This is a genomic window from Rhodovulum adriaticum, from assembly GCF_004345735.1.
Lineage (GTDB): Bacteria > Pseudomonadota > Alphaproteobacteria > Rhodobacterales > Rhodobacteraceae > Rhodovulum > Rhodovulum adriaticum.
This window is the reverse complement of sequence record NZ_SLXL01000012.1, coordinates 1-55,586: the sequence shown is the minus strand read 5'-3', so window position 1 is coordinate 55,586 and position 55,586 is coordinate 1. Positions and strand designations below refer to the sequence as shown.

The 55,586-nt window shown below is 65.6% G+C and carries 53 protein-coding genes, 2 tRNA genes, 1 pseudogene and 1 riboswitch (1 of these 57 running past the window's edge); of the genes and pseudogenes, 30 read left to right on the top strand and 26 right to left on the bottom strand.

The genetic code is table 11. The features are described 5' to 3' along the window. The 7 genes from EV656_RS13665 to ectA form a co-directional block, all read right to left on the bottom strand. Positions 1-525 carry the 5' portion of an ATP-binding cassette domain-containing protein gene (locus tag EV656_RS13665; RefSeq protein WP_132605055.1) on the bottom strand. It extends 111 nt beyond the left edge of the window, so 525 of the gene's 636 nt are visible here — the first part of the coding sequence; its start codon is at positions 523-525; its stop codon lies off the left edge, out of view. Next, on the bottom strand, positions 522-2,207 hold the full coding sequence (locus tag EV656_RS13660) for an ABC transporter permease (protein ID WP_132605053.1): 1,686 nt from the start codon (positions 2,205-2,207) through the stop codon (positions 522-524). The genes EV656_RS13665 and EV656_RS13660 overlap by 4 nt, the downstream gene beginning before the upstream one ends. 3 nt (positions 2,208-2,210) lie before the next feature. Beyond that, positions 2,211-3,422, bottom strand: a complete 1,212-nt coding sequence (locus EV656_RS13655) for an ABC transporter substrate-binding protein (RefSeq protein ID WP_132605051.1) — start codon at positions 3,420-3,422, stop codon at positions 2,211-2,213. 263 nt (positions 3,423-3,685) lie between these two features. After that, positions 3,686-5,125, bottom strand: a complete 1,440-nt coding sequence (locus EV656_RS13650) for an aspartate kinase (RefSeq protein ID WP_132605049.1) — start codon at positions 5,123-5,125, stop codon at positions 3,686-3,688. Between the two features lie 45 nt (positions 5,126-5,170). After that, positions 5,171-5,566, bottom strand: a complete 396-nt coding sequence (locus tag EV656_RS13645) for an ectoine synthase (RefSeq protein WP_132605047.1) — start codon at positions 5,564-5,566, stop codon at positions 5,171-5,173. A gap of 4 nt (positions 5,567-5,570) precedes the next feature. After that, a complete protein-coding gene (ectB, locus tag EV656_RS13640; RefSeq protein WP_132605045.1) occupies positions 5,571-6,860 on the bottom strand; it encodes a diaminobutyrate--2-oxoglutarate transaminase in 1,290 nt (429 codons plus the stop codon). 47 nt (positions 6,861-6,907) lie between these two features. Next, positions 6,908-7,447 carry a diaminobutyrate acetyltransferase gene (gene ectA / locus EV656_RS13635; protein ID WP_200276502.1) on the bottom strand — a complete coding sequence of 180 codons (540 nt, stop codon included), beginning with the start codon at positions 7,445-7,447 and terminating at the stop codon, positions 6,908-6,910. A 234-nt stretch (positions 7,448-7,681) separates the two neighbouring features. Here ectA and EV656_RS13630 point away from each other — a divergent pair, with 234 nt between their 5' ends. Further along, the gene (locus EV656_RS13630; RefSeq protein ID WP_132605043.1) at positions 7,682-8,185 is read left to right on the top strand and encodes a MarR family winged helix-turn-helix transcriptional regulator; all 504 of its coding nucleotides are present in this window, start codon (positions 7,682-7,684) and stop codon (positions 8,183-8,185) included. Between the two features lie 6 nt (positions 8,186-8,191). Here the strand turns inward: EV656_RS13630 and EV656_RS13625 are convergent, their stop codons facing one another. Continuing rightward, positions 8,192-9,424, bottom strand: a complete 1,233-nt coding sequence (locus tag EV656_RS13625; protein WP_132605041.1) for an FAD-binding domain-containing protein — start codon at positions 9,422-9,424, stop codon at positions 8,192-8,194. Positions 9,425-9,596: 172 nt separating this feature from the next. Between EV656_RS13625 and EV656_RS13620 the strand changes: the two genes are divergently transcribed. The 5 genes from EV656_RS13620 (at position 9,597) to EV656_RS16935 (ending at position 13,265) form a co-directional block, all read left to right on the top strand. Further along, positions 9,597-10,229, top strand: a complete 633-nt coding sequence (locus tag EV656_RS13620; protein ID WP_132605039.1) for an ATP-dependent Clp protease proteolytic subunit — start codon at positions 9,597-9,599, stop codon at positions 10,227-10,229. Between the two features lie 169 nt (positions 10,230-10,398). Beyond that, the gene (clpX, locus tag EV656_RS13615) at positions 10,399-11,664 is read left to right on the top strand and encodes an ATP-dependent Clp protease ATP-binding subunit ClpX (protein ID WP_132605037.1); all 1,266 of its coding nucleotides are present in this window, start codon (positions 10,399-10,401) and stop codon (positions 11,662-11,664) included. 163 nt (positions 11,665-11,827) lie between these two features. Next, on the top strand, positions 11,828-12,211 hold the full coding sequence (locus EV656_RS13610; protein ID WP_132605035.1) for an NADH:ubiquinone oxidoreductase subunit NDUFA12: 384 nt from the start codon (positions 11,828-11,830) through the stop codon (positions 12,209-12,211). After that, positions 12,196-12,672, top strand: coding sequence for an outer membrane lipid asymmetry maintenance protein MlaD (gene mlaD / locus EV656_RS13605; RefSeq protein ID WP_425057185.1), 477 nt, complete (start codon positions 12,196-12,198; stop codon positions 12,670-12,672). Before EV656_RS13610 ends, mlaD begins: the two co-directional genes overlap by 16 nt. Then, the gene (locus EV656_RS16935; RefSeq protein WP_322790426.1) at positions 12,669-13,265 is read left to right on the top strand and encodes a DUF2155 domain-containing protein; all 597 of its coding nucleotides are present in this window, start codon (positions 12,669-12,671) and stop codon (positions 13,263-13,265) included. Before mlaD ends, EV656_RS16935 begins: the two co-directional genes overlap by 4 nt. Here the strand turns inward: EV656_RS16935 and aat are convergent. Genes aat through accB form a run of 3 tightly spaced genes read right to left on the bottom strand, consistent with a single transcriptional unit; the run spans position 13,202 to position 15,718 of the window. Further along, a complete protein-coding gene (aat, locus tag EV656_RS13595; protein ID WP_132605031.1) occupies positions 13,202-13,846 on the bottom strand; it encodes a leucyl/phenylalanyl-tRNA--protein transferase in 645 nt (214 codons plus the stop codon). The genes EV656_RS16935 and aat overlap by 64 nt on opposite strands. A gap of 26 nt (positions 13,847-13,872) precedes the next feature. Further along, positions 13,873-15,222 (bottom strand): acetyl-CoA carboxylase biotin carboxylase subunit, encoded by a 1,350-nt coding sequence (gene accC / locus EV656_RS13590; protein WP_132605029.1) that lies wholly within the window; start codon positions 15,220-15,222, stop codon positions 13,873-13,875. Between the two features lie 10 nt (positions 15,223-15,232). Continuing rightward, positions 15,233-15,718, bottom strand: a complete 486-nt coding sequence (gene accB, locus EV656_RS13585) for an acetyl-CoA carboxylase biotin carboxyl carrier protein (protein WP_132605027.1) — start codon at positions 15,716-15,718, stop codon at positions 15,233-15,235. Between the two features lie 264 nt (positions 15,719-15,982). Between accB and aptA the strand changes: the two genes are divergently transcribed. Both aptA and EV656_RS16615 read left to right on the top strand, forming a co-directional pair. After that, complete coding sequence (aptA, locus tag EV656_RS13580; RefSeq protein WP_132605025.1) at positions 15,983-17,308, top strand: omega-aminotransferase AptA; 1,326 nt, start codon at positions 15,983-15,985, stop codon at positions 17,306-17,308. A gap of 97 nt (positions 17,309-17,405) precedes the next feature. Then, positions 17,406-17,555: a hypothetical protein gene (locus EV656_RS16615; RefSeq protein ID WP_165919014.1), complete on the top strand. Its 150-nt coding sequence runs from the start codon at positions 17,406-17,408 to the stop codon at positions 17,553-17,555. A gap of 109 nt (positions 17,556-17,664) precedes the next feature. On the opposite strand, the gene acs is transcribed toward EV656_RS16615, so the two are convergent. From acs to EV656_RS13550, 6 genes are all read right to left on the bottom strand, one after another. Then, positions 17,665-19,614: an acetate--CoA ligase gene (gene acs, locus EV656_RS13575; RefSeq protein WP_132605023.1), complete on the bottom strand. Its 1,950-nt coding sequence runs from the start codon at positions 19,612-19,614 to the stop codon at positions 17,665-17,667. A 69-nt stretch (positions 19,615-19,683) separates the two neighbouring features. After that, positions 19,684-20,439: an ABC transporter ATP-binding protein gene (locus EV656_RS13570; protein WP_132605021.1), complete on the bottom strand. Its 756-nt coding sequence runs from the start codon at positions 20,437-20,439 to the stop codon at positions 19,684-19,686. Between the two features lie 12 nt (positions 20,440-20,451). Further along, positions 20,452-21,210, bottom strand: a complete 759-nt coding sequence (locus tag EV656_RS13565) for an ABC transporter ATP-binding protein (protein ID WP_132605019.1) — start codon at positions 21,208-21,210, stop codon at positions 20,452-20,454. Positions 21,211-21,222: 12 nt separating this feature from the next. Then, positions 21,223-22,434, bottom strand: coding sequence for a branched-chain amino acid ABC transporter permease (locus tag EV656_RS13560; protein ID WP_132605017.1), 1,212 nt, complete (start codon positions 22,432-22,434; stop codon positions 21,223-21,225). Between the two features lie 4 nt (positions 22,435-22,438). Continuing rightward, positions 22,439-23,470, bottom strand: a complete 1,032-nt coding sequence (locus EV656_RS13555; protein ID WP_132605015.1) for a branched-chain amino acid ABC transporter permease — start codon at positions 23,468-23,470, stop codon at positions 22,439-22,441. A gap of 123 nt (positions 23,471-23,593) precedes the next feature. Beyond that, positions 23,594-24,943, bottom strand: coding sequence for a substrate-binding protein (locus EV656_RS13550; RefSeq protein WP_132605013.1), 1,350 nt, complete (start codon positions 24,941-24,943; stop codon positions 23,594-23,596). Between the two features lie 219 nt (positions 24,944-25,162). Here EV656_RS13550 and EV656_RS13545 point away from each other — a divergent pair, with 219 nt between their 5' ends. The 11 genes from EV656_RS13545 (at position 25,163) to EV656_RS13495 (ending at position 36,985) form a co-directional block, all read left to right on the top strand. Continuing rightward, positions 25,163-26,473, top strand: coding sequence for a helix-turn-helix transcriptional regulator (locus tag EV656_RS13545; RefSeq protein WP_132605011.1), 1,311 nt, complete (start codon positions 25,163-25,165; stop codon positions 26,471-26,473). A gap of 69 nt (positions 26,474-26,542) precedes the next feature. Further along, the gene (locus EV656_RS13540) at positions 26,543-26,911 is read left to right on the top strand and encodes a response regulator transcription factor (RefSeq protein ID WP_132605009.1); all 369 of its coding nucleotides are present in this window, start codon (positions 26,543-26,545) and stop codon (positions 26,909-26,911) included. A 3-nt stretch (positions 26,912-26,914) separates the two neighbouring features. After that, positions 26,915-27,199, top strand: coding sequence for a hypothetical protein (locus tag EV656_RS13535; RefSeq protein ID WP_132605007.1), 285 nt, complete (start codon positions 26,915-26,917; stop codon positions 27,197-27,199). Then, positions 27,196-29,886, top strand: a complete 2,691-nt coding sequence (locus tag EV656_RS13530) for a sensor histidine kinase (protein WP_132605005.1) — start codon at positions 27,196-27,198, stop codon at positions 29,884-29,886. Before EV656_RS13535 ends, EV656_RS13530 begins: the two co-directional genes overlap by 4 nt. A gap of 91 nt (positions 29,887-29,977) precedes the next feature. Next, complete coding sequence (locus EV656_RS13525) at positions 29,978-30,850, top strand: FliM/FliN family flagellar motor switch protein (protein ID WP_132605003.1); 873 nt, start codon at positions 29,978-29,980, stop codon at positions 30,848-30,850. Further along, entirely contained in the window at positions 30,768-31,517 is a 750-nt protein-coding gene (locus EV656_RS13520; protein ID WP_481883012.1) for a YeeE/YedE thiosulfate transporter family protein, read from the top strand. Before EV656_RS13525 ends, EV656_RS13520 begins: the two co-directional genes overlap by 83 nt. A 3-nt stretch (positions 31,518-31,520) precedes the next feature. After that, positions 31,521-32,111 carry a YeeE/YedE thiosulfate transporter family protein gene (locus tag EV656_RS13515; RefSeq protein ID WP_132604999.1) on the top strand — a complete coding sequence of 197 codons (591 nt, stop codon included), beginning with the start codon at positions 31,521-31,523 and terminating at the stop codon, positions 32,109-32,111. A gap of 107 nt (positions 32,112-32,218) precedes the next feature. After that, positions 32,219-33,205 (top strand): XdhC family protein, encoded by a 987-nt coding sequence (locus tag EV656_RS13510; protein ID WP_132604997.1) that lies wholly within the window; start codon positions 32,219-32,221, stop codon positions 33,203-33,205. 81 nt (positions 33,206-33,286) lie between these two features. Beyond that, on the top strand, positions 33,287-33,772 hold the full coding sequence (locus tag EV656_RS13505; RefSeq protein WP_132604995.1) for a (2Fe-2S)-binding protein: 486 nt from the start codon (positions 33,287-33,289) through the stop codon (positions 33,770-33,772). 46 nt (positions 33,773-33,818) lie between these two features. After that, positions 33,819-36,185 carry a xanthine dehydrogenase family protein molybdopterin-binding subunit gene (locus tag EV656_RS13500; protein ID WP_132604993.1) on the top strand — a complete coding sequence of 789 codons (2,367 nt, stop codon included), beginning with the start codon at positions 33,819-33,821 and terminating at the stop codon, positions 36,183-36,185. 11 nt (positions 36,186-36,196) lie between these two features. Then, a complete protein-coding gene (locus EV656_RS13495; protein ID WP_132604991.1) occupies positions 36,197-36,985 on the top strand; it encodes an FAD binding domain-containing protein in 789 nt (262 codons plus the stop codon). Positions 36,986-37,025: 40 nt separating this feature from the next. Here the strand turns inward: EV656_RS13495 and EV656_RS13490 are convergent, their stop codons facing one another. Next, the gene (locus EV656_RS13490) at positions 37,026-37,661 is read right to left on the bottom strand and encodes a LysE family translocator (protein WP_132604989.1); all 636 of its coding nucleotides are present in this window, start codon (positions 37,659-37,661) and stop codon (positions 37,026-37,028) included. 144 nt (positions 37,662-37,805) lie between these two features. Beyond that, the gene (gene infC, locus EV656_RS13485; RefSeq protein ID WP_132604987.1) at positions 37,806-38,351 is read right to left on the bottom strand and encodes a translation initiation factor IF-3; all 546 of its coding nucleotides are present in this window, start codon (positions 38,349-38,351) and stop codon (positions 37,806-37,808) included. Between the two features lie 177 nt (positions 38,352-38,528). Between infC and EV656_RS16610 the strand changes: the two genes are divergently transcribed. Next, positions 38,529-39,374, top strand: coding sequence for a flagellar basal body-associated FliL family protein (locus EV656_RS16610; RefSeq protein WP_165919013.1), 846 nt, complete (start codon positions 38,529-38,531; stop codon positions 39,372-39,374). A gap of 79 nt (positions 39,375-39,453) precedes the next feature. Here the strand turns inward: EV656_RS16610 and EV656_RS13475 are convergent, their stop codons facing one another. After that, positions 39,454-40,272, bottom strand: coding sequence for a ferredoxin--NADP reductase (locus EV656_RS13475; RefSeq protein WP_132604985.1), 819 nt, complete (start codon positions 40,270-40,272; stop codon positions 39,454-39,456). Between the two features lie 305 nt (positions 40,273-40,577). On the opposite strand from EV656_RS13475, the gene EV656_RS13470 reads away from it, so the two are divergent. From EV656_RS13470 to EV656_RS13460, 3 genes are all read left to right on the top strand, one after another. Beyond that, positions 40,578-41,579, top strand: coding sequence for a TRAP transporter substrate-binding protein (locus EV656_RS13470; protein WP_132604983.1), 1,002 nt, complete (start codon positions 40,578-40,580; stop codon positions 41,577-41,579). Positions 41,580-41,664: 85 nt separating this feature from the next. Then, the gene (locus EV656_RS13465) at positions 41,665-42,360 is read left to right on the top strand and encodes a TRAP transporter small permease (RefSeq protein ID WP_132604981.1); all 696 of its coding nucleotides are present in this window, start codon (positions 41,665-41,667) and stop codon (positions 42,358-42,360) included. A gap of 2 nt (positions 42,361-42,362) precedes the next feature. After that, positions 42,363-43,760, top strand: coding sequence for a TRAP transporter large permease (locus EV656_RS13460; RefSeq protein ID WP_132604979.1), 1,398 nt, complete (start codon positions 42,363-42,365; stop codon positions 43,758-43,760). A 94-nt stretch (positions 43,761-43,854) separates the two neighbouring features. Here the strand turns inward: EV656_RS13460 and tpiA are convergent, their stop codons facing one another. From tpiA to EV656_RS13445, 3 genes are all read right to left on the bottom strand, one after another. Further along, positions 43,855-44,604 carry a triose-phosphate isomerase gene (tpiA, locus tag EV656_RS13455; protein WP_132604977.1) on the bottom strand — a complete coding sequence of 250 codons (750 nt, stop codon included), beginning with the start codon at positions 44,602-44,604 and terminating at the stop codon, positions 43,855-43,857. Positions 44,605-44,690: 86 nt separating this feature from the next. After that, complete coding sequence (locus EV656_RS13450; protein ID WP_132604975.1) at positions 44,691-45,059, bottom strand: HesB/IscA family protein; 369 nt, start codon at positions 45,057-45,059, stop codon at positions 44,691-44,693. Between the two features lie 180 nt (positions 45,060-45,239). Next, positions 45,240-45,602 carry an SUF system Fe-S cluster assembly protein gene (locus EV656_RS13445; RefSeq protein WP_132604973.1) on the bottom strand — a complete coding sequence of 121 codons (363 nt, stop codon included), beginning with the start codon at positions 45,600-45,602 and terminating at the stop codon, positions 45,240-45,242. A gap of 123 nt (positions 45,603-45,725) precedes the next feature. Between EV656_RS13445 and EV656_RS13440 the strand changes: the two genes are divergently transcribed. Continuing rightward, the gene (locus EV656_RS13440; RefSeq protein ID WP_132604971.1) at positions 45,726-46,094 is read left to right on the top strand and encodes a PAS domain-containing protein; all 369 of its coding nucleotides are present in this window, start codon (positions 45,726-45,728) and stop codon (positions 46,092-46,094) included. A 7-nt stretch (positions 46,095-46,101) separates the two neighbouring features. Here EV656_RS13440 and EV656_RS13435 read toward each other — a convergent pair whose 3' ends face one another. Further along, positions 46,102-46,734, bottom strand: a complete 633-nt coding sequence (locus EV656_RS13435) for an alternative oxidase (protein WP_132604969.1) — start codon at positions 46,732-46,734, stop codon at positions 46,102-46,104. A gap of 102 nt (positions 46,735-46,836) precedes the next feature. Then, positions 46,837-48,249: a 30S ribosomal protein S6--L-glutamate ligase gene (rimK, locus tag EV656_RS13430; RefSeq protein WP_132604967.1), complete on the bottom strand. Its 1,413-nt coding sequence runs from the start codon at positions 48,247-48,249 to the stop codon at positions 46,837-46,839. A gap of 70 nt (positions 48,250-48,319) precedes the next feature. Between rimK and tgt the strand changes: the two genes are divergently transcribed. The 6 genes from tgt to EV656_RS13400 all read left to right on the top strand — a co-directional run bounded on the left by tgt (position 48,320) and on the right by EV656_RS13400 (position 54,770). Then, positions 48,320-49,450 carry a tRNA guanosine(34) transglycosylase Tgt gene (gene tgt / locus EV656_RS13425; RefSeq protein ID WP_132604965.1) on the top strand — a complete coding sequence of 377 codons (1,131 nt, stop codon included), beginning with the start codon at positions 48,320-48,322 and terminating at the stop codon, positions 49,448-49,450. A 184-nt stretch (positions 49,451-49,634) separates the two neighbouring features. Further along, entirely contained in the window at positions 49,635-52,043 is a 2,409-nt protein-coding gene (lon, locus tag EV656_RS13420) for an endopeptidase La (protein WP_132604963.1), read from the top strand. Between the two features lie 149 nt (positions 52,044-52,192). Continuing rightward, complete coding sequence (locus EV656_RS13415) at positions 52,193-52,612, top strand: HU family DNA-binding protein (protein ID WP_132604961.1); 420 nt, start codon at positions 52,193-52,195, stop codon at positions 52,610-52,612. A gap of 13 nt (positions 52,613-52,625) precedes the next feature. Next, a tRNA-Val gene (locus EV656_RS13410) sits at positions 52,626-52,700 on the top strand. A gap of 186 nt (positions 52,701-52,886) precedes the next feature. Beyond that, positions 52,887-52,962 (top strand) — tRNA-Val (locus EV656_RS13405). Between the two features lie 368 nt (positions 52,963-53,330). Further along, positions 53,331-53,535, top strand: a riboswitch (cobalamin riboswitch). A 104-nt stretch (positions 53,536-53,639) separates the two neighbouring features. Next, the gene (locus EV656_RS13400; RefSeq protein WP_132604959.1) at positions 53,640-54,770 is read left to right on the top strand and encodes a BLUF domain-containing protein; all 1,131 of its coding nucleotides are present in this window, start codon (positions 53,640-53,642) and stop codon (positions 54,768-54,770) included. A 51-nt stretch (positions 54,771-54,821) separates the two neighbouring features. Here the strand turns inward: EV656_RS13400 and EV656_RS13395 are convergent. Then, positions 54,822-55,478: pseudogene (locus EV656_RS13395) on the bottom strand (hypothetical protein); the annotation flags it as partial. Positions 55,479-55,586 lie beyond the last annotated feature (108 nt).

Sequence of the window (55,586 nt, the reverse complement as noted above, 5' to 3'; positions counted from 1 at the left end):
GATCTGGCCGCGCAACGCCGCATCCAGCCGCGAAAAGGGTTCGTCCAGCAGCAGGGCGCGCGGCTCTGCCAGCAGCATCCGCATCAACGCGACGCGCGCCTTTTGCCCGCCCGACAGCGTGGCCGGGTCGCGCGGGCCAAAGCCTGCCAGTCCGATCTGTTCCAGGGCGGCGTCGACATGCGCCCGCCGTTTGTTGCGCCCCCTCAGGTGGCGCGGCAGGGCAAAGGCCAGGTTGCCCGCGACGCTGAGATGGGGAAACAGCAGTTCCTCTTGGTACAGGATGCCGACGCGTCGTTTTTCCGGCGGCAGGTGGGTGATGTCCTGGCCGTTCAGCCGGATGCGCCCGGTCATTGCGAAACCGGGGGGCAGCGTGCCCATCACTGCGGCCAGCAGGGTGGATTTGCCGATGCCCGAGGGGCCCATGACGCTCAGCACCTCTCCGGCGTGCACGGTGGCGTCCAGCGCGACCAGCGGGGCGCCGTTGCAGGTGATCTGTAGGTTGTCCAGGTGCAATTGTGCGCTCATTCCGGCCGCAGCCCCCGTCGATTGCGTGCGATGACCCGGGGCAGTGCCAGCGCCAGGGCAAAGCCCAGCACCACAACCCCCGTCTGCATCAGCGCGGTCACCCCGATGACCCGTCGATCCCCGCCCGAGGCCAGCGCCACCGCCTCGGTCGTCAGGGTCTGCACCCGCCCGCCGCCGATCAGCAGCGTGGGCAGGTATTGCCCGACCGACACTGCAAATCCTACCGCTGCCGCCGTCAGTACGGGTGCCGCCAGCATTGGCAGGCGCACCGTCCAGAAGATCCGCCCAGGCCCCGCCCCCAGGGCCGCGGCCACCGTGGCGTATCGCCGATCCCAAGCCCGCCATGGCGCGGCGAGCGACAGAAAGACATAGGGCAACACGAACACCAGGTGGCCCAGGATCACCGCGCCCATACCGACATTGACCCCGCCCATCAGCGCAAGGGTCTGCACCCCGGGCAGAAAGGCCACCTGCGGCACCAGCAGCGGCGCATATAGCAGCCACAGACTGCGCGCCCCGGGGGTCAGGCCAAAGCGGTGCTCGGCCTCCAGGCAGGCCAGCACCAATGCCATCGCCAGCGCCGTTGCCGCCCCCGCGATCCAGACCGTGCGCCCCGCCGTGTCGGCCAGGGCAGGCGCCTGCGCCCCCCAGTGACGCAAGCTCAGCCCGCCGGGCAGCGCGTCGGGAAAGGCCCAGAACCCGGCCACTGACCAGACCGCCAGCCCGGCCAGCCCCGCCACCACCGCCAGCCCGGCCAGCGTGACGGCGCCTAGCCCCAGTGCCCTTAGCGCGCCGTCGCCATGGCGCCGTGCCCCGCCTGTGGCCCAGCGTCGGCCTGTGGCGCCCGCCAACCGCTCGCCCAGATGCCACAGGGCCAGCGCACCGACCACCAGCACCAGTTGCAGCACCGCCCCCGCCGAGGCGGTGAAGCGCATCGAAAGGTCCGGGTCCGCCATCCAGCGCACCACCTGTACGGCCAGGGGCGGCGGCGTGTTGGGGCCCAGGATGATGGCCACGTCCACCACCGACATCGAATAGGCCAGCACCGCGTAGACCGGCAGGCGGATCTGGGCATAGACCGCCGGGAACACGGCCTTCAGCCAACCCGTGACAGGGCCATAGCCCAGGGCACGCGCCACGCCCATCCGCTGGACCGGCCGGGCCTGGGGCAGGGCGGCCAGCGTCATCAACAGCAGGAACGGTACCTCCTTGGCGACCAGCCCGGCCACCATGGCCACGCCCCAAGGATCCTGCACGATCAGCAGGTCCGGGGGGCGGTCCCAGCCCGTGGCCCATGGGGACAATGCCCGCGCCACCCACCCCGAGGGCGCGATCAGGAAGGCAATGCCAAAGGCCGCGGCCGCATGGGGCACCGACAAAAGCGGGGCAAGCAGCCGTTCCAAGCCCCGCATCGCGCGGCCGCCCTGCCAGCCCGCGACAAACAGCACGACCACCGCCAGCGATATTGCGGTTGCCGCCAGCCCCGTGCCCAGCGACAGCCCCACCGCGCGCGGTAATCCGGGCCAGTGCAGCAGCGTGTCGAACGGCGTCAGCCCGGGCCGCACGCCCCCCAGTGCGGGCAGAACGCCCAGTGCCGGGGCCAGCGTGCCCAGCAGACCGGCCGCCACCGGCCCCAGCATCAGGATCAGCGTCAGCGCGGGGGCCGCGCGCAGCGGGCGCATCGCTCAGTCGGCCACGCCATAGCGCGCGATCCAGTCGTCCTGTAGGCGGGTCATCCAGCTGGGGTGCGGCTCGGGCAGGGCGGGGCCCAGGTCCTCGGGGCTCAGCGTTGCGATGCCCAGATCCAGCGCGGCGAAGCGCGCGCGGTCCGCCTCCGACAGCTTGTCCATCGCCAGCACGGTGCCATAGCCCAGAACGTCCGGGTCCTGCGCGCGGGCCTGTGCCTCGGGCGACAGCAGGAAATCGGCCAGCACCATCGCGCCGGCCTTGGCCGTGGCGTTATAGGGGATCGCCACGAAACTGGCATTGCCGATGGTGCCCCCCTCCAGCACATAGGTCCGCACCGTGTCGGGCAATTGCCCGTTCGCGATCGCGGTAGAGGCCTCTCCGGGGCTGAAAGAGATCGCCAGGTCGATCTCGCCATCGGCCATCAACTGGATCTGCCGCGGCCCGGTCTGCGGATAGGCCCGCCCCGACCGCCACAACTGCGGGGTCAGTTCGTCCAGAAAGACCCAAAGCGGCGCTGTCACAGCCGCGTAATCCGCCATCTCCACGGGCTGTTGCAGCAGATCGGGGTCGTCCACCACCCCGTAAAGCGCCTGTTTCAAAAAGGTCGACCCCAGGAAATCGGGCGGCTGCGGAAAGGTGAAGCGACCCGGATGCGCCCGCGCCCAGTCTAGCAGCGCCGCCATGGTGCGCGGCGGGTCGGGCAGGCGGGCGGTGTCGTGATAGAACACCACCTGCGCCATGGCCCAGGGGGCCTCCAGCCCCTCGGTGGGTACGGTGAAATCGGATGTCACCGCCGGTTTGCCCGCCACGTCGACATAGCGCCAGTTCGGCAGCTCCTCCGCCCAGGGGCCGAACAGCAGCCCCGCTTCCTTCATCGCGGCGAAATTGGCGCCGTTGATCCAGATCAGGTCGATCGCGCCGCCCGTGTCCTTGCCGGCCGTCTTCTCGGCCAGCACACGGGAAACCGCGTCGCCCGTGTCCGACAGCTTCACATGCTCGACCGTAACGCCGAACCGCGCCTCCACCGTATCGCCCGCCCAGCGGATGAAGGCATTGGTCGCCGTCGCCCCGCCCCAAGCGTTCCAGTAGACCGTCTGCCCGCGCGCCTCGGCCAGGACGGCATCCCAGTCGGCCGGGTCAGGTTCGGCCAGGGCGGCGGGGGGGGCAAGCAGGGCGGCCAGCGCGGCAAGGCGGGCGATCAGCGTCATTTTCGGGTCTCCCTGGAGAATTGTTTTCCTCCTTATGCCAAGGGAACCGGCCTTCGGGAAATACCGCAGGGAAAATTCCGCGTGATCCTGGCCTTCTTCTTGGTTCAAATACCCCCGCCGGAGGCGCGCGCCCGCTTGCGGGCGCGCCCAACCCAACGCCGGACAAGCGGGCTTGCCCGCGCCGGCCGGGGGCGGGAGCGGCCCCGCCGAATGAAAAGGCCCCGCCGTGCGGCAGGGCCTCCCCGTTCAGTTCTGCGCCGCCCTTACGCCGCCAGGCGCGGGCGTTGGCGCTTTTCCTCGACCAGTACTCCATGCAGGGCGCGGATCGCTTCGTCCATGCGGTCGCGGGGCACGACGAATTGCGCGTCCACGTCGCGGGTGGTCTGCTGTACCGCCACCGGCTCGATCCCGGCGGTTTCCAGCGCGGCCAGGCCGCGCGACAGAACCTTCAGCCCGGACAGATCGCGCCCGATGGCCGACACGACGGCCAGGTTGCGCGCCTTGAGCGTGGCGCCGGGGTAGATCTTTTCCAGGTCGCTTTCGACCCGGCGGACGGATTTCAGCGGCGCGTCCAGGTAATGCGTGATGGTGTTCGCGTTCGAGGTCTTTGCCACGATCCGTACGTTGTGCCGCGTCAGCACCTCCAGGATCGCGGTGTCATAGCCTTTGACCCCCACCATGTCCTGTTCGAACAGCTCCAGCGCGTAGACGCCCAGGCCGGTGACCATTTCCACGCGGCGGGTTTCGGCCTCTGCCTCGTCGATCAGGGTGCCGGGGTCATGCGGCTCGAACGCGTTGGTCACGCGCAGGGGAATGCCCGCCTGGCGCAGCATCTTGGCAGCCTTGGGGTGCACGGCCTCCATCCCCATGTTCGACAGCTGGTCGGCCACGTCGTAATTGGTGTGCCCCAGCTTGACCACGTTTTCCTCGCCCACCAGCTTCGGGTCGGCCGAGGACAGGTGGAATTCCTTGTGAATGATCGCCTCGGCCGCGCCGGTCAGCGCGGCGATCTTGGAAAACGTGACCTCGGAATAGCCGCGGTCGAATTCCCGCATCAATCCTTCGGTGCACTGGGCGTACCCCGTGACGATGGGCATTTCGCGGCTGACATCCACGTCGCGCAGCCCGGCGACGATGCGTTCCTCCAGCGTATAGCTGTCCTCGTCGCGCCAGCCCGACAGATCGACGAAGCGTGCATCGACGCCCTGCCGACGCAGCATCAGTGCGGTGACGAAGGCTGAATGCGCCTCACCCAGGCCGGAAAGCAGTTCGCGGATCACCGCCATATGGCTGGACAGGCGGAAATGCCCGTAAGAGCACAGCCGCTGCAGGTCGATCAGGCAGGAGCGCGCCCCCTCGATCCGCTCGCGCACGAAATCGTCGGCGCTGGCGCGGTCGGCGGGGTGGTTCAGAACGCCCTCATGGGCCTTGCGCATCGCCTCGGCCACGGTGTTCAGCGCATCCGACCAGCCCTGGTCGTTATCGGCATTGGAAAACAGGGCATAAACCCCCGGCTCGCCGGATTTCTTGTGTTCCAGCAGCAGGTTGGTAATGCCGCCAAAGGCCGAGACCACGAAGATCCGGTTATACAGGTCGGTGCCTTCGCGGTCGCCGATGAACAGCGTTTCCGCCAGTTCATGGACGCGGCTCATCGACGTGCCGCCGATTTTCTCGACGGTATGGTGTCGCTTGGTCACTGTCATGTTCCGCACGCGGGTTGGCCCCGCGCGCGCCCCTTTTGGGTAAATTTATTCCGCCGCACTCGCGGGCGGCGCGTAAGAGCCGTCCTCGCGGTGGACCTCGTTACCGGTCACGGGCGGGTTGAAGCAGCACGCCATCACCAGGTCTTCGTCGGCGCGGATCGTGTGCTTGTCATGCTGGTCCAGCGCGTACATCACGCCCGGCGTGATCTCGAACGTTTCGCCGGTGGCCAGGTCGGTGATCGCGCCCTTGCCCGAGATGCAATAGACGCTTTCGAAGTGGTGCTTGTAGTGGAACGTGTGTTCGCTGCCCGCGTAAAGCGTGGTGATGTGGAAGGAAAAGCCCATCCCGTCATCGGCCAGCAGCATCCGCACGCTGGTCCACTGTGCGTCCGACACGGCGCGGTTGGTGTCTTTCAGCTTGTTGAAGTCACGTACGATCATTGGCTCACTCCGCGGCGACCGGAAAAGGGACGAGGGTGTCGACGGCCGCCTCCAGGATATCGAGCCCCTCTTTGAATTGTTCCATCGGGATGGTCAGCGGTGCCAGCACCTTGACCACCTCGTCATGGGCGCCCGATGTTTCGATGATCAGGCCACGGCGGAAGCATTCCGCGCAGATCTGCGCGGCCAGCTCGCCATTGCCGACATCCACCCCGCGCATCATCCCGCGGCCCTTGATCCGGGCGCCGTCGATGCGGGCGGCGACGCCGTGCAGCCGTTCCTCCAGCACCTGGGATTTCAGCGCGATCTGGTTGCGCAGCCGGTCGTCGGACCAGAATTTTTCCAGCGCCACGCGGGCGGTGACAAAGGCATGGGTGTTGCCCCGGAAGGTGCCGTTATGTTCGGCCGGTTTCCAGATGTCGTGTTCCGGCTTGATCAGCAGGCAGGCAAACGGCAGGCCAAAGCCCGACAGCGATTTGGCCAGCGTCACCATGTCGGGCTGGATGCCCATGTGGTCGAAGCTGAAGAAGCTGCCGGTGCGGCCCACGCCCGCCTGGATGTCGTCGATGATCAGCAGCGCGCCATGCTCTTTCGCGATGCGCGCGATGCCTTGCACCCATTCGGCCGAGGCGGCGTTCAGCCCGCCCTCGCCCTGCACCAGTTCCACCACGAAGGCGGCGGCCGGCTCGACCCCCGAAGAGGGGTTGGTGAGCATCGCCTCGATATAGGCCAGCGTGTCCATGTCGTCGCCCATCGCGCCCTCATAGGGCAGGCGGGTCACGTCGTTCAGCGACACGCCCCCCGCGCCCGCGCGCTTGCCGGCGTTGCCGGTCAGCGCCAGCGCGCCCAGGGTCATGCCGTGAAAGCCGTTGGTGAACGAGATGACGTTCTTGCGGCCCGTGACCTTGCGCGCCAGCTTGATCGCGGCCTCGACCGCGTTGGTGCCGGTGGGGCCGGTCATCATCACCTTGTGGTCCATCCCGCGCGGACGCAGAATCAGGTGTTCCATCGTTTCCAGGAAGGCGGCTTTTTCCTCGGTGTGCATGTCCAGCGCGTGGGCGATGCCGTCGCGCGTCAGATGCTCGACCAGGGCGGCCTTCATGTCGGGGTCGTTATGGCCATAGTTCAGCGACGAACACCCGGCGAGAAAGTCGATATAGCTGTTGCCGTCGGAATCGGTCAGGGTCGCGCCCTCGGCCTTGGCAAAGCTGACCGGGAAGCTGCGGCAATAGCTCCGCGCTTCGGATTCGCGGCGTTCATAGATGGTGGGTTCGGCTGTCTGTGCAGTCGACATGGGGTACCTTTCGGGTTTCTTGAATCTTGGGCGACGCGGGCAGCCGATCAGGCGGCCAGGCGCAGCTCCTCGGCCAGCGCGATCGTGACCATGTGCTCGGTCTCGTGCTTGCCCTCGAAATGGGTGTCGCGCTTGAAGTAGGGTTCATCCTCCAGCCGCGCGCCCAGCGAGCGGGCAAAGCTGCGGAACAGACCCCAAGATGCGCCGTTGTCCGGCGTGATCGTGGTTTGCAGGCGGAACACCTCGGCGCAGGCCTCGCGTTCCAGCAGGGCGAACAGCATCTTGCGCCCCAGCCCGCGGCCGCGCGCCTTTTCCGACACCGCGACCTGCCAGACGAACAGCGTTTCGGGGTCGTTCGGCAGAACATACGCCGAAATCCAGCCCACGATGTCGCCGTCCATTTCCGCCACGATGCAGGTGTCGCGGAAGTGATCGCATTGCAGCAGGTTGCAGTAGACAGAATTCTCGTCCAGCGGCTTGCAGGCGCGGATCAGATCCCAGATCGCGGCGCCATCCTCGCTGGAGGGCATGCGGAAGGTGATCGGCGCGGCCTTGGCCGGCAGTTTGGCAGTGATGGTCTGGCCCATAGGTCCTGTCCTCGTTTCTGTCACGCGAAGATATATAGTTAGTCATAAGAAATTTCAACAGGCTAAGCTTATGGCCCGAAATCTGGGGTAAACGCTCGTATTTTTTGCGTTTAATGCACCCCATATCGCTTCGACATGAAAACTTCACCTTGGCGCGTATCCGAAATAAAGCTTTGTCTTGCGAATTTTTGCTGCTTGCGTCGGGGCGCGCTTGATGGAAAAGGGGGCACATGCATGGCCGGAGGGCGGGTGGTGAAACGGTCGGATATCAGCCTTGTCGCGCTGCGGCGCATCCTGCGGGCGACCGAGCTTTACGGTCGTGAGCTGGCCAAGGCCGCGGGTCTGACCGCGGTGCAGATTCGGGTCTTGCAGATCGTGGCCGAGACCGGGCGCAGCACGCCCAAGGCGCTGGCCTCGCGCATGGGGGTGTCCCAGGCCACGATGACCACGCTGGTCGACCGGCTGGTGACAAAGGGGCTGGTCGAACGGCGCAGGTCCGAAACCGATCGTCGGCAGATGAACATCTTTATTACGCAGTCGGGAAGCGACGCGATCGAGCGTGCGCCCGATCCCCTGCATGACCGATATGTCCATGCTTTCGATGGCCTGCCCGACTGGGAACAGGCGATGATCGTGGCGGCGCTGGAACGGGTGGCGGGCCTGCTGGACGCCGGGCACTTGGACGTGGCGCCGGTTCTGGACCTGGGTGACATCAAGAAAAGCCCCCCGGCGGGCTGAAACGGCTCAGAGGCCTGGCAGTCGTGCCTCTGTGGCCGGGCTGTCGCCAAGACCCATCGCCGAGAGCAGGTCCGGTATCCGCGACTTGAAGCGAAAGAACCCGTGGGTCGCATGGGGCCAGGCGCGCAGGTCATAGGGGCGCGGGTGGCGGGTCAATGCGATGCCATGTCCGTTCAGCGCATCTGCCAGGCGGTCCAGCGCCTCGGCCGCAGGCCCGACAGGCGCATAAGGTGTGGCAACCGCGTTCAGCCCTTCTGCGGCGGCCCAATCCACAATGTCCTGCGGGTTTTCGGACAGCGGCCCGGTTGCGCCCAGCCGGTCCAGCGCATCGCCGGCCAGCCCCCGGGTGAAGCGCGCGACCTGCGTTGAAACCGCCAGTGGCGAGCGCCCCCCATGGGACAGCAGCGCCGCGCAGGCGGCGGGTTGCAGTCCCTCCTCGATCAGCCAGCCAGGGGACAGGTCGTCCTCTGTCAGCAAAAGCCCGACGCGGCCATCGGGCAGCGCGGCGGCTGCGGGCACCGGGCCTGGTGGCGGCGGGGCCGGGCCGTCCAGCGGGGCAGGGGCGGGCGCCAGCCCTTGCGGGTGAAACCGCCCCTCGGTGTATTTCGCGATGTTGTCCGGCCGGGCGACGTAGTGCTTGCCGGGGGTGTGCAGTCCCGCCACCCAACGCCACCCCAGCGTGTTCGCGGCCGGGTCGCCGTCCAGCAGGTGGCGCAGAAAGAAATCGGCCCCCAGTTCCCACGGCAGGCGCAGGGTGAAGATCCAGATCGAGGCGAACCACATCCGCGCGTGATTGTGCAGATAGCCGGTGTCGACCAGCTCTCGCGCCCAGGCGTCCATCGCGTCGATCCCGGTTTCGCCCCGACAAGCGGCCGCCCAGCATGTGCGCAGACCGTCCTCGGTGTCGATCCGGTTCAACGCGCGCGTGACCCCGGCCCGGTATTCGGCCCAGGTCGCGGGGCGGCGTTCCAGCCATCCCTTCCAGTAGGTGCGCCAGAACACCTCTTGCACGAATTTCTCGGTCGCTGCGGGCGTGTGCCGGGCCAGGACCGCGTGCAGCACCTCCTGCTCGGTGATCGTGCGATGACGCAGCCATGGCGACAGGCCCGAGACATGGACATGCTGGCCCGGCCCCAGGTCGAAATTGCGCCGGGCGGCATAGTCGCGGCCCGCATGAGGCACGAAACGCGACAGCCGTTCCAGGGCGGCACGGCGGGTCGGGGAAATGGGATCGCTCATTCTGTGCCTCTTTCGCGGGCCGTTTGCCTGTCAGTTATCGCGCCGGGCGTGCGGATCAACCGCATGGCGCGAAACCGCCCGCCTGCCCTTGCAGGGGTCCGGGCGCGGCACTAAGACTCCGTTTGGCACCCGGGACTAGTTCTGTCCCATTGAACATCGAAGGCAGGCACACATGACCGATCCGATCGAGCATTACATGAACAACCTCGTGCCCATGGTGGTCGAGCAGACCTCGCGCGGCGAGCGGGCCTATGACATCTTTTCGCGCCTGCTGAAGGAACGGATCATCTTCGTCACCGGGCCGGTCCATGACGGGATGGCCAGCCTGATCGTGGCGCAGTTGCTGCACCTTGAGGCGGAGAACCCGACCAAGGACATCTCGATGTATATCAACAGCCCCGGCGGTGTCGTCACCTCGGGCCTGTCGATCTACGACACGATGCAATACATCAAGCCCAAGGTGTCGACGCTGGTTGTCGGCCAGGCGGCCTCGATGGGGTCGCTGCTGCTGGCGGCGGGGGCGCCGGGCATGCGGTTCTCGTTGCCCAACTCGCGCATCATGGTGCACCAGCCCTCGGGCGGCTATCAGGGGCAGGCGACGGATATCATGATCCACGCCCAAGAAACGCAAAAGCTGAAGGACCGGCTGAACCAGATCTACGTGAAACACACGGGCCAGGAATTCCAGGCCGTGGTCGACGCGCTGGAGCGCGACAATTTCATGGATCCCGAGGCTGCCAAGGCGTGGGGCCTGATCGACGAAATCGTCGACAGCCGCGAGGCGCTTGAAGACGGCGCCAGCTGATACATCTGGCCGGGCGGGCCTGCGCGCGCCCGGTTTTTCACCCGCACGACGCCCCGGATTTTGGCGTTGTGCCCTGAAACGACCTGTCCTACGCTGACAGGTCAGGGGCGTTCGGATGCAACGTCCCCCCTCCGCAAGGCGGGCCAGTCAGAAAGCCCAGAGGACCGACATGGCGAATACTTCCGGCAGCGACTCGAAAAACACGCTCTACTGCTCGTTCTGCGGCAAGAGTCAGCACGAGGTGCGCAAGCTGATCGCCGGACCGACCGTGTTCATCTGCGACGAATGCGTCGAGCTGTGCATGGACATCATCCGCGAAGAGACCAAATCCGCGGGGCTGAAATCCTCCGAGGGTGTGCCGACGCCCAAGGAAATCTGCGAGGTGCTGGACGATTACGTGATCGGCCAGGCCCACGCCAAACGCGTATTGTCGGTCGCGGTGCACAACCACTACAAGCGGCTGAACCATGTCGGCAAATCCGGCGACATCGAACTGGCCAAGTCGAACATCCTGCTGATCGGGCCGACCGGCTGCGGCAAGACGCTGTTGGCGCAGACGCTGGCGCGCATTCTGGACGTGCCCTTTACCATGGCCGATGCCACCACCCTGACCGAGGCGGGCTATGTCGGCGAGGATGCGGAAAACATCATCCTGAAACTGCTTCAGGCCAGCGAATACAATGTCGAACGCGCGCAGCGCGGCATCGTCTATATCGACGAGGTCGACAAGATCACGCGCAAGTCCGACAACCCGTCCATCACCCGCGACGTGTCGGGCGAGGGCGTGCAACAGGCCCTGCTCAAGATCATGGAGGGTACGGTTGCCAGCGTGCCGCCGCAGGGCGGGCGCAAGCATCCGCAGCAGGAATTCCTGCAGGTGGACACCACCAACATCCTGTTCATCTGCGGCGGCGCCTTTGCCGGGCTGGAAAAGATCATCGCGCAGCGCGGCAAGGGGTCTGCCATCGGCTTTGGCGCCGATGTGAAGGCGAACGATACCCGCGGCGTGGGCGAGATGTTCAAGGAGCTGGAACCCGAAGACCTGCTGAAGTTCGGCCTGATCCCGGAATTCGTCGGCCGTCTGCCCGTGATCGCCACGCTGCAGGATCTGGACGAGGACGCGCTGGTTGAAATCCTGACCAAGCCCAAGAACGCCCTTGTTCGTCAGTACCAGCGCCTGTTCGAGCTGGAAGATGTCAAGCTGACCTTCACCGACGACGCGCTGACGGCCATCGCCAAGCGGGCGATTGCCCGCAAGACCGGCGCGCGTGGCCTGCGCTCGATCCTGGAGGATATCCTGCTGGACACGATGTTCGACTTGCCCGGCATGGAGGGCGTCGAAGAGGTCGTGGTCAACGACGAGACGGTGAATTCCGACGCGGCCCCGCTGATGATCTACGTCGATCACAAGAAGGGCGGCGCAAGCGCCGGGTGATCCCGACCGGGCGTCCCGTGATCCCCACGGGGGCGGGGCGGCCAGTGCCATCGCAAGACTGTCCTTGGCCAAACACCCGCATCGTCGGTGCGCCATCGTATGCGGGGCACTGGACCTAGAGGCGCGCATGCGCCATACAGTCCCAAAGGATCGGGAGGAGCCCATGGGCGTGATCGACAGCCTGCTGAAATACGTCATCTGGTGGAACGGCGAAACCATCGGCACCCGGCTTTTCACTGCGCGCCATGGTCAGAAGGTTGGCGAGGACGATCAGGGCAACGTGTTCTACCAGTCCCGCGACGGCAAGCGCCGCTGGGTGATCTATAACGGCGAAAACGAGGCCAGCCGCGTGTCGCCCGATTGGCACGGTTGGCTGCATCACACCTATGACGCGCCCCCGACAGAGGCGCCGCTGCCGACCAAGCCGTGGCAGAAACCGCATGTGGCCAACCTGACCGGCACGCCGATGGCCTATGCGCCGACCGGATCGCTGCGCCAGGCACAACCGGCAGAGCGGCGCGACTACGAGGCATGGCAGCCCGAATAACCATGGCCGAGAACAGCCCCTCCGAGGTACTGGCAGGTGGCGCCGTTCTGGCGCTGGCGTTTGGATTCCTGGTCTATGCCGCGAACTCGGCCGGGTTGGGCGCGGGGGCGGACGGGCAGTATGAACTGACCGCCAGTTTCCGCTCTGCCGAGGGGGTTTCGGTCGGGACCGATGTGCGGCTGGCCGGCGTCAAGGTCGGCACCGTCACCGGGTTGGATCTGAACCCGCAGACATTTCGCGCCGATGCCCGCTTTACCGTGAAAGACGATATCGTCCTGCCCGATGACAGCACCGCCGTTGTCGCGTCCGAGGGGCTGCTGGGCGGCACCTTCCTTGAACTCGTGCCCGGCGGGTCGCCCTTTGATCTGGAACCCGGGGACGAAATGCTGGACACGCAGGGCGCGGTAAGCCTGATAAGCCTGTTGCTGAAGTTCGTATCCTCTGGCGAGGATACCCCGTGACCTGGCGTGCGGCACTCCTTTCGCTGGCCCTGTCCGCTGTGCCTGTTGCGGCCCAGGAAACGGGGCAAGCCCCGCTATCCGGCTGGTCGCCCGAGGGGTGGAACGCTGCGCCGCTGGACGACCTGCCAGAGATGGACCTGGAAATCGGTCCGCTGGACATGGACCCCTTGCAGCCCGAAAGCGGACCGCTGGAAATGTATGACCAGCCCATCGAAAACGGCATTCTGCTGGAAATGGACGACCCGCCGGCCACACCCCGTATCGTGGCTGCCGTCGCCCCCGATGGCGCGGTGCTGCGCGGGCTGGACAAGATGGCCGGCGAAACGCTGGACCTGAACCTGCAGCCTGGGCAGACCGGGCGCGTGGGGCGGCTGGCGGTGACCCTGGGCGAATGCCGCTACCCCGAGGACAACCCGGCCTCGGACGCCTATGCCTATCTGACGATCTTTGAGGATGGCCGGGACGGGGCGTTGTTTTCTGGGTGGATGCTGGCCTCCAGCCCGGCGCTGAACCCGTTGGACCACCCGCGCTACGATGTCTGGGTGCTGCGCTGTAACAACGTTTCGGGCGAGGGCAACGGCCCGGCCCAGTGAAACCCGGCCCTGACCTTCAGGGCGGCGGCCAGGCGGGCGCGGTAGTCGTCGCGGCTGATTTCTATCCCGCCCAGGCTGGCCAGGTGATCGGTCAGGAACTGCGTATCGAACAGCGTGAAACCGCCCTGCCGCAGGCGATCCACCAGGTAGGCGAGCGCCACCTTGGATGCGTCGGTGCGGCGTGAGAACATGCTTTCGCCGAAGAAGGCGCCGCCCAGGGCGACCCCGTAGACGCCGCCGACCAGCGTATCGCCCTCCCAGACCTCCAGCGAATGGGCATGGCCCATCGCGTGCAGTGCGGCGTACAGGTCAAAGATGGTGGCGTTGATCCAGGTTTCCTCGCGGTCGGCGCATCCCCGGACCACCCCTGCGAAATCGGTATCGGTGCGGATCGTGAAGGGCGCGCGCCGGAGGGTATGGCGCAAGCTGCGGGAAATGTGAAAACCATCCAGCGGAAGGATGCCACGCAGTCGCGGTTCCACCCAGAAGATATCCGGATCGTCCCGCGATTCGGACATGGGAAAGATGCCCGCCGCATAGGCGTGCAACAGCAACTCGGGCGTCAGGCGCGTGTCGTCCATCGCTTCCGCCCCGGCGGGGCCGCCCCTTACAATTCGGGGCCGGACTCCAACCAGCGTTCCAGCCAGTGGATGTCGTAATCGCCGCGCAGGATCTCGGGTTCGCGCAGCAGCGCGGTGAACAGGGGCACGGTGGTATCGACGCCATCCACGATCAACTCACCCAACGCGCGGTTCAGACGCGCCAGCGCCTCGCCCCGGTCGCGGCCGTGCACGATCAGCTTGCCGATCAGGCTGTCGTAATAGGGCGGGATCGAATAGCCGTCATACAGCGCCGAATCCATCCGCACGCCCAGGCCGCCCGGCGCGTGATAGGCGGTAATCTTGCCGGGGCAGGGGGCGAATTGCGGCACCCGCTCGGCGTTGATGCGTACCTCGATGGCGTGGCCGTTCAGCTCCAGCTCGTCCTGGGTGAAGGACAGCGGCTGTCCCTCGGCGACGCGGATCTGTTCACGCACCAGGTCCACACCGAAGATTGCCTCGGTGACGGGGTGTTCCACTTGCAGGCGGGTGTTCATCTCGATGAAGTAGAACTCGCCGTTTTCGTACAGGAATTCGATCGTGCCCGCGCCGATATAGTTGATCTTGGCGACCGCCTCGGCACAGGTCTTGCCGATGCGCGCACGGGTTTCGGCGTCGATGGCGGGGCCGGGGGCCTCTTCGAACACCTTCTGGTGGCGCCGCTGCAGCGAGCAATCCCGCTCGCCCAGATGCACCGCGCGGCCCTTGCCGTCGCCAAAGACCTGAATCTCGATATGGCGCGGCTGGCCTAGGTATTTCTCGATATAGACCTCGTCATTGCCGAAGGCGGATTTCGCCTCGGCCCGGGCGGTCTGAAAGGCATGGTCCAGATCATCGGCGGTGCGGGCCAGCTTCATCCCGCGCCCACCGCCGCCAGCGGTGGCCTTGATGATGACCGGATAGCCGATTTCTGCGGCCACGGTGCGGGCGGTTTCCAGGTCGGGCACGCCGCCGTCGGACCCGGGCACGCAGGGCACGCCAAGGGCCTTCATGGTTTCCTTAGCGGTGATCTTGTCGCCCATCATGCGAATATGTTCCGCCGAGGGGCCGATGAAGGTCAGGCCGTGATCCTCGACGATCTGCACGAAACGGGCGTTTTCCGACAAGAAGCCATAGCCGGGATGGATCGCCTGTGCGCCGGTGATTTCACAGGCCGAGATGATCGCGGGAATCGACAGGTAGCTGTCGGTGCCGGCGGGCGGGCCGATGCAGACGCTTTCGTCGGCCATACGCACATGCATGGCGTCGGCGTCGGCGGTGGAGTGCACCGCAACAGAGCGGATGCCCATTTCGCGGCAGGCGCGGATGACGCGCAGCGCGATTTCCCCCCGGTTGGCGATGAGAATTTTCTCGAACATGCGCGGGGCCTTATTCGATGATCATCAGGGGGGCGCCGAATTCCACCGGCGCGCCGTCCTCGACCAGGATACGCTTGACGGTGCCGGAACTGGGCGCGGGGATGTGGTTCATCGTCTTCATGGCCTCGACGATCAGCAGGGTCTGCCCTTCCTTGACCGCATCGCCAACCTTGACGAAGGAATCGGCGCCCGGTTCGGGTTGCAGATAGGCGGTGCCGACCATGGGCGAGGTCACGGCGCCGGGGTGCAGCGCGGGATCCTCGGCCGGGGCCTCTGCGGCGGGTGCCGGGGTGGCGGCGGGCGCGGGGGCCGGGGCGGCGGGGGCGGCCACCTGAACCGGCGCGGCCACCGGGGCGCTGCGCGACACCCGCACATCCAGCGAGTCGTCCTCGCCGTATTCGCGCTTGACCTGAAGCTCGGTCAGGTCGTGCTCGCGCAGCAGTTCCGCCAGCGCCTGAATGAAGGCCACGTCCGACTCGTGGGAAGTTTTCGTCATGCCAGTCCTCGATCGCTTGCGCGTTTGCCGCCCGGCCTGGGCGCGCCCGCATCCTGCGTTGGAATTGGGCCGCTTATACGCGAGGGAAAAACCCAAGGAAAGCGGATCAGGGCGCTTTTTGCCCTTGCAGGCATGCGTTTGGCGGGGCCAAGGCCCTCATCGGGCAGGGATTTTTCTTTTCATTTCATAATCAACAGCCCATCCTTTCGGAAAATTGCAACCGGGTCGTCCGTCCGCGGGCGACCCAAGATACTGGAGTGACTCATGGCGCTTGATCGCAAACCCGTGCCCAACGACCTGTCCGCCTTCTGGATGCCGTTCACCGCGAACCGCCAGTTCAAGAAGGCGCCGCGCATGCTGGTTGGCGCAGAGGGGATGTTCTACCACACCGCCGACGGGCGCGAGGTGCTGGACGGCACCGCCGGTCTGTGGTGCTGCAACGCGGGCCATTGCCGGCCGAAGATCACGCAGGCGATCCAGGCGCAGGCGGGGGAACTGGATTATGCCCCGGCCTTTCAGATGGGCCATCCCAAGGCATTCGAACTGGCCAGCGCGCTGCGCGACATGGCGCCCGAGGGGATGGAGCATGTGTTCTTCACCAATTCGGGGTCCGAGTCGGTCGAGACCGCGCTGAAGATCGCCATCGCCTATCACCGCGCCCGGGGCGAGGGGCAGCGCACCCGCCTGATCGGGCGCGAGCGGGGTTATCACGGGGTGAATTTCGGCGGCATTTCGGTGGGCGGGATCGTCAATAACCGCAAGGTTTACGGGGCCTTGCTGACCGGCGTCGATCATTTGCCGCATACCCACCTGCCCGAGAACGCCTTTTCCAGGGGGCAACCGGAACACGGCGCGCATCTGGCCGACGAGCTGGAGCGCATCGTCGCCCTGCACGGGGCCGAGACCATTGCCGCGGTAATCGTGGAACCCATGGCCGGGTCCACCGGCGTTCTGCTGCCGCCCAAGGGCTATCTGGAACGCCTGCGCGAGATCACGGCGAAACACGGTATCCTGTTGATCTTCGACGAGGTGATTACCGGGTTCGGGCGGCTGGGCGCCAGTTTCGCTGCCGACTATTTCGGGGTGCTGCCTGACATGATGACCACCGCCAAGGGGCTGACCAACGGGGTGATTCCCATGGGGGCGGTTCTGACGACACCGGCGATTCACGACGCCTTCATGGAGGGGCCGGAACACCTGATCGAACTGTTCCACGGCTATACTTATTCCGGCAACCCCATTGCCGCCGCGGCGGGCCTGGCCACGCTGGACACCTATCGCGAAGAGGGGCTGTTCGAAAACGCCGCCACCCTGGCCCCCTATTGGGAGGAGGCGCTGCATTCGCTGAAGGACCTGCCCCACGTTATCGATATTCGCAACATGGGGCTTGTCGGTGCGGTGGAACTGGCGCCGATTCCGGGCGCGCCGACCAAGCGTGCCTTTGCTGCGTTCCTGGACGCCTACGAAAAGGGGCTGATGATTCGCACCACCGGCGACATCATCGCCCTGTCCCCGCCGCTGATGATCGACAAGGCCCAGATCGACCGCATCGTGGACACCCTGGGCGAGGTTTTGCGCGGGCTGGACTGATCCTGCCGGACAGGTCTTGATCCGGATCAAGGCAAACCTTTACTGAACGGTGTAGTTCATTTTTGGGCGTCAAGCTCGACTGAAAAGGGAGATATCGATGACACGCAGCAAGAAGGTTCGGGGCCTGATTCTCGGCTTCGGGGTGGTGGCCCTGCTGGCTGCCTGCGCCCAAGAGCCGGTGAGCGAATGCGAACCCGGTGTGAGCGAGATCAGCGAAATGGGAACGGTGACGCCGCCGGGGTGCTGATTTGCGGAACGGTCCGGCACCGGATTGATCCGGCGGGTCGTCCGCGCGGGACGTATGGAAAAGGGCCGGTGCCATCGCACCGGCCCTTTCGATGCCGCGGGGCTGGGGATCAGCCCTTGTTCATCCGGTTCGCGATCAGGTCATCGACCACAGAGGGATCGGCCAGGGTCGAGGTGTCGCCCAGGCTGCCGTAGTCGTTTTCGGCGATCTTGCGCAGGATGCGGCGCATGATCTTGCCCGAACGGGTCTTGGGCAGGCCGGGCGACCACTGGATCAGGTCGGGCTTGGCGATCGGGCCGATCTCGGTACGGACCCATTTCTCAAGCTCTTTGCGCAGCTCGTCGCTGGGTTCGACGCCGTTCATCAGGGTGACATAGGCGTAGATGCCCTGGCCCTTGATTTCATGCGGGTAGCCCACAACCGCGGCTTCGGCCACATCCGCATGGGCGACCAGGGCCGATTCGACCTCTGCCGTGCCCATCCGGTGGCCGGACACGTTGATCACGTCATCCACGCGGCCGGTGATCCAGTAATAGCCGTCCGCATCGCGCCGGCACCCGTCACCGGAGAAGTAGTAGCCCTTGTAGTGGCTGAAATACGTGTCCTGAAAGCGCTGATGATCGCCCCAGACCGTGCGCATCTGGCCGGGCCAGCTGTCCTTCAGGCACAGAACGCCCTCGGCCTCGGTCGTGTCGATCTCCTTGCCCGATTCGGGTTCCAGGATGACCGGCTGCACCCCGAAGAAGGGGCGCGTCGCAGAGCCGGGTTTCAGCGGCGTGGCGCCGGGCAGGGGGGTGATCAGGTGGCCGCCGGTTTCGGTCTGCCACCAAGTGTCGACGATGGGGCATTTCCCCTTGCCGACATGGTCGTTGTACCAGTTCCAGGCCTCGGGGTTGATCGGTTCGCCGACCGAGCCCAGCACCTTGAGGCTGGACAGGTCGTACTTGTCCACCCATTCGGGGCCCTGGCCCATCAGCGCGCGGATCGCGGTGGGGGCGGTGTAGAACTGGTTGACCTTCAGATCCTGGCAGACCTGCCAGAAACGGCCCGCATCCGGGTAGGTCGGCACGCCCTCGAACATCACCGTGGTCGCGCCGTTGGCCAGCGGCCCGTAGACGATGTAGCTGTGGCCGGTGACCCAGCCCACATCGGCCGTGCACCAGAAGATGTCCCCCTCGTGATAGTCGAAGGTGTATTCCATCGTCATCGAGGCATAGACCAGATAGCCGCCCGAGCTGTGCACAACGCCCTTGGGCTTGCCGGTGGAGCCAGAGGTGTAGAGGATGAACAGCGGGTGCTCGGCCTCCAGTTCACGGGCGGGGCAGTCGGGGCTGGCATGTTCCATCAGCGCCAGCACGTCCACGTCGCGCCCGTCGATCCAGGTGGTTTGGTCGCCGGTGTGTTTCACCACCATGCAGCGCACCTTGTCGGAACAGTGCAGCAGCGCCGCGTCGGTGTTCGATTTCAGGTTGGTCTTGCGACCGCCGCGGGGGGCGGTGTCGGCGGTGATGACCACCTTGGCGCCACAGTCGTTGATCCGGTTGGCCAGGCCGTCGGCCGAGAAACCGGCGAACACGATCGAGTGGATCGCGCCGATCCGCGCGCAGGCCAGCATCGCATAGGCGGCCTCGGGGATCATGGGCAGGTAGATCACCACCCGGTCGCCGCGCATCACGCCCTGGGACAGCAGCACGTTGGCAAAGCGGTTCACCTTTTCATGCAGTTCGGCATAGGTGATGTGCTGCACCGGGTCGCCCGGCTCGTCCGGGACAAAGATGATCGCCGTCTGGTTCGCGCGCTTGGCCAGATGCCGGTCGATACAGTTGGCCGCCACGTTCAGGGTGCCGTCCCGGAACCAGTGAATCTCCACCTCGCCCATGTCGAAGTTGGTGTTCTTCACCTCGGTATAGGGCTTGATCCAGTCGATTCGCTTGCCATGCTCTGCCCAGAACGTGTCGGGGTCCTGGACCGAGGCCTTGTACATCTCTTCGTACTTGGCCGCGTCGATATGCGCGGCCTTGGCGAATTCCTCGCTGGGCGGATAGGTCGGTTCGGTCATCTCCAAATCCCTCTTAATGGGCAGTTTCTTATGTGAAAGCCCCGGCCGCGCGGGCCGGGGCATCCTGACCTAGATGGCCAGGTATTCGGCGCGCAAGGCTTCGTCTTTCAGCACCTCGGCAGCGGTGCCGTCAAAGACGATCTGCCCGGTATCCAGGATCACGGCCCGGTCGGCCAGTTCCAGGGCGCGGATTGCGTTCTGCTCGACGATAACGGTGGTGATGCCCTGTTCCTTGATGTGGACAAGGGTCTTTTCGATCTCGTCCACGATCACGGGGGCCAGCCCCTCGTAGGGTTCGTCCAGCAGCAACACCTTGATGTCGCGGGCCAGCGCACGGGCAATGGCCAGCATCTGCTGTTCGCCACCCGACAGCGTGACGCCCTCCTGCTTGCGCCGCTCGCCCAGGCGGGGGAACAGGTCGTACAGGCGGTCCAGCGTCCAGCCGATGGGCGGTGCGATCTGGGCCAGTTGCAGGTTTTCCTCGACCGTCAGGCCCGAGATGATGCGCCGGTCCTCGGGCACCAGCCCCAGGCCCGCCGCGCTGGCCTGGTGGGCAGCCATCATGTGCAGCGGCTGGTGGTCCAGCCAGATCTCGCCATAGGTGACCTGCGGATCGGACAGCCGCGCCACCGCGCGCAGGGTCGAGGTCTTGCCCGCGCCGTTGCGGCCCAGCAGGGCCAGGATCTCGCCCTCGTGCACGTTGAAGCTGACGCCCTGCACGATGTAGCTTTCGCCGTAATAGGCGTGCAGATCGTAGACCGACAGAAAGGCCGGGGCGGTCGCCGCCTGGTTGGCGTTCTTGTTGAAGTCGGGTTTGACGTTCATCTCCGCTCCTCCTTATCCGTGCGCCTGGCCCAGATAGGCCTCTTGCACCTTGGGGTGGCCCTTGATCTTTTCGGGCACATCCTCAACCAACGGCGTGCCCTGGGCAAGCACCGTGATCCGGTCAGCGAGCGAGAACACGACATGCATGTCGTGTTCGATGATCGCCATGGTGATGTCACGCTTTTCCTTGATTTCGCGCAACAGGTCGATGGTGTTGTTGGTGTCGGCCCGCGCCATGCCGGCGGTGGGTTCGTCCAGCAGCAGCAGGCGCGGTTCCTGCACCAGGCACATCGCCATTTCCAGCCGGCGCTTGTCGCCGCGCGACATGGAGGCCGCGTGCATGTCCTTCTTGTCGGCCATGTTCACGTCCTCCAGCATTTGCAGGGCCTTCTCGACGATGTCCTTTTCATGGGCCACCGTTTCGAAGGCACGCATGCGGAATGCACCGTCGCGCCGGGCGAAACACGGGATCAGCACGTTTTCCATCACCGTCAGATCGCCAAAGATCTCGGGCGTCTGAAACACCCGGGAAATGCCCATCTGGTTGATCTCGTGCGGCTTGCGCCCCAGCACCGACTGCCCGTCGAACATGACAGAGCCGGTGTCGGGGATCAGCTTGCCCACCAGGCAGTTCAGCAAGGTGGACTTGCCCGCGCCGTTCGGCCCGATGATGGCGTGAACGGTATTCTCTGCCACCGACAGGTTCACGTCACCCAGTGCCTGGAGCCCGCCGAAGCGCTTGTTCACGCCTTTGACTTCAAGGATACCCATTGATCCGTCTCCTCACTCGGCCACGTGGGGCGCTTGTTTCGGGTGATGCTCGGGGTCCTTGTCGCCCGGGCCGGCCTTCTTGTTGCGGCGGAACAGGCGTGCGACGCGCTGCCCCCCCTCGACCAGGCCGCCGGGCAGGAAGATGACCACCAGCATGAACAGGATGCCCAGCGTCAGGTGCCAGCCCTTGCCCACGAAGGGATGGATCATCGCGACGATCAAATCCTCTATCCCGTCGGGCATGAAGGCGAACCAGCCGTGCAGAACCCCATCGTTGATCTTGGAGAAGATGTTCTCGCAATACTTGATGAAGCCCGCGCCCAGCACCGGCCCCATCAGGGTGCCCGCACCGCCCAGGATGGTCATCAGCACCACCTCGCCCGAGGCGGTCCACTGCATCCGCTCGGCGCCCGCCAGCGGGTCCATCGCGGCCAAGAGGCCACCGGCCAGGCCGGCATACATGCCCGAGATCACGAAGGCCGCCAGCGTGTAGGGGCGCGAGTTCAGGCCGGTATAGTTCATCCGGGTCTGGTTGGTCTTGATCGCGCGCAGCATCATGCCGAAGGGCGAGCGGAAGATCCGGAGCGAGATGTAGAAGGCGATGATCGCGATGACGGCGCAGAAGTAGTAGCCGTTGTTCATCGTGAACAGCCAGTCGCCCATCTGGATCTGGGTGGAATCGCGCATCACGATCCCGAAAAGGTGCGGGCTGGTGGGCGAGTTTTCCCCCATCAGGATCTGCGGGTCGTTCAGGTAGACCTGCAGGCCCGTTTCCCCGTTGGTGATCGGCGTCAGCACCGAGTAGGCGAGGTTATAGCTCATCTGTGCGAAGGCCAGCGTCAGGATCGAGAAGTAGATCCCGGACCGCCGCAGCGAGATGAAGCCGATCACCAGCGCGAACAGCGCCGAGATGATGATCGCCAGCACCAGGCCCGGCAGAACGTTGTAGCCCAGGAGCTTGTACATCCAGACCACGGTGTAGGATCCCACCCCCAGGAAGGCGGCATGCCCGAAGGACAGGTAGCCGGTCAGCCCGAACAGGATGTTGAACCCGATCGCGAAGATGCCGAAGATCGCGAATTTCTGCATCAGGTCCGGATAGCCCGCGTTGAACTGCGCCAGGCTGGAGGTTTCGGGGAAGGGTTGCAGCAGGAACGGCGTCGCCAGGGTCAGGAAGACGACGATCAGCAGGAAACGGGTGTCTTTTGCGCTCAGTCCAAGCATGTTCTCAATCCTCCATCACGCCCTTGCGGCCCATCAGCCCCCGCGGGCGGGTCAGCAGGATGATGATGGCAATCAGATAGATGATGACCTGGTCGATACCGGGGATGATGCTTTTGACCTCGTTCATCGAGGCAAAGCTCTGCAGGATGCCCAGCAGGAACCCGGCCAGCACGGCGCCGGGCAGGCTGCCCATGCCGCCGACCACGACCACCACGAAACTGAGCACGAGGAAGTCCATGCCCATGTGATAGTTTGGCGACAGGATCGGCGCGTACATCACGCCGGCCAGCCCCGCCACCGCGGCGGCAAGCCCGAACATGATGGTAAAGCGACGGTCGATGTTGATGCCCAGCAGGCCCACGGTTTCACGGTCGGCCATGCCCGCGCGCACCACCATCCCGAAGGTGGTGAATTGCAGGAACGAGAACACGCCACCGATGATGATCAGCGCGAACAGGAAATAGACCATGCGCCAGTAGGGGTAGATGATCGTGTTGGGATCGAAGCCCAGCAGCACCCCGAAATCGAACGAGCCCGAGAACAGGTCCGGCGATGTGGTGGGGATCGGGTTGGCGCCGAAGAAATACTTGATGATTTCCTGCAGCACGATCGCCAGGCCAAAGGTCACCAGGATCTGGTCGGCATGGGGGCGCTTGTAGAAATGCTTGATCAGGCCGCGTTCCATGGCAAAGCCCAGCCCCACCATGACAGGGATGGCCAGCAGGATCGACAGCGGCACAGACCACTCGATCAGCCCGCCGCCGAATTCGGTCCCGAACCAGGATTCGACGTAAGGCATCTGGACCTTCAGCGGGTTGCCCAGAAAGTCGGTCCGGGTCGGGTCCACCACCTCGTAGGAAAGATTCAGCAGGCGTTGCATCACGACGGCGCAGAAGGCCCCGATCATGAACAGCGCGCCATGGGCAAAGTTGACGACACCCAGCGTGCCGAAGATCAGCGTCAGGCCCAGCGCGATCAGCGCATAGGCAGAGCCCTTGTCGAGCCCGTTCAGGATTTGCAGAAGGATCGCGTCCATCGTGTCCCCACCCGTGATGTCGGTTTAGGTCTGGCGCGTCCGGGCCGGCCGCCTTGGCCTTGCCCTGACGTGAAGGCCGGCCGCGCGCAGGGTCGCACGCGGCCGGACGGGTTCATGCCGGCATCAGGCGCCGTCGTTGCAGGTGCCCAGCGTGGCCGCGTCGCCACCGAACATCGGGTGGTTCGGGGCATACTCGACCTGGGCGCGCGGGGTGACCTCGACCACTTCCAGCGTGTCGTACTGGGTGGTCGGGTTCTCGGCGCCTTTCATGACCAGCACGTCCTTGAAGCACTGGTGGTCATCGGCACGGTAGAGGGTCGGGCCGTTGCCCATGCCGTCGAATTCGAAGCCTTCCAGGGCCTCGGCCACGGCGCAGGGGTTGAACGAACCGGCGCGCGCAACGGCATCCGCGTACAGCAGCGTCTGCACGTAGCAGGTATGCGCCGAGTTCGAGGGCGGACGGCCGTATTTCTGGCCGAAGGACTGAACGAACGCCTTGGTGCCCGCATCCTGCAGCTGCCAGTTCCAGTTCATCGAACCGAACACGCCCTTGATGTTTTCGCCCGCACCGGCGGCCATCAGCTCCGAGTAGAGCGGCACGACGATCTCGAACTGCTTGCCGTTGACCATTTTGTCGCGCAGGCCGAACTGCACCGCCTGGGTCAGCGAGTTCACCATGTCGCCGCCGTAGTGGTTCAGGATCAGCACGTCGGCGCCCGACTGCAGGACCGGCGTGATGTAGGACGAGAAGTCACCGGCGCCGACCGGGGTCAGCACGTTGTTGACGGTTTCCCAGCCCATGGCCTCGGTGAAGGACTGGATCGACTCCTGCTGGGTGTAGCCCCAGGTGTAGTCGGCGGTCAGGTGATAGGCGCGGCGCTCGGTGCCGTATTCCTTCTCCAGCACCGGGGCCAGGGCGGCACCCGACATGTAGGCGTTGAAGAAGTGGCGGAAGCCGTTGGCCTTGCGGTCCTTGCCGGTGGTGTCGTTGGAGTGGGTCAGACCGGCCATGAAGATGATGCCGGCCTCTTGGCAGAGGCCCTGAACGGCGATGGCCACGCCCGAGGACGAGCCGCCGTTGATCATCACCACGCCGTCTTTTTCGATCATCGACTTGGCGCTGGCGCGGGCGGCGTCAGACTTGGTCTGGGTGTCGCCGGTCACGAATTCCACCTTCTTGCCCAGGATGCCGGTGCCATCCAGCGCCTTGGAGGTGAAGGTGTTCAGCATGCCGCCATCGCCCATGCCGTTGATATGTTCGACGGCCAGTTCCTGGGCGCGCAGTTCGTCCAGGCCTTCTTCGGCGTAGGGGCCGGTCTGGGGCACGTTGAAACCGAACTTGACCGTGCTGCCGGTCGGTTCGTTGGTAAAGGCCGAGGCGGACGAGGTGAAGATCGTCGGCAGGGCCAGGCCCGCGCCGGTGACCGCACCGGTCTTGAGCACGCCGCGGCGCGTGAAGGTCGAATTCGTCATGTACATCCTCCCGTGATGTGAGCGGGCCTGCGCCTCCTCTGCGCGGACCCATTGCTTTACAAAGCAGGGCAATTATCGCGGGTAGTGCGAAAATTTGGCAACAACTGCTTTCCTGAGAACGATTTTTTTGTAAATATATCCACAGAGGATTGCGAAGGCTTGTAAACAAATTATCGCGCGCCCGCAGAAAGTCCTTGGAAAGAAACAAGGTTTCACGCCATGCCCCGTTCCACCCTGACCGGCACCCGCATCCGCGAGCGGCGCACCGTGCTGGGCATCCGGCAGGCCGATCTGGCGCGTTCCGTCGGGATTTCGGCCTCCTACCTCAACCTGATCGAGCATAACCGCCGTAGAATCGGCGGCAAGTTGCTGGTCGAGATCGCCCGCGCCCTGGATGTCGAGGCCAGCGCCCTGACCGAAGGGGCGGGGGCCGCCCAGATCGAGGCCCTGCGCGAGGCCGCGGCCGGTCACAAGGGCGCCCAGGACGAGTTGCCCCGGATCGAGGAATTCGCCGGGCGGTTTCCGGGCTGGGCGCAATTGCTGGCCGACCGTCACCGCCGGGTCGCCGAACTGGAACGTACCGTAGAGATGCTGACCGATCGGCTGACCCACGATCCGTTCCTGTCGGCCTCGCTGCACGAGGTGATCTCGACCGTGACGGCGATCCGGTCGACCGCCGCGATCCTGAACGAGACCGACGATATCGATCCGGACTGGCAGCGCCGTTTTCACCGCAACCTGTCCGAGGAAAGCCAGCGCCTGGCGGACGGGGCACAGGCGCTGGTCGCCTATCTGGACGAGGGCGCCGAAGAGGCCGGGGGACAGACCACCCCGCAAGAAGAGGTCGAGGCCTTTCTGCGCGCCCGCCATTATCACGTCGCCGAACTGGAACGGGCCCTGCCGCCCGCGCCGGAACGCCTGGTCGATGGCGCGGCCGAGCTGTCCTCGGGACCGGCGCGCGACCTGGCGCTGGCCTGGTTGCGCCGGTATCGCCGCGATGCAGAACTGATGCCGCTGGCCGATTTCGCCGAGGCCGCGCGCGCGCTTTCGCTGGATCCCGGCCGGCTGGCGCAGCGCTACGGCGTCGATCCCGGCGCCGCGTTCCGGCGGCTGGCGGCCCTGCCCGAGGCATTGGCAGGCGGTCCCATCGGGCTGGTCACCTGCGATGGCTCGGGCACGTTGACCTTTCGCAAGCCGGTGGCGGGGTTCGCCCTGCCGCGGTTCGGGGCGGCCTGTCCGCTATGGCCGCTCTATCAGGCGCTGTCGCGTCCCATGGCGCCCTTGCGTGCGGTGGTCGAACATTCCGGACGGGCGCACGCGCGGTTCCTGACCTATGCACTGTGCCAGCCGGTGCTGAACTCCGGCTTCGACGGTCCGCAGGTGCTGGAGGCGGCGATGCTGATCCTGCCCGAAGAGGTGGCCAACCTGCCCCAGACGCCGCCCCAGCCCATCGGCACGTCCTGCCGGATCTGCCCGCGCCGCGACTGCGTGGCCCGGCGCGAGCCGTCGATCCTGGCGGACGGGTTTTGACAGGGGCGCGCTTTGCGGGGATAGTCGTCTGACAAAGCGGGCGCAGTTCCGCATGCGGGGGGAAACGGAATGGGCAAACATGTCCTTCTGATAGAGGACGAGCCGAATATCATCGAGGCGATCCGCTTCATCCTGTCGCGCGACGGCTGGCAGGTGGACACCCATTCCGAGGGAACGACCGCCTTTCAAAGGGTGTCCGCGCTGGCCCCGGATATCGTCATTCTCGACGTGATGCTGCCCGGGCGTTCGGGGTTCGACATCCTGCGCGACATTCGCGCGGACGCGGCGCTGGCCGCGCTGCCGGTCCTGATGCTGACCGCCAAGGGCCAGGTCAAGGACCGCGAGATGGCCGAGCGGATGGGCGTCAGCCGCTTCATGGCCAAGCCGTTTTCCAACACCGAGGTCCTGGCCTCGGTGCGCGATCTTGCGGGCGGCTAGACGATGGCCCGCGCGCCGGCCTTTCCCGACCCAGAGGGGTATCGCCGCCGCCGGCTGATGGACCTGGCGCGCCTGTTGCCCCTGCTGGGCCTTTGCCTGTTCCTGTTGCCGGTTCTGGATGCCGATGACGGTCTGGGCGCGGGGCTGCTGATCTATCTGTTCGCGGCCTGGTTCGGGCTGATCGCCACCGCCGCACTGCTGGCCCGGCGGCTGTGCGCGGCCTCTGCCCCGGCCCCCGATCCGGCCAAGCCCGGCGCAGAGGCCGGGGGGCAGGAGGGGGCGGAATGATCTCCTTCGACCTGCTTGTGGCGATCTGTCTGGTCTACGTCGTGTTCCTGTTCGGCGTGGCTTTCTGGGCGGAACGCCGGGCGGCGCGCGGGCGCGGCGGCTGGTTGCGCTCGCCCATGATCTATACGCTGTCGCTGTCGGTCTATTGCACCGCCTGGACGTTCTACGGCGCGGTCGGCTACGCGGCGCGGTCGGGGCTGGAGTTCGTCACGATCTACCTTGGGCCGACGCTGGTCTTTATCGGCTGGTGGTGGACCCTGCGCAAGCTGGTGCGCATCGGACGGACCCAGCGGATCACCTCGATCGCCGACCTGATTTCTTCGCGCTACGGGAAATCCAACACGCTGGGTGTCATCGTTACCCTGATCGCAGTCGTGGGTACCACGCCCTATATCGCGCTGCAACTGCAATCGGTGACGCTGTCCTTTGCCGTGTTCGCGCCCGGGGGCGTGGGGCCTTGGCTGGCCTCGGACCTGAATTCGGCGTCGCTGACCGTTGCGGTGGGGCTGGCGCTGTTCACGGTGCTGTTCGGTACGCGCAACCTGGATGCCAACGAACGCCACCACGGCGTGGTCACCGCCATCGCGGTCGAGGCCGTGGTCAAGCTGGTGGCGCTGCTCGCCGTCGGGATCTTCGTGGTCTGGGGGATCGCTGGCGGTGCCGCTGCGGCGCTGGCGCGTATCGATGCCTCGGCGCTTGCCGGAATGCCGATCCAGCCGGGGCGCTGGGCCGGGCTGACCTTTCTGGCCGCCGCAGCGATCCTGACCCTGCCACGCATGTTCCAGGTGCTGGTGGTCGAAAACGAGGACGAGCGCCACCTGGCAACCGCGTCCTGGGCCTTTCCCGCCTATCTGTTTCTGATGAGCCTGTTCGTCGTCCCCATCGCCGTGATCGGCCTGGACGAGATGCCGCCGGGCGCCAACCCCGACCTGTTCGTGCTGACCGTGCCGCTGGCCCATGGGCATGACGGGCTGGCGACGCTGGCGTTTTTGGGCGGGTTTTCTTCGGCAACCTCTATGGTCATCGTGGCCGCCATCGCCCTGTCCACGATGGTTTCGAACCATATTGTGATGCCGCTTTTCCTGAACCTCAGCCGTCACGGGGCCACGATGTCGGGGGATGTGCGCAAACTGGTGCTGCGGTCCCGGCGGTTGTCCATCGCAGGGGTGCTGCTGCTGGGGTATCTCTACTATCGCCTTACCGGCGGGTCCGAGGCCCTGGCCGCCATCGGGCTGATCGCCTTTGCCGGGGTGGCGCAGGTGCTGCCGGCGCTGCTGGGCGCCATCCTGTGGCGCGGCGCGACGCGCAAGGGGGCGATTGCCGGGTTGCTGGCAGGGTTTTTCGTCTGGGCCTACACGCTGTTCCTGCCCAGCTTCGGCGAGGGGGCGATTATGGGCGCGACCCTGCTGGCCGAGGGGCCGGGCGGCATCGGCTGGCTGCGCCCCCAGGCGTTGTTCGGCCTGGATGGGATGGACCCGCTGGTGCACGCGGTGGTGTTCTCCATCTTCGCGAATGTCCTGGCCTTCGTCACGGTGTCGCTGTTCGATTTCCCCTCGCCCATGGAGCGGTTGCAGGGCGCGCAGTTCGTCAATGTCTTTGACCACTCCAGCGCCGGCCAGGGCTGGAGCCAGGGCCGCGCCGAGGCCGAAGATCTGTTGCTGATGACCCAGCGCATCCTGGGGGCCGAGGATGCGCAGCGGTTGTTCCAGAGGGCGGCGGCGGGGCAGGGGCGCCAGGGCTATCTGCCCGAGATCACGCCGGAATTCCTGCAACAGCTGGAACGGGTTCTGGCAGGGTCCGTGGGCGCGGCCACCGCGCATGCGATGGTGGGCCAGATCGTGGGCCGCTCTTCGGTTTCGGTCGAGGACCTGATGGCCGTGGCCGACGAGACCGCCCAGATGATGGAATATTCCAGCCAGCTGGAGGCCAAATCCGAGGAACTGGCCCGCACCGCCCGTCAGTTGCGCGAAGCCAACGAGAAGCTGACCGAACTGTCGGTGCAGAAGGACGCGTTCCTCAGCCAGATCAGCCACGAACTGCGCACGCCGATGACCTCGATCCGGGCGTTTTCCGAGATCCTGATGGAGGGGGCGGACCTCTCGCCCCAGGAGTTGGGAAAATACGCGCGCATCATCCACGAGGAAAGCCTGCGCCTGACCCGGCTGCTGGACGATCTGCTGGATCTGTCGGTCCTGGAAAACGGGCAGGTGACGCTGAACCTGCAACCTGTCGATCTGCACGACCTGATCGAACGGGCGCTTGCGGCGACCGCGCGGCTGCAAGGGGGGCACGCACTGCGCATCACCCGCGATCCGGCGGCCGAGCGGGTGCAGATTGTCACCGATGGCGACCGGCTCAGCCAGGTTTTCATCAACCTCATTTCCAACGCGCAGAAATACTGCGATGCGTCCGCACCTGAACTGCGCATCAGCGTTCGCAGCACCGCAGAGGGTGTCGCGGTGGATTTCACCGATAACGGCAGCGGCATTCCCCAGAAAAGCCAGGCGATCATATTTGAGAAATTCGCCCGTCTGTCCGATCCCCGCTCTGCCGGTGGGGCGGGGCTGGGCCTGGCGATCTGCCGCGAGATCATGCTGCGCCTGGGCGGGTCGATCGTTTATCGCGATGGTCGGCCGGGGGCTGCGTTCCGCCTAACCCTGCCGCGCGAGATGGCGGCGGCTGCCTGATGGCAACGATTTGGCAACCTTGCCGGGGGTACACCGCAGGAAAACACGCAGCGGCAACCAGGCAGAGATGGACGACACGCACCGGGCCCTCATGGAACGTCTGTTCGCCCCTGCCGATGGCGGGGTGGGGGCGTGTGACGTGCAGGCGGTGGCCGCGGCCCTGCCGCTGGCGGTGGCGCGCGCAGGGCATGAACGCCTGGGCCTGACGCTGGTCGCCGGTAAGGTGACGGTCAGCGCCCCCGCGCTGGGCGGGCTGGCAGAGGTGTTGCCGGGGGCAGGGCTGCCGCTTTTGTTGCGCGGGGCATCCGGCGTCGGGCTGGCCGTTTTTTCCGCAGAGCTGGCGCTGGCGCTGCTGGAATGGTGCCTGACCGGGGATATTGCCGCCCAGGCCCCGCCCTTGCGTCCGCTGACCGCGACCGATGCGGCGGTGTTGGCCGATTTCACCGATCCGATGCTGTCCGCGCTTGGGGGCGAAACCGGGCCCGACTGGGCGCGCGGCTATGCCCAGGGCCCGGTTCTGGAGGATGCCCGCCACCTGGCCCTGCGCCTGGCGCCGGGGGCCTATCGTGGATTCGCCACGACCGTTTCCCTGGGCGAGGGCGCGCGCGGCGGCACGCTGTTTCTGGCCCTGCCGGGCCCGCAGGCGCCTGCCTCGCCTGACCGCGGGGCCGAACCTTTTTCCGCCGGGGCATTGCAGGACAGCGTTCTGGCTGCGCGGGTGCCATTGCGCGCGGTCTTGTGGCGGATGCAGATGCCGGCGGCGGCGCTGCGCCAGCTTGCGCCCGGGCAGGATCTGGTTCTGCCCGCCGCGGCCCTCGCGCGCGTGCGGCTGGAGGGGGCGGGCGCCATCCCCCTGGCGCAGGGGCGGCTTGGCCAGGCCCATGGCGAACGGGCGGTGCGGCTGGAGGGGGAGGCCCCCGGCGGGGCGCTGCCGCCCCCGGCCGCGGATGTCGCGGAGGCGTGAAAAGCAGGCGACAAAATGCCGCATACAGGCGCAGGCTTTTCTTCTGGATCGGAACCAACCTGCCGCGCGACAGTTACATTCAAAGAAACGAATGTCACGGGGAGGTAAACCCATGGTCTTAAACTGGAAATACGGCGGGCTTGCATTGGGGCTCGTGTTCTTCCTCGCGGTGCTGCTGGTCAAGCCGATCGGGGTGTCCACGCAGTTCGTCATTCTGGACGGTATTCTGTGGGACATGCAGAACCCCGATATCGTGACCCAGGCCGATGATGGGGCCTACACCTCGACCAACGCCTACCTGGCGAAATCGGACGGAAAATACGCCAAGGCCGTGGCCAACCCGGTCAACTATTCCTTCATCTTCGTGGGCGCGATGATGCTGGGGGCGCTGATCTCCTCGATCCTGCGCAACAGCGTGCCCAAGGGCGAACGTATGGTTCCCGCGATCTGGCGGGCCAATTACGGCGGCAACGTGCTGAAGCGCTGGCTGGTGGCCTTTGCCGGCGGGTTCATCGTGCTTTACGGCGCGCGCTTGGCGGGGGGCTGCACCTCGGGGCATATGATGTCGGGCATGTCGCAGACGGCGATCTCGGGCTACATCTTTGCGCTTGGCGCCTTCCTCGCGGCCTTTCCGACCGCGCTTTACATGTTCAAGGAAGAGGGCTGAGCCATGATGACCATCGTTCTTGCCATCGTCATCGGCGCGGCCTTCGGTTTCGTGCTGGACCGCATCGGCGCGACCAATCCCAACTGGATCGGCCGCATGCTGAACCTGACCAACCTGCACCTGATGAAGACCATCCTGCTGGCCATCGGCGTGGCCTCGGTGCTGACCTTCGGCGGGCAGATGCTGGGCCTGGTCGATGTCGGCCACATGTCGGTCAAGACCGCCTATGTCGGCGTGTTCATCGGCGGGCTGATGCTGGGCCTGGGGTGGGCCATGTCGGGCTTTTGCCCCGGCACCGGCGTTTGCGCGCTGGCCGTGGGCCGGATCGACGCGCTGTTCTTTGTCGCGGGCGGCCTGTTGGGCGCGGCGGCCTACATGCTGTCCTATCCCGTGTGGAAGGATCTCGGCGTCCTGGAGGGGGACAAGATCACGCTGGGCGCGATTCCCGGCGCCGATTACCCGGCGGCCTTTCCGGACCTGCAGGGGGACTTGGCCGGGCTCGCGATCGGGGCGGCCTTCATCGTGATCGCCTTTATCCTGCCGCGCCGTTTCTCGCGCAAGAAGGCGCCGGCGGGCACCCAGCCGGCGGAATAAGCCGACCCGACAAATGACACTGAACGTCGTGGACCCCGGTCCACGGCGTTTTCCGTTCTGGTCCTTGGCCTGTCTGCGCGGCACAATCGGCGCAGGGAGGATGAACCATGAACCAGACGGATCACGACGCGATCCCCGAGATCGCGCTGAATTGGCACCGCGCGGGCAAGGGCGCGGCCCTGGCCACGGTGTTGGAAACATGGGGCAGCGCGCCGCGCGGGGTCGGCAGCCAGCTGGCGGTTTCGGGCGCGGGCGACATGGCGGGCTCTGTCTCTGGCGGCTGCGTGGAGGGCGCCGTCGTGACCGAGGCGATGGACGCCTTGGCCGATGGCCAGCCCCGCCTGCTGGAATTCGGTGTCAGCGACGAGGACGCCTTTGCCGTGGGCCTGGCCTGCGGCGGGCGCATCCGCGTGCTGGTGGAACCCGTGGGGGCGGCGCTACCGGAATCCATACTGGCCGAGCTGGTCGCCGCCCGCGCCGCGCGCCGCCCCATTGCCTACCTGATCGCGCCCGAGCAGGGCGCACGGCGACTGGCCGATGGGCGCGACCCGGAGCTTGGGGCGGTCATCGCCGAGCGGATGCGCAGCGACAAGTCCGGCTTCGAGGGGGACTGGTTTGTTCACATCCACAATCCGCCCCTGCGCCTGGCGATTATCGGCGCGGTGCATATCGCACAGGCACTGGTCCCCATGGCGCGGCTGGCGGGGCTGTCGCCCACGCTGATCGACCCGCGTCCGGCCTTTGCCGCTGCCGCGCGTTTTCCGGGGGAGGCAATCGTCGAGGATTGGCCCGATGCCGCGCTGGCCGCCCACGGGCTGGACCGGCGCACCGCTGTCGTGACCCTGACCCACGACCCCAAGCTGGACGATCCCGCGATCCTGGCGGCGCTGGCCTCGGACGTGTTCTACCTGGGCTGCCTTGGGTCAACCCGCACCCATGCCAAGCGCGTCGCGCGGCTGCAGGCGGCCGGGGTCACGCCTGCGCAGATCGCGCGCATCCACGGCCCGGTTGGGCTGGATATCGGCGCGAAAACCCCCGGTGAGATCGCTGTATCCATCCTGTCCCAGATCGTCGAGCGTCTGCGCAAGGGCTGAGCCGCCGCGCCCGCGAAATTGAATGGTTCTCAAACTGCAACCTGCGTGCTTTACTCAGGTCAATAAACAGGGAGGAGAGGAATGACCAAGGTCTCGATGACCGTGAACGGACGGCCTGTGTCCGGCGAGGTGGAAGGCCGCACCCTGCTGGTGCAGTTCCTGCGCGAGGGGCTGGGGCTGACCGGAACCCATGTGGGCTGCGACACCAGCCAATGCGGTGCCTGCGTGGTGCATGTGGACGGCCGCGCGGTGAAATCCTGCACCATGTTCGCGCAGGAGGCCGAGGGTGCCGAGGTGGTGACGATCGAAGGGATGGCCAATGCCGACGGCTCGCTTTCCGTGATCCAGCAGGCGTTCCAGGATCACCACGGGTTGCAATGCGGGTTCTGCACGCCGGGTATGGTGATGTCGGCCGCGGCGCTGCTGGCCGATAATCCACACCCCAGCGAGGCCGAGATCCGCGCCTATCTGGAGGGGAATATCTGCCGCTGCACCGGCTATCACAACATCGTCAAGGCGATCATGGCGGCCTCGGGCCAGGACGTGAGCGCCATCGCCGCCGAATAGGCGGCCGCGCGGGCGGGGAGGTCCGCGTCAACAGGGAGGATAAGACATGCCGAAAGATCACGGCATCGGGGCGCCGTCCAAGCGCCGCGAGGATGTGCGGTTCCTGACGGGACAGGGCCGCTATACTGACGACATCAACCTGCACGGTCAGGCCCATGCGGTTTTCGTGCGCAGCCAGGTGGCCCATGGGCGGCTGAACGGGGTCGATACCGCCGCGGCCGCGGCCATGCCCGGCGTGATCCGCGTCTTTACCGGCGCGGATTTCGAGGGCGTGGGCGGTCTGCCCTGCGGCTGGCAGGTGACCGACCGGCACGGACAGCCGATGCAGGAACCCGGCCATCCGGTTCTGGCCCAGGGCAAGGTGCGCCATGTGGGCGATCCCATCGCCGTGGTCGTCGCGGAAACGCTGGAGCAGGCCCGCGACGCCGCCGAGGCGGTCGAGGTCGATATCGAGGAACTGGAACCCGTCCTGGACATGAAGGCCGCGCTGGCGGAAGGCGCGCCCAAGGTGCACGACGATCTGACCGGCAACCTGTGCTATGACTGGGGCTTCGTCGAGGAGAACCGCGAGGCGGTGAACGCGGCCTTTCAAAAGGCGGCCCATGTCACCACGCTGGAACTGGTCAACCAGCGGCTGGTCCCCAACGCGATGGAACCCCGCGTGGCGGTGGGCGATTACGCGCCTGCGACCGGGGACTCCACACTCTATACCACCAGCCAGAACCCGCATGTGATCCGGCTGCTGATGGGCGCCTTTGTCCTCGGCATCCCGGAACACAAGCTGCGGGTGGTGGCGCCCGATGTCGGCGGCGGCTTCGGCTCCAAGATCTTCCACTATGCCGAAGAGGCGTTCTGCACCTTCGCCGCGAAACAGCTGCGCCGCCCGGTGAAATGGACCTGCACGCGCAGCGAATCCTTCATCACCGATGCCCATGGCCGCGATCACGTCACCAAGATCGAATTGGCACTGGATGCGGAGGGGCATTTCCAGGCGCTGCGCACGGAAACCTACGCGAATATGGGGGCGTATCTGTCCACCTTCGCGCCCTCGGTGCCCACATGGCTGCACGGTACGCTGATGGCGGGCAACTACAAGACCCCGCTGATCTATGTGAACGTCAAGGCGGTGTTCACGAACACCGTGCCAGTTGATGCCTATCGCGGGGCAGGGCGGCCCGAGGCGACGTTCCAATTGGAACGCGTCATCGACAAGGCCGCGCGCGAGATGGGGATGGATCCGGTGGACATTCGGCGCAAGAATTTCATCACCGAGTTTCCCTATGCCACGCCCGTCGCGGTGGAATACGACACCGGCGATTACCACGCCACGATGGACAAGCTGGCCGAGATCGCGGATTTGGCCGGGTTCGAAAAACGGCTGGCCGACAGCAAGGCGCGCGGCAAGCTGCGCGGCCTGGGCATCAACAGCTATATCGAGGCCTGCGGGATCGCGCCGTCGCATTTGGTCGGCCAATTAGGCGCGCGTGCTGGGCTGTATGAATCGGCAACGGTGCGGGTGAACGCGACCGGCGGTCTGGTGGTGATGACCGGCAGCCATTCCCACGGGCAGGGGCACGAAACCTCGTTCGCGCAGGTCGTGGCCGACATGATCGGCATTGATGAGAACATGGTCGAAATCGTCCATGGCGACACCGCCAACACGCCGATGGGCATGGGCACCTATGGTTCGCGCTCGCTGGCGGTCGGCGGCTCTGCGATGGTGCGGGCGACCGAAAAGATCATCGCCAAGGCCAAGAAGATTGCTGCCCACCTGATGGAGGCCGCGCCCGAGGATATCGAGCTGAAGGACGGCGCCTTCACCGTGGCCGGCACCGACAAGTCGGTCGCTTGGGGCGATGTCACGCTGGCGGCCTACGTTCCCCACAACTACCCTCTGGAGGAAATAGAACCGGGGCTGGAGGAAACGGCCTTCTACGATCCCAACAACTTCACCTATCCGGCGGGTGCCTATTCCTGCGAGGTGGAGGTCGACCCCGACACCGGCAAGGTGGAAATCTGTTCCTTTGCGGCGGCTGACGATTTCGGCAATATCGTCAACCCGATGATCGTGGACGGGCAGGTGCATGGCGGGCTGGCCCAGGGGATCGGGCAGGCCCTGCTGGAAGGTGCGGCCTATGACGAATACGGCCAGCTCTTGTCCGGCTCCTACATGGACTATGCCATGCCGCGGGCCGGTGACATGCCGTCCTTTACAGTCGACCATTCCTGCCAGACGCCCTGCACCCATAACCCACTGGGCGTAAAGGGCTGTGGCGAGGCCGGGGCGATCGGTTCGCCCCCTGCCGTGGTCAATGCGGTGGTGGATGCGCTGCAACGGTCAGGCCATACAAACGTCACCCATATCGACATGCCCCTGACGCCCGCGCGCGTCTGGGCCGCCATGCAGGGCTGAGGAGGCACATCATGTATGCATTCGATTTCGACCGCCCCGCCACGCTGGACGCGGCGCTGGCCGCGCTGCAGGACGAGGACGCTCAGGCCCTGGGCGGCGGGCAGACGCTGATCCCGACGCTGAAACAGCGTCTGGCGCAGCCCTCGAAACTGGTCAGCCTGACCGCGATCCCTGAACTGAGCGGCGTGCGGGCCGACGATGGCGCGCTGACCATCGGCGCGGCGACGACCCATGCCGCCGTGGCGGAGCAGGCGGCGGGCAGCTATCCGGCCCTGGCCTGTCTGGCCGCCCAGATCGGCGATCCGGCGGTGCGCAACCGCGGTACCATCGGCGGGAGCCTGGCCAATAACGACCCTTCGGCTTGCTACCCGGCGGCGGCGCTGGCCTCTGGCGCGACCATCGTGACCAATGCGCGCCAGATCGCGGCGGACGACTATTTTCAGGGGATGTTCGCAACGGCCCTGGACGAGGGCGAGATCATCACCGAGGTCCGCTTCCCCCTGCCCGAGAAGGCCGCCTATATGAAGTTTGAACAGCCCGCCTCACGCTTTGCGCTGGTGGGGGTGTTCGTGGCGAAATACCCCGACGGGGTGCGCGTGGCCGTGACCGGCGCGTCTGAAGAGGGCGTGTTCCGCTGGACCGAGGCCGAGGCGGCCCTGTCCGCCGATTTCAGCCCCGAGGCCATCGCGGGGCTGAGCGTGCCGTCCGACGACATGATCGGCGATCTGCACGGCACGCCGGACTACCGCGCGCATCTGGTGGGGGTGATGACCGCCCGGGCCGTGCGCGACGCGGTGTGAAAACGCGCGCCCCGCGTCCCCAGGGCGCGGGGCCTGCACGCTATAGGTTGGGCCGATAGGTCGCCAGCTTGGCGCCGAAACCGACGAAGGCCAGCCCGGTGATTCCGTTGACCCAGCGGCGAAATGCGCCTGACCGGGTGGCGCGGGCAAGCCGCGCGAACATCATCGTGAGCGTGCCGAACCAAGCGGCCACGATGCCCGCATGCAGCGCGACCAGCAGGAATGCCCCGGCAACTGGCGTTTCACCGGGGGCAATGAACTGTGGAAACGCCGCCAGGTAGAACATCGAAACCTTGGGGTTCAGCGCGTTGGTCAACACCCCCTCGGCATAGGCGGCGCGCAGCGACCGGCGACGCGGCGGCGGCGGGGTTCCTGCCTGCGGATCGGCGGCAAAGGCGGCGCGCAGCGCCTTGACCCCGATCCATATCAGGTAGCCGGCGCCCAACAGCTTGACCACCATGAAGGCCTGCGCCGATTGCACCAGCAGGACCGAGATCCCGAGGACCGACAGCGCCCCGTGCAGCCCGAAGGCGGTGACGAAGCCCGCGATATTGGCAAACCCCGCCAGCCGCCCGGACCCCGGCACCGTGCGGGCAATCAACACCCCGTTGGGCCCCGGTGTCAGGGTCAATAGCGTGGCGACAAGGGCAAAGGACAGGATATCGGCATATGTCATGGCGTTTGGCCTGCGCGAAAATGGCGGGATCGGGCGAGCGTGCCGCCCACGCCCGCGCCCGTCAAGCGCGGTGTCCGGCCCTGCCAAACGACAACGCCCCGCCTAGGGGCGGGGCGTTCGCATTCGGGGGTGGGTCGGTCGCCGTTACTTGGCCAGCGGTCCGATCATCATGATCATCTGGCGGCCTTCCATCTTCGGCATGTTTTCGACCTTGCCGATTTCCTTCACGTCCTCGGCCACCCGTTCCAGCAACTCGCGTCCCAGATTCTGGTGTGCCATCTCGCGCCCACGGAACCGCAGGGTCACCTTCACCTTGTCGCCGTTTTCCAGGAACTTGAAGACGTTGCGCATCTTGACGCCGTAGTCATGGGTGTCGGTGTTCGGGCGGAACTTGACCTCCTTGACCTCGATGATCTTCTGCTTTTTCCGGGCCTCGGCTTCGCGCTTCTGCGTTTCATATTTATACTTGCCGAAATCCATGATCTTGCAGACCGGCGGCGTGGCGTTCGGCGAGATTTCGACCAGGTCAAGCCCAGCCTCCTCGGCCAGCGCCATCGCTTTGGCGGGCGGCACGACGCCGATATTTTCGCCCTCGGCGCCGATCAAACGGATTTCGGGGGCCCGGATGCGCTGGTTGACGCGGGGGCCAGTGTCGCGCGTGGGGGGCGCGTTGTGCGGTCTGCGGGCTATGGGAATGCTCCTGTTGCCGTTGCTGTTGTCCAGATCTCAAATTACCCGCCGCGATGGGGTGTTTCAAGCGGCTAATCCGCCGGATCGGGGCTGCGGCGCCGCATGGGCTTGCGGTGGGGCGTGCGCGCACCCACCCTTAGGGTATTGGATGATCGCAGAGTCGGAGGGAAGACCGCGATGGGACGTATAGTTGCAATTGTCGTCGTGCTCGCCGCCCTGGCCGGGGGCGGTTACTATTGGTATGCCAGCCAATCGACGGCGCCCGAGCCCGAGGAGGCAGCCCAAGAGGCCGTGAGCGAGGCGGAGGAGGCGATTGAAGAGGGCACGGCCGCGGCCGAAGACGCGGTGGAGGCGGTGCAGGAAACCGCGGACGAGGTGATGGACGCCGCGGGCGAAGCGGCTGATGCCGCCGCCGAGATGGCAGCGGACGCGGTCGAGGCCGTTGAGGAAACCGCGACCGAGGCCGCCGAAGGCGCGGCCGATATGGCGCAAGAGGCCGTCGAGGCAGCCGAAGATATGGCGACCGAAGCGGCGGAAGACGCGGCCGAGATGGGGACCGAAACGACCGAAGCTGCCGAAGACATCGCCACCGATGCTAGCGAAGCAGTGGAAGAGACGGCGACCGAAGCCGCTGAAGGTGCTGCCGATATGGCGACCGATGCGGCCGAGGCCGCTGAAGACATCGCCACCGACGCAAGCGAAGCGGCGGAAGATATGGCAACCGAAGCCGCTGAAGGCGCGACGGACGCGGTCGAGGCGACAGAGGAAGCCGCCACAGAGCAGGCCGCCGAACCGGCCCAAGAAACGGCCCCTGCCGAGGATACGGCGACCGAGGCAGCCGAACAGGCGGCGACGCCCGCATCGGAAGGGTTCGACGCGGATGCGTTGGTCGCGCGGATCGAGGGATCGGACCTTGGCGAGGCGGAAAAACGCACGCTGATCGAGATCGTAGAGCGTGCACGGACCGCCCCGTCCCTGATCGACGAGGTGCAGACGCGCGTGCAAGAGGCGCTCGGCGAGTAAGCCAACGCCAGCGCGCACCCGAACGAAAAAACCCCGCAAGCCGATGGCCTGCGGGGTTTTGTTTTTACATCGTCGCGATTTAGCCGACGAAGGCCTTTTCGACCACGTATTCCGCCGGTTCGGAATTGGCGCCTTCGCGCAGGCCCCAGCCATCCAGGATGGCCATCAGATCCTTGTTGAACGCCAGCGAACCGCAGATCATCGCGCGGTCGATCGCCGGGTCCATCTTGTCCGTTCCCAGACCCAGATCGGCGAACACCTTGCCCGAGGTCAGGTTGTCGGTCACCCGGCCCATGGTCTTGAAGTCTTCGCGGGTAGTGGTGGGGTAGTATTTCAGCTTGTCGCCGACGAACTCGCCGATCAGCGGATCCTCGGGCAGGCTTTCGACCAGCTCGCGCCCGAATTCCAGCTCTGCCACATGGCGGCAGGTGTGCATCATGATGACCTCGTCATACTGTTCGTATGTCTCGGGGTCGCGCATCAGGCTGGCAAAGGGGGCGATGCCGGTGCCGGTGGCCAGGAACCACAGTCGCTTGCCGGGCAGCAGCGCGTCCAGCACCAGGGTTCCCACCGGCTTGGGCCGCAGGATGATCTCGTCGCCGGGCTTGATATGTTGCAGGCGGCTGGTTAGCGGGCCGTCCTGCACCTTGATCGAGTAGAAATCCAGCCCGTCGTCCCAGGACGGCGAGGCGATGGAATAGGCCCGCATGATCGGCTTGCCGTCGTCGCCGGGCAGCCCGATCATCACGAATTCGCCCGAGCGGAAGCGCAGGGACTGCGGCCGCGTCGTGCGGAAATAGAACAGATCGTCGGTGTAGTGGCGCACCTCGGTCACGGTCTGCGCGTCGGGCAGGGTCTTCTTGGCGGCGGTCTGGGTCACGGCGCTCTGCTGGTTCATGATGTATCACGCAACGGGGCCTTCGGTCCCGCTCCTCTCCTATAGGTGTCCTCGCAGGGTGGGGAAACCCCTCTTCCTTCGCACGGACCGGGCACGCGGGCCCGGCGTTTCCCGTCCGCACGGGTTTTCCAAAACGCGGGCCGCGCGACCATGACACAGATCAAGCACGATTGTCGCAGGCGTCGGGGCGGCTGCGCGGGGCGCTGCTTTCGTTTTTCTTGAGACATCGGCTATCATCGGTGATAGTCGGTCACCGCCCCCGAAACGGGCGGTACAATCAGAACGGTTATCTGGGAGGATAGCACATGAAATTCGTGACTGCCGCCGCCGCTGCCGTGGCGCTGTCTTTCTCCGCCGGTTCCGCGATCGCGGCCTGCGACGATGGCGAGATGGTGATCAAGTTCAGCCACGTCACCAACTCTGACCGCCACCCCAAGGGCATCGCTGCCACCCTGCTGGCCGAGCGCGTGAACGCCGAAATGGATGGCGTGGCCTGCATGGAGGTCTACCCCAACTCCACGCTTTACAACGACGACCAGGTGCTGGAGGCCATGCTGAACGGCGACGTGCAGATGGCTGCGCCCTCGCTGTCGAAATTCGAGAAATACACCAAGCAGTTCCGCATCTTCGATCTGCCCTTCATGTTCAAGAACATCGATGCGGTGAACGCGTTCCAGGCGTCCGAGACCGGCGAGGCGATGAAAGGTTCCATGGCGCGCCGCGGCCTGCTGGGGCTGGCCTTCTGGCACAACGGGATGAAGCAGTTCTCGGCCAACAAGCCGCTGCTGTCGCCCAGCGATGCCGCGGGCCTGAAATTCCGCGTGCAGACCTCTGATGTTCTGGTCGCGCAGATGGAGGCTCTGGGCGCCAGCCCGCAGCCGATGGCGTTCTCCGAGGTCTACGGCGCGCTGCAAACCGGCGTCGTCGACGGGCAGGAAAACACTTGGTCGAACATCTACGGCCAGAAGTTTTTCGAGGTGCAGGACGGCATCACCGAGACCAACCACGGCATCCTGGACTACCTGGTCGTGACCTCGGTCGAGTGGTGGGACGGTCTGGATGCCGACGTGCGCGACCAGCTGGCCACCATCCTGGCCGAGGTGACCGAGACCCGCAACTCCGAGTCCTTCACTGTGAACCAGGCCGCCAAGCAGGCGATCATCGACGCCGGCGGCGAAGTGCGCCAGCTGACCGCCGAGCAGCGCCAGGAATGGGTCGACGCGATGAAGCCGGTCTGGGCCCAGTTCGAGGGTGACGTTGGCGCCGACACCATCGCCGCCGCGCAGGAAATCAACGCGCAGAACTAAGGCGCTTTGCATATCACGCGACGGCCCGATTCTCGGGCCGTCGCCTTTCGAGGGATTAGCCGAACATGACCGGAGGGCCGAGGGGATGAGCGCATCTTACCGCCCCAAGACCGCGCTGGCGCGAGCCGTGCACGCGGTCGAGGAAACGGTGATCGCAACGCTGCTGGGGCTGATGGCCCTGGTGACATTCGTCAACGTCGTGCTGCGATACGGGTTCAATTCCGGCCTGATCTGGGGCCTGGAATTGACGCTGGTGCTGTTTGCCTGGCTGGTGCTGTTCGGCATCGCCTACGGGTTCAAGATCACCATGCACCTGGGCGTGGACGCGGTGATCAACATGCTGGGCCACGGGCCACGGCGGTTGATGGCGTTCCTGGCGCTGGCCGTCTGTATGGCCTATGCGCTGCTGCTGATGAAGGGCGCGTATGATTACTGGGCGCCCTATGCCAACCTTGCGCCGACCACGGGCCGCTGGTTCCCCACCGGGTTCGAGGACATGAAACCCTGGGATTACCGCGGCTACGTCCCGACAGAGCGGATCCCGATGCCCGAGATCCTGCGCGCGCCGCTGGAGTATCTGTTCCTGCCCGAGGGCGAGGATCCGTATGAAAAGCTCCCGGTGGCGCTGCCCTACACGATGATCCCCTTCGCGGTTGCGCTGATGTTGTATCGCCTGCTGCAGGCGGGTTGGCGCATCGTGACCGGCCGCCAGGAGGGGCTGATCGTCAGCCACGAGGCTGAAGACGCGGTCGAGGAAGTGGCCGCCGAGCGAGGCAACTGATTATGGATGTCGTCCTTCTTTTCACGATGGTGATCGGGTTCCTGCTGATCGGCGTGCCGATCGCGGTGTCGCTGGGCATGGCCTCGATCATCTTCCTGCTGGCCTTTTCGGACACGTCGTTGGCGTCGATTGCGCAATCGCTCTATCAGGCGATGGCGGGGCATTACACGCTCTTGGCGATCCCGTTCTTTATCCTGGCCTCCAGCTTCATGTCGACGGGCGGCGTGGCGCGGCGGATCATCCGCTTTTCCATCGCCTGCGTGGGGCATCTGCGCGGCGGTCTGGCGATTGCGGGCGTTTTCGCCTGCATGATGTTCGCCGCCCTGTCGGGGTCGTCGCCCGCGACGGTGGTTGCCATCGGCTCTATCGTTATCGCGGCGATGCGCAAGGTGGGGTATACCAACGATTTCGCCGCCGGTGTGATCTGTAACGCGGGTACGCTGGGCATCCTGATCCCGCCCTCCATCGTGATGGTGGTCTATGCCTCGGCGACCGATGTGTCGGTGGGCCGGATGTTCCTAGCGGGCGTCATTCCGGGTCTGCTGGCGGGCCTGATGCTGATGGTGTCGATCTATGTCATTGCCACGATCCGCAACATGCCCAAGGGCCAGTGGCAGGGCTGGGGCGAGGTTGCCGCCAGTTTCAGGGATGCGTTCTGGGGCCTGATGCTGATCGTCATCATCATGGGCGGCATCTACGGCATTCCCGGCGTGACCGGCGCCATCTTTACCCCGACCGAGGCCGCGGCGGTTGCCTCTGTCTATGCCTTCGTGATCGCGGTCTTTGTCTACCGCGACATGGGCCCGCTGAAGGCGGCGGGCGAGGGGGGCGCCCCGGTCAGCCTGATGCGCCGCCCGCAGGCGCTGTTGACCGGCTTCGTCCATGCCGATACGCGGCGCACCCTGCTGGATGCGGGCAAGCTGACCATCATGCTGATGTTCATCATTGCCAACGCTCTGATCCTGAAACACGTCCTGACCGACGAGCAGATCCCGCAACAGATCGCCGGCGCGATGCTGGAGGCCGGGCTTGGCCCGATCATGTTCCTGGTGATGGTCAACATCATCCTGCTGATCGGCGGTCAGTTCATGGAACCCTCTGGCCTGATCGTGATCGTGGCGCCGCTGGTGTTCCCCATCGCGATCGAACTGGGGATCGACCCGATCCATCTGGGCATCATCATGGTGGTGAACATGGAAATCGGGATGATCACGCCGCCGGTGGGTCTGAACCTGTTCGTGACCTCGGGCGTGGCGGGCATGCCGATGATGCGCGTGGTCAAGGCGGCGCTGCCCTTCCTGGGCGTGCTGTTCGTGTTCCTGATCCTGGTGACCTATGTGCCCTGGCTGTCTACCGCGCTGCCAACGGCGTTGATGGGGCCAGAGATCATCGTGAACTAGATGGTGCGCCGCCCCTTGTGGGTGGCGCCAGCCAAACGAAAAGGGCCGCGCAGATCGCGCGGCCCTTTGTGCGTTTCGGGATACTGGGTGCCGCTCAGGCCACTTCCAGCGCCGAGATGATGGCCGAGAAATCCACCGCCTTCAGCGAGGCGCCGCCCACCAGCGCGCCATCCACGTTCGAGGTTGCGAAGATTTCCGCCGCATTGGCAGGCTTGACCGACCCGCCGTAAAGCAGGCGGATGCCCTCGGCCACATCGCCGAAGCGTTTGGCCAGTTCGGCGCGCATGAAATCGTGCACCTCGGCGATCTGTTCGATGGTGGGCACGCGGCCGGTGCCGATGGCCCAGACGGGTTCATAGGCGACGACGACCGTTGCGCCGGTCACGCCCTCGTCGGGCAGCGATCCGGCCAGTTGCGTGCCGATCACGTTCAACGTTTCGCCCGCGTCGCGCTGGCCTTCGGTTTCGCCGACGCAGACCACGGCGACCAGCCCGGCATCCAGCGCGGCCAGGGTCTTGGCCCGGACATCCGCGTCGGTTTCGCCGTGGTCGGTGCGGCGCTCGGAATGGCCCAGAATGACATGGGTCGCGCCCGCATCGGCCAGCATGTGCGCGGCGATGTCGCCGGTATGGGCGCCGGTATGGGCGGCGTGGCAATCCTGCCCGCCCAGGGCGATGGCCGTGCCCTTGGCGACCGTGGCCATGCGGTCGATCAGTGTGGCCGGGGGGCAGATCAGGATGTCGGCAACGGGCCTGGGGTGGGCGCCGGCCAGGGCCGTCACCTCTTCCAGGGCGGCGGCGGTGCCGTTCATCTTCCAGTTGCCGGCGGCCAGTTTCTTGCGCATGTCCTCACTCCCTTGGAATTGCTTTGACGGCTTTCCTAGGGCATTTGGGCGCGCGGCGGAACAGCCCAATTCGCCGCGTGGGCGGGTCAGCCTTCGGCGGGGGCGTCCATGTCGCGGAACTTGATCGACTCGCCGCAGCCGCAGGCATCCACCACGTTAGGGTTGCGGAACTTGAAGCCTGATTCCAACAGCGACACCTCGTAATCGATTTCGGTGCCGAACAGGAACATCTGGGCCATCGGCGCGATCATCACCCGGGCGCCGTCCTGTTCGACCACCTCGTCCAGGGGGTCGGTCTGGGTCACGACCTCCATCGTGTATTCCATGCCCGCGCAGCCGCCCTTCTTGACGCCGATACGCAGACCGGCGCCGCTGTCGCGCGCCATGAGTTTCGCCACCTGCGCCGCCGCGGCAGGGGTGAGTGTGACCGGTGCTTTGCCGGGTATTCCGAACATGTTTCGTGGCTCCCTTTTCCCACTTAAGGGTAGGGGCTTGCACCGGGGCACTCAAGGGGCGCGGGCCGTGTTTGGCGGAATGTGCCGGTTTCTTGAGTGTTTGAGCCGGGAATATAGAGGCGCACACCGACAGGTGTCAGCGTCCGTGCTGATGTCAGCGCGGGTTAAGTGGCATCGCGCCTACATGAAGCCCAGTTCCAGCCGCGCCTCGTCCGACATCATGTCCATGCCCCAGGGCGGATCCCAGGTGATGTCCACGTCCACCTGTTTGACGCCGGCCACGGGTTCCACCGCCTCTTGCAGCCAGCCGGGCATGTCGCCCGCCACCGGGCAGCCCGGCGCGGTCAGGGTCATGGTGATGTGAACCGCGTTCTCGGCGTCGATCTCGATCGTGTAGATCAGACCCAGGTCGTAGATATTGACCGGGATTTCCGGGTCATAAACGCTGCGGCATGCCTCGACGACCTGCTCGTAAAGCGGGTGCTCGGTCGATGACGGCTTGATGAGGGGCGTTCCCTCGAGCTTTTCCTGAGGCTCGGACATTGGGGCTCCTGCAATTCCTACAAAAGATATAAGGAAAGGGCGCGGCGCCGTCCAGAGCGCGATTGACTTGTCCCGGCCACACGGGCGGGATAGCGATTGGGCAAGCAGAAAGGAAGGCCGAAGATGAACTTGTCCTTTGACCAGGCGCGCGGGCTGCTGGAAACGGAAGAGCAGGAGATGAGCGTCGTCATCTCTGATCCGCACCTGCCCGACAACCCGATGATCTATGTCAGCGAGGAATTCGAGCGGCAGACAGGCTACAGCGCCGAAGAGGCCGTGGGCCAGAACTGCCGGTTTTTGCAGGGGGAGGGGACCGACCCCAACGCGGTAGAGGCGATCCGCCATGCCCTGAAGGCGCAGACGACCTTTACCATCGACATCCTGAATTACCGCAAGGATGGCACGCCCTTCATGAACCGGCTGCGCATCCGCCCGATCTTCGACGAGGACGGGCGGCTGCTGTATTTCGCGGGGGCGCAAAACCCGGTCTGAGGGGTATTCAGCCGGTCAGGCTGTCGGCCATTTCATGGTTGCGGTCGCGGTGTCCGGCCTCGTCTGCGCGCACGGCGATCACCACCTCGCGCAGGCGGGCGTCTTCGGGCAGGGACCAATAGTCGATCGCGATGCGCGGCGCGGCCACGTTTTCGGCCTGCCCGGCGTCGATCTGCGCCAGATATTGCGTGTAGCTGATGACGGCCTCTTCCTCCAGGTAACCCACGACGCGGTGCGCGATGCGCGGGAACAGCAGGTAGAGAAAGAAATACGCGTTGAAGAACAGCGCCTGCCCGACAAGGATGATCGCGCGTTCCAGAACCGTGGGCTGCGCGATCTTGATGAAGGTCATCAGGTGCATCCGCTCGTTCTCGGCCTCGTCCAGCAATTCGCGAATCCAGCCCTGATCGTCGCGGATGTGGCGGATCGCCTTGAGGTGCTGCAACATGCCGCCGACCATGCCGGGCACGGCGGCCACGGTTTCCAGCACCACTGCGCGGTGGCCATAGCGCTTGGCAAAGAACGCGTCGGCAAAGACGCGCATGAATTTCACCAGCCGCAGCGCCACGCGGTCGCCGAAATCCTCGGGTGTCTTGTGGCGGTTCAGCTCCGCCACCGGGTCGTGGGATTTGTCGAACATCGGTTCCCTCCTGGTCATTGGGGGAACAGCTTGTCCGGCGACGCGCCCGGTCAATCGCCCTGCGACGGGATGTGCCCCGTGCGCACGGCGATGTGATCGGCGTCAGCTGCGCCGCCGCCCCTTGGGGATGGGCAGCGGTCGGGCGCGCTTCTCGATCTCGTCATACAGCAGCCCGACGATGTTCTTGCCCGAGGCCTTCTCGATCCCCTCCAGCCCGGGCGAGGAGTTGACCTCCAGCACCTTGGGCCCGGTTTCCGAGCGCAGCAGGTCCACCCCCGCCAGGTTCAGGCGAAAGGCGCGGGCAGCCTTCACGGCGGTTTCGCGCTCGGCCTTGGTGATGCGCACCGCCGTCGCGCTGCCGCCCATATGCAGGTTCGAGCGGAAATCGCCCTCGGCCCCGGTCCGTTTCATCGCGGCGACCACCTTGTTGCCGACCACCAGGCAGCGGATATCCTCGCCCGCGGCCTCCTTTACGAATTGCTGGACAAGAAACGAGGCCTTGAGCCCCCGGAACGCGGTAATCACCGATTCCGCGGCCTTTTTCGTTTCGGCCAGCACCACGCCTTTGCCCTGGGTCGATTCCAGCAGTTTCACGATCAGCGGTGCCCCGCCGACCAGCGAAATCAGGTTGTTCGTGTCCTTGGGCGAGGCGGCAAAGGCCGTCATCGGCATGCCGATCTTGTGGCGGGCCAGGATCTGGTGGGCGTGCAGCTTGTCCCGGCTGGCGGTGATGCCTTCGGACCCGTTCACGCAATAGGTGCCGATGGTTTCGAACTGGCGGATCACGGCCGTCCCGTAAGAGGTGACGGAGGCGCCCACGCGCGGGATGATCGCGTCGTAGCGGGGCAGGCGCGTGCCGTCGTAATAAACCTCGGGCGACAGCGCGCTTAGCGCCATGTAGCAGCGGGTGGTATCGATCACCTCGACCACATGGCCGCGCTTCTCGCCCTCGTCCACCAGCCGGGTGGTCGAGTAATTCTTGCCCTCGCGCGACAGCACGGCAATGCGCAGAACGCGCAGCGGCGCGACCTGGCGCACCTCGGACGTGTGATAGACATCATAGGACAGCTTTGGCTGGCAAAAACTGTCGCCCGGGCTGACGACAACATCCTCGCCCAATGCCTGGCGGCCCAGCAACATCCGATAGGCCATGCCCCCGCGATTGGTCAGGGTCAGTTCGATCGGCCAGGTGCGGGGGCCGATCTGGATTTCTGCCGCGATGACATAGCGCCATTCGGATTCGCCGTTGGAGGAGATGACCTCGCGCCGGTCCACGATTTCGGCCGAGCAGGGGATCGACAGATCCTCGCGCCCGGGAATCGGGTGAATGGCAAACCGCACCTTGGGGCGGCTGGCCGGGCCGAAAGGTTCGATGTCGAATGCATGCAGCGCCGAGGTCTTGGCCCCGGTATCGACCTTGGCCTTCATCGCCGGCAGCCCAAGGCCCGGCAGCGCGACCCATTCTTCCCAGCCCAGGCGGAAAAGGTCCGGTTCGGGGATTTCGGTCTCGCTCATGCGGGGTCTCCTTGGATTCCGGTCAGAATCGCCTATGAACCCTCGTCTAGGGGTTCAGGCGGGAAGAACTATGACGGTTGCGTTCACCTTCGATCTTAAGGCTACCGATGGCAAGGCACGCAGTGGTGTCATCTCGACGCCGCGGGGCGAAATCCGCACGCCGGCCTTCATGCCGGTGGGCACGGCGGCCACGGTCAAGGCGATGATGCCCGACAGCGTGGCCGCGACCGGGGCCGATATCATCCTGGGCAACACCTACCACCTGATGCTGCGGCCCACGGCGGAACGGATCGACCGGCTGGGGGGCTTGCACCGTTTCATGAACTGGCAGGGGCCGATCCTGACCGATTCCGGTGGCTTTCAGGTGATGAGCCTGGCCGAACTGCGCAAGCTGACCGAGGAGGGCGTGACCTTCAAAAGCCATATCGACGGCTCGCGCCACACCCTGACCCCGGAACGCAGCATGGAAATCCAGCGCCTGCTGGGGTCGGACATCGTGATGTGTTTCGACGAATGCCCCGCACTGCCCGCCACCGACGCGGAGGTCGCCCGCGCCATGCGCCTGTCGATGCGGTGGGCGGAACGGTCCAAGGCCGCCTTTGGCGACCGGCCGGGCCATGCGCTGTTCGGGATCATGCAGGGCGGCGTGACGCGCGAGCTGCGCGAGGAATCCGCCGAGGCGCTGAAAGCCATCGGCTTTGACGGCTACGCGGTCGGTGGCCTGGCCGTGGGCGAGGGGCAAGAGGCCATGTTCGACGTTCTGGACTATGCCCCCGATTGCCTGCCGGTGGACAAGCCGCGCTACCTGATGGGCGTGGGCAAGCCCGACGATATCGTCGGTGCGGTGGCCCGCGGCATCGACATGATGGATTGTGTTCTGCCCACGCGGTCGGGGCGGACGGGGCAGGTCTTTACCCGCCGGGGCGTTGTGAACATCAAGAATGCCCGCCACGCCGACGATCCCCGCCCCCTGGACGAACAGTGCACCTGCCCGGCCTGCCGCAACTATTCGCGCGCCTACCTGCATCATGTATTTCGCGCGCAGGAAATCATCGCGTCCATGCTGCTGACCTGGCACAACCTGCATTATTATCAAGAGTTGATGGCCGGCATGCGTGCGGCGATCGCCGAGGGGCGCTTTGCCGACTGGCAGGAGGCGTTCCACGCCCAGCGGGCCCAGGGCGATATCCCGCCGCTTTAGGGCGAAACCGCCGGAAACCGCGCTTGCGCCTGCAGGCGCGGACGGGCATGCTGAATCCCAAGCCGCAACGAAGACTCTGGTTGAATGTGGGCCGTCCGGCCCCAGATATTGTGCCAGACAGGAGAGGGCCGCAAGGCTGCCGCGATCGGGGCCGGTGTCCTCTTGCCATAGCCAAGGAACCCATATGACCGAGCAACTGAGTCAATCCTTCCCCGTCCTGCCGCTGCGCGACATCGTGGTATTCCCCCACATGATCGTTCCGCTTTTCGTCGGGCGCGAGAAATCCGTGCGCGCGCTGGAAGAGGTGATGCAGGACGACAAGCAGATCCTGCTGTCGGCCCAGATCGACCCGGCGGTGGACGATCCCGACTCCGACGGTATTTACCGCGCCGGGGTTCTGGCCAACGTGCTGCAACTGCTGAAATTGCCCGACGGCACGGTGAAGGTGCTGGTCGAGGGCAAGACCCGCGTGCGCATCACTGATTTCGTCGAGAACGAGGCCTTTTTCGAGGCCCACGCCGAAACCTTGGACGAGGTGGCGGGTGACCCCGCCGCGGTCGAGGCTCTGCTGCGCTCTGTCGGGGCCGAGTTCGAGCGTTACGCCAAGATCAAGAAGAACATCCCCGAAGAGGCGCTGTCGGCGGTGGCCGAAACGCGCGAGCCGGCCAAGCTGGCCGATCTGGTGTCCGGGCATCTGGGCGTCGAGGTCGATCAGAAGCAGGAACTGCTGGAAACCCTGTCCGTCGCCGAGCGGCTGGAAAAGGTCTACGGCCTGATGCAGGGCGAGATGTCGGTCCTTCAGGTCGAGAAGAAGATCAAGACCCGCGTGAAATCCCAGATGGAGCGGACGCAGCGCGAGTATTACCTGAACGAACAGATGAAGGCGATCCAGCGCGAACTGGGCGATGGCGATGAGGGCCAGAACGAGATCGCCGAACTGGAAGAGCGCATCGCGAACACCAAGCTGTCGAAAGAGGCGCGCGAAAAGGCCGAGGCCGAAATCAAGAAGCTGAAGTCGATGTCGCCGATGTCGGCCGAGGCGACGGTCGTGCGCAATTACCTGGACTGGATGCTGGCGATCCCGTGGGGCGTGAAATCCCGCGTGAAAAAGGATCTGACCCGGGCCGAGAGCATTCTGGACGACGATCATTACGGGCTGGAAAAGGTCAAGGAACGCATCGTCGAATACCTCGCCGTGCAGCAGCGCAGCAAAAAGCTGAAAGGCCCGATCCTGTGCCTGGTCGGCCCGCCGGGCGTGGGCAAGACCTCGCTGGGCAAATCCGTGGCGCGCGCCACGGGGCGCGAGTTCATCCGTATTTCCCTGGGCGGCGTGCGCGATGAATCCGAAATCCGCGGCCACCGGCGCACCTATATCGGCTCCATGCCCGGCAAGATCATCCAGGCGCTGAAAAAGGCCAAGACGACCAATCCGCTGATCCTGCTGGATGAGATCGACAAGATGGGCCAGGATTTCCGGGGCGATCCGGCCAGCGCCATGCTGGAGGTTCTGGACCCCGAACAGAACGGCACCTTCGTCGACCATTACCTGGAGGTCGAGTACGACCTGTCCAACGTGATGTTCCTGACCACGGCCAACAGCTACAACATGCCCGGGCCGTTGCTGGACCGGATGGAGATCATCAGCCTTGCGGGCTATACCGAGGACGAAAAGCGCGAGATCGCGCTGCGCCACCTCGTGCCCAAGCAGATGAAGAACCACGGCCTGAAGGCGTCCGAGTTCGAACTGACCGAAGAGGCCCTGACCGGCATCATCCGCTACTACACCCGCGAGGCGGGCGTGCGGAACCTGGAGCGCGAGATCGCCAAGCTGGCCCGCAAGGCGGTGACCAAGCTGATCAAGAGAGAGGCCGAAAAGGTCACAATCACGCCCGACACGCTGGAGGATTTCCTGGGCGTCAAGAAGTTCCGCTATGGCCTGGCCGAGAAAGAGGATCAGATCGGCGTGGTCACCGGGCTGGCCTGGACCAGCGTGGGCGGCGACCTGCTGTCCATCGAGGCGCTGAAACTGCCTGGCAAGGGCCGGATGAAGACGACCGGCAAGCTGGGCGAGGTGATGAAGGAATCCATCGATGCGGCCTCCAGCTATGTCCGCTCCATCGCGCCCGAGATTGGGGTGAAACCGCCCCGGTTCGAAAAATGGGACATCCACGTTCACGTCCCCGAGGGCGCCACGCCCAAGGACGGTCCGTCGGCGGGCATTGCGATGGTGACCTCCATCGTGTCGGTGCTGACCGGCATCCCGGTGCGCAAGGACATCGCCATGACCGGCGAGGTCACCCTGCGCGGGCAGGTGCTGGCCATCGGCGGGCTGAAGGAAAAGCTGCTGGCCGCGCTGCGTGGCGGGATCAAGACCGTGCTGATCCCCCAGGAAAACGAAAAGGACCTGCGCGAAATCCCCGACAACGTGAAGGAGGGGCTGGAGATCATTCCCGTCTCTGACGTGCGGGATGTGCTGGATCACGCGCTGGTCGCCCAGCCCGAGGCCATCGATTGGGACGAAGAGGCCGAAGAGGCCGCCGCGCAGGCCGCCAAGGCGGCCGCAGGCGCCGGGGCGGGCCAGATCGCCCACTGATCCCGCGCAATACGCTGACATGTGACATGACGCGGCGCGCCCAAGTGGCGCGCCGCGTTTCGTTTTCGCCGGTATTGCGGATGGAAATTTTCTGCGTCCTTCGATATGATGCGGTTCAAGAGGCATGAACCACAATCAGCAGGGGCAGCATGACCAAAGCAACGACCACGCGCACGCGTAGCACGACCGCCGTTCGCAAAGCCACCACCGCCCGCAACGCCCCCGACGCCAGCGTGACCGAGGGTGCGGAGCAGGCCGATACCGGGGCTGGCGAAACGGCGGACGAACTGCGCAAGAGCGACCTGATCGAAAAGGTCGTCGCCGCCTCGGGCGAGAAGAAGAAGCACGTCAAACCCGTCGTCGAGGCGATGCTGGCGGTGCTGGGACAGACAGTGTCTGAGGGCCGGACGATGAACCTGCAGCCCTTCGGCAAGCTGATGGTCACGAACCGCAAGGACAAGGAAAACGGCGAGGTCCTGATCACCCGGATTCGCCGCTCGCAGCAAGCGGCAGACCAGGCCGCCGAAGAGGTGAAAACCCCCCTTGCAGAGCCTGGCGAGGAAAGCTAAAAGCCGCGCTACCGGGTGATTAGCTCAGTGGTAGAGCGCTTCGTTCACATCGAAGATGTCGGGAGTTCGAATCTCTCATCACCCACCATTTTCTGCAATTTATGCCGCCGTTCTCTGGTGGCTGGCGTTTTCGCAGCCACGCATGTGGACCCCCGGCCTGGCGGCAGGGGATAGCTAGCGACCGGCGCTGAAGCAGCCGCAACCTGAACGGGACAAGATCGTGCGGGGCAGGGGCTTGCGCTATGGGCGCGGCGCGGTCTAAACCCCGTGCATCGGGCGATTAGCTCAGTTGGTAGAGCGCCTCGTTTACACCGAGGATGTCGGGAGTTCGAGCCTCTCATCGCCCACCAGTCCTTTCAGTGGCTTGCAGATATTTGCGAGGTGCGCCCGGGTTCACTGAACCTGTCGCCGTTTCCTTAAGTCCACCACATCCGCCGTGCGGCGCAGGTGCTGGGGGAGATTCGGGCGTAGCTACGTTCGACGGCGCTGGCAGTACCCCGTCATCGATCTGCCCAGTCCACGACATGATCCGGCGGGGCTGCCAGTCGGGCCTTTGCAGGACGGCGCGCCGATTGGCGTTGCGTGGCGCCATAGACCGGCCATCGCGCGCTCTTGCGCGGGTCGATCTGTTCCGTGGCAGATCAATGCGATCCCAGGTCAAATTCGGAATGGCGGTGTCGCGGTTGGCAGGTTTCCTTCGACAAGGGGGGCGCGGTCACTTAGCATCGTGCCAGATGGTGTGCGCGTCCGACTGGGGCGTGCCTGAAAAGGGAACGCGGTAAGGCCTTGTGCCAGGGCCGCGGCTGCCCCCGCAACTGTATGTGGCGAGCGGGTTCGGAAATGCCACTGGGCGATGTGCCCGGGAAGGTCCGGACAGGCGACGACCCACGAGCCAGGAGACCTGCCATCTGCTTGGTGTTGACAACGGGCGGGGTGCCCCGGCGGACACGGTGCGGACCGGCCAAGGCGGCCGGACAGGTCATGCGCACCCGGCCACATCCCGCCACCCAGGGTGGAGATCTCATGGATGCTGCTGAGCGAAGCGCTTCCCGCACGGACCGATGAAACGAATGTGTTCAGGCTGGCCTATGTCAGCCGCGCCCGCCGCGCGCTGACCCGGCCCGAGGCCGAGGCGCTTGCCGTTGCCTCGGCGGGGCAGAACCGCGAAAGGGGGGTGTCCGGCGTTCTGCTGCACGGCCACGGGCTGTTTTTGCAGTGGCTCGAAGGGCCGGCGGCAGAGGTGTGTGACCTGATGGCCCGGATCGAGCGAGATCCGCGCCATGAGGAGGTCGCCGTTCTATGTGCGGGCTGGATCGGGCAGCGGCGGTTTTCGGACTGGTCGATGCGGGTTATCGGGCCGACCGGATCCGATGGCGCGGCCATCCTGGTTCCGCTGGCCGGCGGGGATCGCGGCCGCACCCGGGCGGCGCAGGCAGCCCGCGCCTTTGATGCCGCTGCCCGGCTTTACCTGGCGGATGGGTTGGGCGGTCCGATCTGGGAGGATCTCGCAGCTGACCTTGTCCAGCCCCTTGCCAAGGGGGGCGAGGCCGCGCTTGCGCCCTTGCCCGAGGTTTTGCTGACCTCGCCGCGCGCGCGGGCGGCTTTCACCGATGCGCTGTGCCGAATGCTTGCGCAGGGTTGGACCGAGGACAGGTTCACGGGGCTGGATGTCGCCCTGGCGAGCGTCCGGCTGAACCGACTGCTGTTACGCGCGGGCCGGTCCTGCGAACCGATCCAGTCTCGGGGGGCGGTCGTCCTGCTGGTGCCCGAGAATGCCACAGAGATTATCGGCGCGATGGTAAAGGCCGACCTGCTGCGCGCATCGGGGTATTCGGTGAAATTCCTGCCTGCGGCCCAGACGCGGACCCTGGCCCCGGTTCTGGACGCCACCGAAGGATGCCCTGTCATGGTCTATGGTGGACGCCTTGGAATCGATGCGGGCGATGCGCGGCGTGCGCGGGCGCTTGGCGCATGGCTGGCCGGAGAGCGTCCCGGGCGGACGGTCCTGACCTGCGGGCGGGCCACAGGCGCCCTGTCTGAATGGCCCGACCGGCTGGAGTTTCTGACGCAGGCCCGCGCGCCCTTTGCGGGCCGTGGGGTCGATTGGTCCGCGGTCGCGGCGCTGGCCGCGGCGCGGCCGGGCGCGAGGATGCACTGAATGCAGGCCGGGGGATGCGCGGGCCATTCCCCCGCGCATCGCCCCGATACCCTATTCGGCGGCCAGTGCCGTCCGCCGCATCCCCCGCGCCGCCGCCACCAGATTGGCAAGCGCGGCCTTCACCTCGGGCCAGCCGCGGGTCTTGAGCCCGCAATCGGGGTTCACCCAAAGCTGTTCGGCGGGGATCACCTCGGCGGCCTTGCGCAACAGCGCGGCCATCTCTGCCTGCGGCGGCACGCGGGGCGAATGGATGTCCCAGATGCCCGGCCCGATCTCGTTGGGGTATTTGAACTGCCCGAACACATCCAACAGTTCCATGTCCGAGCGCGATGTCTCGATCGAGATCACGTCGGCATCCATCTCGGCGATGGCGGCGATGATGTCGTTGAATTCGGAATAGCACATGTGCGTGTGAATCTGTGTGTCGTCGCGCACACCCGAGGAGGACAGCCGGAACGCATCCACCGCCCAGTTCAGATAGTGCGACCAGTCCGCATGGCGCAGCGGCAGCCCCTCGCGGAACGCCGGTTCGTCGATCTGGATCGCAGGCAGGCCGGCAGCCTCCAGGTCGATCACCTCGTCGCGGATGGCCAGCGCGATCTGGCGGCAGGTCGCCTCGCGCGGTTGGTCGTCACGGACGAAGGACCATTGCAGGATCGTCACCGGCCCGGTCAGCATGCCCTTCATCGGGCGTTCTGTCAGGGATTGGGCATAGGCGGACCTGAACCGCCCCGGGTTTACCGGAGAGTTTCTGGTTCAATGATTAGGCTGCTTTTTCGTTGGCTTTCAAGCGTGCGTAGAATGCCTCCTCTGCTT

Bases quoted from the DNA above. Each gene is read 5' to 3' on its own strand.
- EV656_RS13660 (WP_132605053.1), bottom strand. From the start codon at position 2,207: ATGCGCCCGCTGCGCGCGGCCCCCGCGCTGACGCTGATCCTGATGCTG.
- EV656_RS13655 (WP_132605051.1), bottom strand. From the start codon at position 3,422: ATGACGCTGATCGCCCGCCTTGCCGCGCTGGCCGCCCTGCTTGCCCCC.
- EV656_RS13650 (WP_132605049.1), bottom strand. From the start codon at position 5,125: ATGACAGTGACCAAGCGACACCATACCGTCGAGAAAATCGGCGGCACG.
- EV656_RS13645 (WP_132605047.1), bottom strand. From the start codon at position 5,566: ATGATCGTACGTGACTTCAACAAGCTGAAAGACACCAACCGCGCCGTG.
- ectB (WP_132605045.1), bottom strand. From the start codon at position 6,860: ATGTCGACTGCACAGACAGCCGAACCCACCATCTATGAACGCCGCGAA.
- ectA (WP_200276502.1), bottom strand. From the start codon at position 7,447: ATGGGCCAGACCATCACTGCCAAACTGCCGGCCAAGGCCGCGCCGATC.
- EV656_RS13630 (WP_132605043.1), top strand. From the start codon at position 7,682: ATGGCCGGAGGGCGGGTGGTGAAACGGTCGGATATCAGCCTTGTCGCG.
- EV656_RS13625 (WP_132605041.1), bottom strand. From the start codon at position 9,424: ATGAGCGATCCCATTTCCCCGACCCGCCGTGCCGCCCTGGAACGGCTG.
- EV656_RS13620 (WP_132605039.1), top strand. From the start codon at position 9,597: ATGACCGATCCGATCGAGCATTACATGAACAACCTCGTGCCCATGGTG.
- clpX (WP_132605037.1), top strand. From the start codon at position 10,399: ATGGCGAATACTTCCGGCAGCGACTCGAAAAACACGCTCTACTGCTCG.
- EV656_RS13610 (WP_132605035.1), top strand. From the start codon at position 11,828: ATGGGCGTGATCGACAGCCTGCTGAAATACGTCATCTGGTGGAACGGC.
- mlaD (WP_425057185.1), top strand. From the start codon at position 12,196: ATGGCAGCCCGAATAACCATGGCCGAGAACAGCCCCTCCGAGGTACTG.
- aat (WP_132605031.1), bottom strand. From the start codon at position 13,846: ATGGACGACACGCGCCTGACGCCCGAGTTGCTGTTGCACGCCTATGCG.
- accC (WP_132605029.1), bottom strand. From the start codon at position 15,222: ATGTTCGAGAAAATTCTCATCGCCAACCGGGGGGAAATCGCGCTGCGC.
- accB (WP_132605027.1), bottom strand. From the start codon at position 15,718: ATGACGAAAACTTCCCACGAGTCGGACGTGGCCTTCATTCAGGCGCTG.
- aptA (WP_132605025.1), top strand. From the start codon at position 15,983: ATGGCGCTTGATCGCAAACCCGTGCCCAACGACCTGTCCGCCTTCTGG.
- EV656_RS16615 (WP_165919014.1), top strand. From the start codon at position 17,406: ATGACACGCAGCAAGAAGGTTCGGGGCCTGATTCTCGGCTTCGGGGTG.
- acs (WP_132605023.1), bottom strand. From the start codon at position 19,614: ATGACCGAACCGACCTATCCGCCCAGCGAGGAATTCGCCAAGGCCGCG.
- EV656_RS13570 (WP_132605021.1), bottom strand. From the start codon at position 20,439: ATGAACGTCAAACCCGACTTCAACAAGAACGCCAACCAGGCGGCGACC.
- EV656_RS13565 (WP_132605019.1), bottom strand. From the start codon at position 21,210: ATGGGTATCCTTGAAGTCAAAGGCGTGAACAAGCGCTTCGGCGGGCTC.
- EV656_RS13560 (WP_132605017.1), bottom strand. From the start codon at position 22,434: ATGCTTGGACTGAGCGCAAAAGACACCCGTTTCCTGCTGATCGTCGTC.
- EV656_RS13555 (WP_132605015.1), bottom strand. From the start codon at position 23,470: ATGGACGCGATCCTTCTGCAAATCCTGAACGGGCTCGACAAGGGCTCT.
- EV656_RS13550 (WP_132605013.1), bottom strand. From the start codon at position 24,943: ATGACGAATTCGACCTTCACGCGCCGCGGCGTGCTCAAGACCGGTGCG.
- EV656_RS13545 (WP_132605011.1), top strand. From the start codon at position 25,163: ATGCCCCGTTCCACCCTGACCGGCACCCGCATCCGCGAGCGGCGCACC.
- EV656_RS13540 (WP_132605009.1), top strand. From the start codon at position 26,543: ATGGGCAAACATGTCCTTCTGATAGAGGACGAGCCGAATATCATCGAG.
- EV656_RS13535 (WP_132605007.1), top strand. From the start codon at position 26,915: ATGGCCCGCGCGCCGGCCTTTCCCGACCCAGAGGGGTATCGCCGCCGC.
- EV656_RS13530 (WP_132605005.1), top strand. From the start codon at position 27,196: ATGATCTCCTTCGACCTGCTTGTGGCGATCTGTCTGGTCTACGTCGTG.
- EV656_RS13525 (WP_132605003.1), top strand. From the start codon at position 29,978: ATGGAACGTCTGTTCGCCCCTGCCGATGGCGGGGTGGGGGCGTGTGAC.
- EV656_RS13520 (WP_481883012.1), top strand. From the start codon at position 30,768: ATGGCGAACGGGCGGTGCGGCTGGAGGGGGAGGCCCCCGGCGGGGCGC.
- EV656_RS13515 (WP_132604999.1), top strand. From the start codon at position 31,521: ATGATGACCATCGTTCTTGCCATCGTCATCGGCGCGGCCTTCGGTTTC.
- EV656_RS13510 (WP_132604997.1), top strand. From the start codon at position 32,219: ATGAACCAGACGGATCACGACGCGATCCCCGAGATCGCGCTGAATTGG.
- EV656_RS13505 (WP_132604995.1), top strand. From the start codon at position 33,287: ATGACCAAGGTCTCGATGACCGTGAACGGACGGCCTGTGTCCGGCGAG.
- EV656_RS13500 (WP_132604993.1), top strand. From the start codon at position 33,819: ATGCCGAAAGATCACGGCATCGGGGCGCCGTCCAAGCGCCGCGAGGAT.
- EV656_RS13495 (WP_132604991.1), top strand. From the start codon at position 36,197: ATGTATGCATTCGATTTCGACCGCCCCGCCACGCTGGACGCGGCGCTG.
- EV656_RS13490 (WP_132604989.1), bottom strand. From the start codon at position 37,661: ATGACATATGCCGATATCCTGTCCTTTGCCCTTGTCGCCACGCTATTG.
- EV656_RS16610 (WP_165919013.1), top strand. From the start codon at position 38,529: ATGGGACGTATAGTTGCAATTGTCGTCGTGCTCGCCGCCCTGGCCGGG.
- EV656_RS13475 (WP_132604985.1), bottom strand. From the start codon at position 40,272: ATGAACCAGCAGAGCGCCGTGACCCAGACCGCCGCCAAGAAGACCCTG.
- EV656_RS13470 (WP_132604983.1), top strand. From the start codon at position 40,578: ATGAAATTCGTGACTGCCGCCGCCGCTGCCGTGGCGCTGTCTTTCTCC.
- EV656_RS13465 (WP_132604981.1), top strand. From the start codon at position 41,665: ATGAGCGCATCTTACCGCCCCAAGACCGCGCTGGCGCGAGCCGTGCAC.
- EV656_RS13460 (WP_132604979.1), top strand. From the start codon at position 42,363: ATGGATGTCGTCCTTCTTTTCACGATGGTGATCGGGTTCCTGCTGATC.
- tpiA (WP_132604977.1), bottom strand. From the start codon at position 44,604: ATGCGCAAGAAACTGGCCGCCGGCAACTGGAAGATGAACGGCACCGCC.
- EV656_RS13450 (WP_132604975.1), bottom strand. From the start codon at position 45,059: ATGTTCGGAATACCCGGCAAAGCACCGGTCACACTCACCCCTGCCGCG.
- EV656_RS13445 (WP_132604973.1), bottom strand. From the start codon at position 45,602: ATGTCCGAGCCTCAGGAAAAGCTCGAGGGAACGCCCCTCATCAAGCCG.
- EV656_RS13440 (WP_132604971.1), top strand. From the start codon at position 45,726: ATGAACTTGTCCTTTGACCAGGCGCGCGGGCTGCTGGAAACGGAAGAG.
- EV656_RS13435 (WP_132604969.1), bottom strand. From the start codon at position 46,734: ATGTTCGACAAATCCCACGACCCGGTGGCGGAGCTGAACCGCCACAAG.
- rimK (WP_132604967.1), bottom strand. From the start codon at position 48,249: ATGAGCGAGACCGAAATCCCCGAACCGGACCTTTTCCGCCTGGGCTGG.
- tgt (WP_132604965.1), top strand. From the start codon at position 48,320: ATGACGGTTGCGTTCACCTTCGATCTTAAGGCTACCGATGGCAAGGCA.
- lon (WP_132604963.1), top strand. From the start codon at position 49,635: ATGACCGAGCAACTGAGTCAATCCTTCCCCGTCCTGCCGCTGCGCGAC.
- EV656_RS13415 (WP_132604961.1), top strand. From the start codon at position 52,193: ATGACCAAAGCAACGACCACGCGCACGCGTAGCACGACCGCCGTTCGC.
- EV656_RS13400 (WP_132604959.1), top strand. From the start codon at position 53,640: ATGCTGCTGAGCGAAGCGCTTCCCGCACGGACCGATGAAACGAATGTG.